Source organism: Aquirufa nivalisilvae, from assembly GCF_004307455.1.
Classification (GTDB): Bacteria; Bacteroidota; Bacteroidia; order Cytophagales; family Spirosomataceae; genus Aquirufa; species Aquirufa nivalisilvae.
On record NZ_SEWX01000001.1, the window covers coordinates 1 to 57,671 of the forward strand.

Genomic DNA, 57,671 nt, shown 5'->3' on the forward strand with positions numbered 1-57,671 from the left:
CTTCGAACGACTGCCGTTGTAGTCGCTAAATCGGAGTGCAAAGATGTAGGTTTATTTTCCTTATTCCAAATCATTACACAAAAAAAATTGAGATTTATTACTAATTCGCTGAATATCAAAGAGAAAAAATGTTGATTTTTTTTTGACCATTCAAAAATTAAAAAGGATTTAACAAAATAGTCCTACCTTTGTCATCTCAAGACTGAACCCCTTCAGACCTTGTAGAAGGATTAAAATGAAAGACTACCACATCATATACGAGGACAATCACCTGCTAATTGTTAATAAAAGGGCAGGAATACTTGTCCAAGGAGATAGTACTGGCGACCGTACATTGACGGATGTATTGAAAGATTACATCAAGGAAAAATACCAAAAACCAGGTGCTGTATTCTTGCATCCTGTACACCGTTTAGACCGCCCTGTAAGTGGTTTGGTGGTATTTGCTCGAACTTCCAAGGCTTTGGAACGCATGATGGAGCTATTCCGCAAAAGGGAAATCCAAAAAACCTATTGGGCTGTTACCCGTAGAAAACCCGATCCTACTAAAGGTAAGCTAACACATTGGCTAGTAAAAAATGAAGCCAAAAATACCACTACGGCCTATGATTACCCAGAAGATAAAGCACTAAAAGCCGAATTAAACTATAAATTACTAGGAAAGATTAATTTGCATTATTTGATTGAAGTAGAACCAATTACCGGTAGACCTCATCAAATTCGAGTACAACTCGCCACATTGGGCTGCCCTATTCGTGGAGATCTTAAATATGGATACGACCGTCCAAACCCAGATGGAAGCATTAACCTGCATGCCCGTCGATTATATTTCATTCACCCCATCAAGAAGACTCCGATCATCTGCAAAGCAGCTGTTCCCAACAATCCATTCTGGGAGGAATTCCTTGAACTAGATACCGAAGAGGTGAAAGAGAAAAACTTAGATCACTTATACGAGTAGACTAGATTAGCTCCTCTAAAGTAGTTTTTTCCAATACAGATAAATTGGCATCACGCCATTTAGCCAATACCGAACGTAACTTACACGTTTCCTCATTGGCACAATCGTCGCATTTGCCATAAAAATGCAAGGAAACACAAAGAGCCGGAGCAATTGGCCCATCCACAATACGAATGATTTTAGCAAAGGTCACCTGACTAGGCGGAATACGTAGGTAATAACCTCCCCCTTTGCCTTTTTGACTTTGAAGAATACCATGATTCCTTAACTCCAATAGAATGGCTTCTAAAAACTTTTTAGGAATGTTCTCTGATTCTGCAATGTGAGAGATCAACAAAGGGCCTTTTTCATAAGCCTGAGCTAACACTTTCAACGCCTTCAAAGCATACTTTGCCTTCTTAGAAATCATTTGTCAATGGGTATTAAATTGGAACTGACCAAAGCTAAACATTTTATCAAGATTTGCCAAATTCTCCAATTGTGATAAAAATCAGCTCAAATAAAAAAGGCCAACCTTTCGGTTGGCCCTTCCAAAAATTCATTTATTAAAAACGGAAGTGTGAGAACGCTTTGTTCGCTTCCGCCATACGGTGTGTATCATCCTTCTTCTTCACAGCAGCTCCCTCACCTTTTGATGCAGCAATGATTTCATTCGCTAAGCGATCCATCATTGTTTTGTCACCTCTTTTCCTTGCATAACCAATCAACCACTTCATTCCTAACGCAACTTTACGTTCAGCTCGCACTTCCGTTGGAACCTGGAAGTTAGCTCCACCTACACGGCGGCTCTTTACTTCTACAGATGGCATTACATTGTTTAATGCTTTTTTCCAAGTTTCTAATCCATTCTCCTTAGTACGCTCTTCTACTTTATCTAAAGCATCGTAAAAAATAGTGAATGCCACTGATTTTTTACCGTCATACATCAAGTTGTTTACAAACTTAGTTACTAATACATCCCTAAATTTAGGGTCTGGCAATAAATAGCGCTTTTTTGGTTTCGCCTTTCTCATGGTGTTAATGTTTAATGTCGACCCAACCTTCTGCCTTCACCGAGGCATACTGGATCTTTGTGTTAAAAAATGTTACTTCTTCTTAGCTGGAGCTGCTGCTTGCCCTGGTTTAGGACGCTTGGCACCATACTTAGAACGAGATTGTAAACGACCAGATACACCGGCTGTGTCCAATGCTCCACGAATGATGTGATAACGTACACCTGGTAAGTCTTTCACACGACCACCACGGATCAATACGATCGAGTGCTCTTGCAAATTGTGACCCTCACCTGGAATGTAGGCATTCACCTCTTTCTGGTTGGTTAAACGAACACGAGCTACCTTACGCATAGCTGAGTTTGGTTTCTTTGGAGTAGTTGTGTACACACGTGTACAAACTCCTCTTCTTTGTGGACAAGAATCCAAAGCAGGTGACTTAGATTTCCAAGTCATTTGCTCACGGCCCTTGCGCACTAATTGCTGAATAGTTGGCATTTTAAATAATTACCGTTTAAATTTTAAATCTTTTTTATCCCCTTAAATAGCTTAAACTCATTTGGATAGAGTAATGCCATAGTAACGGGGGTGCAAAGTTAGCAATTAGAAATAGAATTCAAAACATCATTTTGGAATTTTATTTCAAAAATCCTTCGATTCCCAATTCTAGTCCTCTCAGTTCTGCTAATCCTCTTAATCGACCAATAGCAGTATAGCCTGGATTGGTCTTTTTTCCTATTTGCAAATCATCCAACATTTTATGTCCGTGATCTGGTCTAAATGGCATTCTAACATCTTTTCGCCCTTGTTCAATTCGACTTTTTTGCTCCAGCACCAAGGCTTTCATTACACCAAACATATCCACATCTCCATCTAAATGGTCCGCTTCATAGAAGTTGCCATATTCATCACGACGAGTTGCTCGCAAATGGATAAAATTAATACGATCTCCCAATCGCTCCACCATACCTACCAAATCATTATCTCCTCGTACTCCATAGCTGCCTGTACAGAAGCATAAGCCGTTATTAGGACTTTCATAAGCCGCCAATAATTGTTTAGCATCAGATTCTGTGCTAACAACACGTGGCAAACCCAAAATTGGATAAGGAGGATCATCAGGATGTATGGATAGATTTACTCCTGCTTCTTCAGCTACTGGTGTAATTTCTCGAATAAATTCATACAAATGCTCCCTTAACTCTGCCTCACCTACATGTGCATAAGTATCTAAGGCCTCCTGAAATGAAACTAAAGTGAAACTTTCTTCACTTCCTGGTAATCCAGCTATAACATTACGAATCAACTTCTCTCTTTGAGAAGTGCTGGACTGGTCAAACCAAGTTTTGGCTCTTTGGATTTGATCTGAACTATAATGGTTTTCAGCACCGTGTCTTTTCAATAAAAACAATTCGAAGGCTGCAAATTCAGCCGCATCAAATCGCAAAGCCCTTGAACCATCAGGCAATTCAAAATCTAAATCAGTTCTTGTCCAATCCAAAATAGGCATGAAATTATAACAAACCGTATCCAAACCCGCTTTGGATAAATTGCGAATCGACTGCTTATAATTTTCTATGTATTTTTTAAAGTCGCCCGAACGAGTTTTGATATCCTCATGTACCGGAATGCTTTCAATAACCGACCATGTTAGCCCTGCTGCTTCTATGATTTGCTTCCTTTCTAAAATATCTTCCAAATCCCAAACTACTCCATTGGGGATTTGATGCAATGCATTCACGATGCCTGTTGCACCTGCTTGTCGGACATCCGACAAGCTTACTGGATCATTCGGTCCGAACCAACGCCAAGTTTGTTCTAATGCCATAGTATATTAATTCTGTTTCTAAATCTTTGAACTTCTACTTAATTGGATTACACTTAGTAAGCATAAAACGATTGGTCCCAAATGCCTTACTGCCCAATGCGATTCTCTTAAATTGGCCTAATTCAATTGGTCTAATCTAACTCGCTTAGATTTGTCAACTTTTTGAAAGTTGACAAATCTGAGTTGACAAATCTGGTTGACTCTAATTAACTAAGTAACTTCCAACTAGAGCACAAAATTAGCCTTTCCTACTCAAAATCTGATGAAAAACTTGATTATTTTGACCAAGTTTTTGGACAAAAAAAACCTTGCCTGGACGCCAAGCAAGGTTTTTGTAATCAAGCATTTATATACTTTCTTTAATATCGATCGCTTTCAAAGGGCGCAAAATTAAAGCCTTTTTAATCAGGAACAAAACGTAGCCTAATTTTGATGTGCTGGCCTCAATAAATCATTCACCGTTTTTACTGGATTAAAAGTGTCCAATGGAACCTCCACAAATATGGTATTCCAATTGGCCATAGCCCCATTCCATAATCCAGGTAATTCTTGCGCTTTTAACTTCTTTCCATCCTTTGTTTTCTCCGTGATAAATCCTGTGCTCATGTCGCGGTATTGAAGCAAATCAAACGATTTGCCTTCAACATCTTTAGTGGCACAAACCAAATCCACTGGGTTAAAGTGAGTAGAGTCCGTAAAAATCGCTTTTTGCAATTCATTAGACATATCCACTTGTGCGGATTCAACCAATTGCAAAGTGCTATTCCCCTCTTGATCTTTGCACCAAAATGGTCCTCCTCCTGGTTCTCCTGTATTTTTTACCACTCCACAAATACGGGTAGGGCGATTAAGAATCTTCTTGAACAAGGCAACCTTCTCCTCTTGTGAATGCTCAACCCAAGCTTTTCCTGGCTGAATGCCTAAATATTTACTAGAAAATTCTTGCATTTCCTCCAGCGTCGCAGCACTAATTTCTCCTTTCAAAACACGAGCATACGCTTTGATCTTATCCAAGATCTCCACCAATAATCCTCCTAAAGCCTTCTTATATACTATGGTGCTATCTTTTAATTTATCTGGAACCACGTTATCTATGTTCTTAATAAAGATCAAATCTGCATCCAAATCATTTAAATTCTCTAATAAAGCCCCATGTCCAGCTGGTCGAAATAACATTGACCCATCCGCCTCACGAAATAAATTATTATCCATATCTACCGCAACCGTATCGGTGCTAGGTTTTTGTTCCGAAAAACTAATATGAAATTTCACTTGATACTTTTTCTCCAATTTGGGTAGAACTTGATTTACTAAGGCATCAAATCTTGAACGATGCTCTGGAGAAACCGTAAAATGCAAATACGCATCTTTCCCATCCGAAGCATACTCAACAGCTTCCACCAAGTGTTCTTCTAAGGGAGTTCTTACTCCATCTTCATAATAATGAAATGACAATAACCCTTTTGGTAAGGACCCATAGTCTAAACCCTTACTTAGCAACAAATTTTCCAATATTTCTTGCTCCGTTGACCACTCTGGCAACAATTTCTTTAATTCTGGAGCAAAAGCAAATTCACTTAGTCGATCAAAAAATGCCAAAGATTCTTTATTAGGTTTCGATTCAGACAAATGCTCGAAAAGTGATTTAAACATACGAGTTGCTGCACCTGAAGCTGGTACCATTTTCAAAATGGATAAAGTCTTTTTAGCTTCTTCAAACCTTTTAACGTAACGATCTACATCCTCCTCTGACAAATGAATAATTCCATTACCTATACTGGCAGCTCGATCTAAATGCATCCAAGGGAATCCTTGCTTAAAATAATCAACTTGTTGATTTACTTCATGCTCACTAATACCTCTTTTGCTTAATTGTATTTTGTCCTTTTCTGTCAACATACGTACATATTTATTTCTAAATTTAATTGGAATCGTATAAAATTTCACCATAAAGAGCTCATTAATTCTATTCGTTCCTTAAATTTTCTCCACTTTACGCATGAACTCCTTGCTTAATTTTTTGGTAGCTTTGAATTAGCTATGCAGGATATTCACGCCATTCTTAAAAAATATTGGAATTACGACTCTTTTCGTCCACTTCAAAAAGAGATCATCCATTCCATATTGGATAAAAAAGACACATTGGCTTTATTGCCTACCGGTGGAGGTAAATCCATTTGCTTTCAAGTTCCTGCTATGGCCATGGATGGCATATGCATCGTTATTTCTCCTTTGATCGCATTAATGCAAGATCAAGTAAGCCAATTGAAACAACGAAATATTGCAGCAGAAGCCCTCTATTCTGGCATGCATCCAAGACAAATCGATATACTACTTGATAATTGTATATATGGGAATATCAAGTTTTTATATGTTTCACCAGAAAGACTAAAAACCGAGTTATTTCTGGAAAGAGCTAAGCAAATGAATATTTCGCTCATCGCAGTAGATGAAGCACATTGTATATCTCAATGGGGATATGATTTTCGCCCATCCTATTTGGAAATTCTAACTTTCAAAAACTTATTCCCCAATACTCCTTGCATGGCTTTAACTGCTAGTGCAAATCCAGAAGTCAAAGCTGACATCCTCCAAAAGCTGGAGTTCAAAAAGCCACAGATCTTCCAGAAGAGCTTCAGTCGGGCTAACCTTTCTTATTCTGTTCTCTGGGAAGAAAATAAAGAAAAAAAACTAATCCAAATGCTTCAACGCGTTCCAGGATCATCCATTATTTATGTTCGAAATAGAAAAAAGACCCAGCAAATCTCTGACCTAATCCTCCAACACGGCATCTCCACTACCTTTTATCATGCTGGCCTTGACCCAAAGGAAAGAAATTCCAGACAAAAAGCATGGATTGAGGGTAAAATTCAGACCATTGTAGCCACCAATGCCTTTGGAATGGGGATTGATAAAGCTGATGTTCGCTTGGTTGTCCACTTAGATTTGCCAGATTCATTAGAAGCTTATTATCAGGAGGCTGGTCGGGCTGGTCGGGATGAAAAGAAAGCCTATGCTGCTATTTTGGTAGAAGAAAAAGATATCATTGAACTAAATCCCCAATGGGCTAAATCCTATCCTGAGGCAGAAGTGCTAAAGAAAGTCTACCAAGCTATCAGTAATTATTTACAAATCCCTGAAGGTAGTGGAGAACTCATGCACTATGATTTTGAATGGTCTGAAATGGCCAATCGATTCAAGCTCCCTACATCAGAAACATTTTTTGCCCTAAAAATACTGGAAAATGAAGGCTTAATTTTATTGAACGATGCCTACCAAAATCCCTCCAAAATTAAATTCAGTGTCTCAGCCACAGAATTATACGATTTCCAAATTCGCAATGAACGTTTTGAATCATTTATCAAATGTCTTTTACGCATGTTTGGAGGAAATCTCTACCAACAATTTGTCCCTGTTTCAGAAGGAGCTATTGCACAACAATTCAAAGCTCCAATTGCAGAAGTAGAACGTAGCTTAGCCTTACTTGAAAAATTTGAAATTTTGGATTACGACAAGCAAAATGGATTACCCAAACTAACGCTACTCAGCCCGAGAGCCTCCGCATCTCAATTACCTATTGACTGGACTTCATATCACCAAAAGAAAGACCGCAGCCAGACCAAAATTAAGGCAGTCGAACATTATGTTCGAGATAAAAAAATATGCCGAACCCGTTTGCTCGTTGCCTATTTTGGAGAAAGTTTGGATAAAAAATGTGGAATCTGTGATACTTGTATTGCACAAAAAAAGGCCTCCACGGGGAAGGCCTATCCTGAAAGTCATGAAAGTGAACGTAAACTAATCTTACATTACCTCCAACATGGTTCTTTAAGCTTACAAACGCTAGTCGATTGCCTCCGCCCTCTTTCCAAAGATGAAGCCATTCGCATCATTCAATATGCGTTGGATATCGGTGAAATCACCTATACCGCCACAGACGAATTAGGCTTAGCCTCATCCTGAAGTACAAAATTCACCGGGTTTTTTACTTTCTCATGTAATAAGGCCAAAGTCAATACCTCCATGGCATTCTCTACATAATAGAAATTTAGATCCGTAATATACCTCGGTTCAATCTCTTCAATATCTTTTTTATTCTTATGGCACAAGATAATTTCCTTAATGCCAGCACGCTTAGCAGCTAATATCTTTTCTTTAATTCCACCCACAGGAAGTACTTTCCCACGTAAAGTTATTTCACCTGTCATAGCCAAATTTGGCTTCACTCTCCTTTGTGTTAAAGCCGAAGCTATGGCAGTTAACATTGTTATTCCCGCCGAAGGTCCGTCTTTAGGAACTGCACCAGCTGGTACGTGTATATGCAAATTATACTGGTCAAAAATTCGATAATCGATTTCCAATAAATCGGCATGTGCTTTCAAAAAACTCAATGCAGCCATGGCTGATTCCTTCATCACATCTCCCAATTGACCCGATAAAGTCAATTGACCTTTACCGCGATTCAATAATGTTTCAATGAATAAAATATCTCCCCCAACCGGTGTCCAAGCTAAACCTGTCACGACACCTGCATACTCATTACTTTCATAAGAATCGTTTTCAAAATTTTCTTGGCCCAACAATCGAACGACATCTGTTGCTTGTAGTTTATGAGGATATTCTTCTCCTATGGCGATGGATTTAGTGATTTTACGCACTACTTTCCCCAGTTCTTGCTCTAATTTTCTAACTCCTGATTCACGGGTGTAGCCCTCTACTACTTTCTGGATTGCAGCATCAGTCATGCTAAAATCAGCCTTATCTAGACCATGCTCTTTCTTTTGCTTCGGCAACAAATGCTTTTTCGCAATTTGTACCTTTTCCTCCATGGTATAACCACTTACTTCAATGATCTCCATACGATCACGCAAGGCAGGGTGAATCGTATCAAGGTTATTGGCAGTAGCAATGAACATCACTCGAGATAAATCAAACTCTACCTCCAAGTAATTATCCATAAAACTATTATTTTGTTCTGGATCCAATACTTCCAATAATGCAGATGATGGGTCACCACGATGGTCAGACCCTACTTTATCTATTTCATCTAATATGAAAACTGGATTGGAAGAACCTGACTTCTTTATATTTTGAATGACCTTTCCTGGCATGGCGCCTATGTAGGTTTTTCTATGACCCCGAATTTCCGCCTCGTCACGTAAACCACCTAAGGCCATTCGAACATACTTTCTACCTAAAGCCTTGGCAACGCTTTTTCCCAACGAAGTCTTTCCTACTCCAGGAGGGCCGTATAAGCATAAAATAGGAGCTTTCATATCTCCCTTCATTTTCAATACTGCCAGGTATTCAATGATTCTCTCTTTGACTTTTTCCAATCCAAAGTGATCCGCATCCAGTATTTTTTTAGCCTTAATCAAATCAAAATGATCTTTGGTGTACTCAGACCAAGGTAAATCAACCAACAGTTCCACAAAATTCATCAACATCGGATATTCACCCGACATAGCATTGGTTCTTTGGAGCTTAGATAATTCTTTCAAGAAAAAATCATTGACTTCTTTCGACCATTTTTTCTTAGCCCCTTTAGCTCTAAGTCCATCTAATTCTTGCTCTGGACTCTCTACCCCTAACTCCTCTTGCAATACTTTGATTTGCTGGCGAATGTAATAGTCGCGCTGTTGCTGATCAATATCACTGCTTGCTTTACTTTGTATCTCACGCTTTAACTCCAAATGCTGAATTTCCTTCATCATGTATTCCAATAGATGAGTAGCTTGCTCTATCCCATCCAAGGTCTCTAATAATTCTTGTTTATCCTTTAATTCCGCATTAATGTTGGAGGAAAGAAAATGCACTAAAAAAGCAGACGAATCAATATTATCCAATGCAATCTGAGCCTCTCGTGGAATCTCAGGATTCAAATTCAATATTTTAAGCGCTGATTCTTTTAAAGTTGATACCAGCGCCTTGTTTTCTTTATTTAACTTCTTAGGGAAATTATCCTCCAAATAATTCACTTTCGCAATTAAGTTCGGATCCGTTTTAATGAACTCCCTTACCTCAAAACGCTTCCGTCCTTGAACAATAATGGTCGTGTTTCCTCCTGGCAAAACAAACATCTTAACGATGTGTGCCACGGTTCCCACTTTATATAAATCATCTGGTTGAGGCTCTTCTTTCGAATTATTAGCTTGTACTAATACCCCGATGGTACGATCTCCTTTGTAAGCTTTTTTGACTAATCGAACGGATTTCTGGCGACTTACTGTAATGGGAATCACCATACCTGGAAATAAAACGATATTACGAATTGGTAGAATGGGTAGTTCATCTGACAAAACGCTCATTTTGTCATTGTTTTCCAAGCCTTCTGCTCCAATAGGAATCAACTCAATATTTTCGAAATCGGAAATGTCCGATAGGCTCAAATGCTTAAAAAGGTCATTTGGATTATTCATACACACATTTATTTAATCTTACCCTCCAATCTTGAAAGACGTACGGAGCTTAAACAAATTTCATGCCACAAGACAAGATGGCAGAAAATTTACCAAACTATCTGATGGAGAACTTGATTTTTTTGAAATAAAAACGATTTCTTTTTTTCTCCTCTAGCGCAATGTAGCAAATTTGTTTGGTCAGGGAATTGTTCCACCAAAAGATCATTCATAACAAAAACTCCAGCTAAATCCTGTTCCGATGGTATTTCTACATATACCCAAATTACATCTGGATTTGGCTCCCAACCAATCCAACGATAAGGCGTAATTAATTGCTTATTTACCTGAAATCCAAAATGCTTTCGAATATAGGGTTCTAACAACTCATCAAGGTTTGAAGCTTTTTCAATACTCACCTTTTTGCCATGAAAGCTACTGAGTCCCTGCTCTAAATCATCTTGAAATAAGCGAATAGCTATTTCCCACGACTTTTCCTTTTCATTATACACACATTCAGTCACACTGGTATGAAATGGATGCCGCTCCTTTCTTCCTATACTTTCAACAGATAAGAATAAGAAAAGTAGAATGAAAAAAAGCTGTTTTCTCAATGTTTAAAAGAAAGACTTAAAAATATCGTTACCAAAAGTATAAGCCATTAATCCTAACAACAAAATCATACCGATTTGCTGAGCACGTTCCATCACCTTATCTGACGCTGGTTTTCCTGTAATTATTTCATAAATCAAGAAAATAGCATGTCCGCCATCTAAGGCAGGAATTGGCAACACATTAAAGAAGGCTAAGGCCATGGATAACAAACCAGTTAACATCCAGAATCTTGTCCAATCCCAAACACCACCAAACATTTGTGCAATCCCAATAGGGCCACTTAATGCTTTAGAGGCAGAGACATCTCCTGTTGCAATTTTCTTGAATCCACGAACATTATCTGTAATAACTGAAAATGCGCGCTTAGAACCAATTCCAACAGATTGCCCAAAACTGTAATCTTCATGCGACATTTTCATTAAAATATCTGCTTGAAAACCAATTTGTCCTGATTTAGCTACCACCATATCCAACGTATCAGCTTTTCCATTACGAAGAATGGCTAAACGAATAGGTTTACCTGCTTCTTTACTTAATACTTCGCGAATCTCGTGGTAAAAATTAATCGGAGTTTGATTGACCGCCGTAATGTAATCTCCTGCTTTTAAACCTGCAGATAAAGCAGGTAACATCTCTTCAGATTCTTTACCTAACCATTTATCCAATAAACTTGGAGGATTAGGTGCCGTCACATCCAAGACCTTAAACTTTGTCATGGGCTCAATAAAAGCCGACTTTTTATCACTCAATTGACCAATAAAATTGGCTGGAATTTGAATATTTACTTCTTTTCCATCACGTAAAACAGTGTAATACGAATTATCTCCTAATAACACATCCGACGAACGCAAATCTGATAATTGCTTGTAGTCGGCACCATTCACCTTGATAATTTTATCACCCGTTTTTAGTCCTATATGTTTTCCTAAATCCAGAGCAACAATTCCATTTTTATTTAATTCCTCTTTGGAAATATAATTATTGCCATTGGAATAAGTCAATGAAATGAAAATAACAACACCTGTGATGACATTCACAATTACACCCCCCAACATCACGATCAAACGTTGCCAAGCGGGTTTAGCTCTAAATTCCCAAGGCTCAGGATCTTTGGCTAAGGTGGCTGCATCCTGCGTTTCATCAATCATTCCCGCTATAGATACGTATCCACCTAATGGAAACCAACCTAACCCATATTCAGTATCTCCAATTTTCTTCTTGAATAAAGCAAAGTTTAATAAGGAGGGAATCGGGAAAAGAAAATCAAAAAATAGATAAAATTTTTCGACACGCATTTTAAACCATTTCGCTGTAATGAAATGACCAAACTCGTGCAATGTTACTAAAATGGACAATCCTAAAATCAATTGCCCCGCCATAATCAAACCTTCCATAATCTTGCTTTAATTGCTATTTACTATTGTTTACCACCCATTGGGTAGCTAATTCTCTACTTAATTGATCACTTTGAACGTAGTCTTCTAATGTCGGATTCTCCAAAAAAGTTCCACGTTCCATGGTTTCGGAAATTAAATCAGACATTTCCAAGAAGCCAATTTTATCTGCTAAAAATGCTGTCACGGCTATTTCATTGGCTGCATTCAATATACAAGGCATATTACCTCCTTTGTCTAAAGCCTCAAATGCTAATCCTAAATTCCTAAAAGTAGCCATATCTGGTTCTTCAAATGTCAAATTAGGATAAGCGGCAAAATTGAATCGAGGAAAATCTACTTCCAATCTATTGGGGTAAGCTAAGGCAAATTGAATCGGTAATTTCATATCGGGTAAACCCAGTTGCGCCTTAATCGATCCATCTTGAAACTGAACTAATGAATGTACGATGGATTGTGGGTGAACAACCACATCAATCTGGCTTGCTTTTACTTGAAACAACCAAGCAGCTTCTATGACCTCCAAACCTTTATTCATCAAACTGGCTGAATCTATGGTTATCTTAGCTCCCATCGTCCAATTAGGGTGCTTTAAAGCTTGTTCCCTTGTTACTTTAGCTAATTGCTCCCTTTTCCAAGACCGAAATGGTCCACCTGAAGCTGTTAAAATGACTTTTTCAATGGGATTGTGAGATTCTCCCATCAAGCATTGAAATATGGCCGAATGTTCTGAATCAACAGGTAAAATAGGTACGCCCATCTTGGCAGCTAGAGGCATAATCAATGCTCCTGCCACCACTAAAGTTTCCTTATTAGCTAATGCAATTGGCTTTTTTGCTTCAATAGCACGAACTGTAGGCAATAAACCTGCGTAACCTACCAGTGCTGTCAACACCACATCTACCTCGTCCAAACATACCACATATTCCAAACTTTTGGCTCCTGCATGTACTTCTATGGGTAAATGCGCCAATGCCTGCTTAACATGAGCATATTGACTTTCATCACCAATAACTACATGAAAGGGTAAAAACTCTAAGGCTTGTTGAATCAATAAAACGGCATTCGACTGAGCTGTCAACACAGCTACTTTAAACTGCTGAGGATGCAATGAAATTACTTCCAAGGTTTGAGTCCCGATGGAACCCGTGGAACCTAAAATGGCAATATGTTTTTGTGCTACTACCAAAGCATAGCTTTTACTTGTTCAACAAATGTCAACCAGACCTTTGGATACAACAAAGTCACAAAAACTAATCCATATAATCCTCCATATAAATGGGCTGAGTGATTCACATAATCTCTGCCTCTACGATCCATGGCAATGGAATACCAAGTAAACAATCCAGCATAGATAAAACCAGGAATTCCAAGAATACCAAATAAGTAGATTTTCTCCGTAGGGAAAAATAGTATCCCAGCAAAAATTACAGCTGAAACAGCCCCAGATGCCCCTAATGAATTAAAATAAGGATTTTTTCTTTGCTTAAAAAAAGTAGGTAAATCTGCTGCTACAATCGCTGTGACATAAAAAATGGCAAACAATAATTGCCCTATTTCAGGAAACAAAACCGTAAAGATGTTTTCTAGCTGTAAGCCAAAGAAAAAGAAGGAAAACAAATTGAAAAACAAATGTGTAAAATCAGCATGTATAAATCCCGAAGTAATAAACCGCCAATATTCTTTCCTACGGTTTATTTTATAAGGATTCATCGTCATCTTATCCATAAGTGTCGGCTTTTGCCAACACAATAAAGACACCAAGACGGTAATGATAATGATGATAAAACTAATTGAATCCCCCATAAAACAAAAAGCTTCGTGATGAAGCTATATAATTGCCACAAAACTACACTAAACTTCCCGATCAACCAACCCCGCCATAAATCTCAACAAGGTATTTTTCTTTTCTTGTGGCAAATTCAATGCTTCCATACCAGCAAAAGCTCGATCAAAATACGATTGAATTTGCATTTCTACTTCTTCTCTCAGACCTAACTGAGTATATATCTCGGTAACAGCTTTAACTTTTTCTGTAGCATTAAACTGTTTTTGATTAAGCCAATAACTTAATTTTTGCTGCGTTTCTCCTTTGGCTAATTCCAAAGAACGAATCAATAAGTAGGTTTTTTTATTGGCCAAAATATCCCCACCCACTTGCTTTCCAAATTTCTCTGGATCACCATATACATCCAATAAATCATCTTTCAATTGAAACCCAAGACCCACAAACTCTCCAATTTGATACAATTGATTCGCTATATCTAACTCTACTTGAGCCAATAAACCTCCCATTTCCATGGAAAATCCTACTAAAACGGAGGTCTTTAATCGGATCATTTCAATATACTCAGCAAGTTGAACATCGTTCCGTTCCTCAAAATTCATATCCCATTGCTGTCCTTCACATACTTCAGCTGCCGTCCTACTAAAACGTTCCAACAAATGTTGAAATTGAACCAGACTTAGTCCTTCAATTTGGTTCAAAAACTGATATGCTTCCACCAGCATCACATCACCTGAAAGGATTGCAATATTGTCATTCCATTTTTCATGAACCGTTTGCTTTCCTCTTCTCAAAGGTGCTTTGTCCATGATATCATCATGCATCAAAGTGAAATTATGAAATACTTCGATGGATAAGGCTGGTTTTACTTGCGATTTCCAATCATCCCGAAATAATGAATATGCCATCAAACACATCACAGGACGAATACGCTTTCCACCTAAAGCCATGAGATATTGAATAGGCTCATACAATTCCACAGGTTGCTTACCCTGCTCCATGCGTGCTATTTCAATTTCTAAGACTTGTAAAAATTCTTTTGTCATAATTTAACGATCAACTTCCCCCATGACTAAATCCAATGATCCAATAATTGCCACCAAATCAGCCAAATATGTACCCTTTGCTAAGGTGGGCAGTACCGATAAATGGTGAAATGAACAAGCTCTTACTTTCATTCGACTTGGAATATCAGACTTGCCATCTGCTCGAATAAAAAAGCCCAATTCACCTTTGGGATTTTCAGCTCGGACATACACATCCATAGCTGCTGGTCTAATTTTCTTTGGAACCATGGCCTGAGGCTGGAAGTCTTTGGTTCTTTTACAGTCCCCAACTAATTTCTCCAAACATTGTTCTACAATCCGAATAGATTCTTCACATTCTCTAATTCGAACATGATTTCGATCCCAACAATCTCCTACTTGACCCATAGCCCCTTCACCGACAGGAATATCAAATTCCAATTCTGGATACACCGAATAAGCATCAACCCGACGCAGGTCAAATGGTAATCCCGAACCGCGCAATACTGGCCCAGTACAACCATAATTGATCGCTGTTGATAAAGGTAATATACCAACATTGGCTGTTCGTTTGATAAAAATACTATTCTCCTCAACTAAATTTTTAACCTCTAGAATGGTAGCTTTTAAAACAGGTATTAACTCTTTCACACGCTCTTCGAAACCCACTGGTAAATCATAAAATAAACCACCGATCCACACATAATTATACAACATGCGTGCTCCAGATAACCATTCCAATAGACGTTGAATATGTTCTCTATCCCGCATCAACCACAAAAATGGAGTGTAGGCTCCTATATCCAACCCATAAGTACCTACCGCAACGAAATGAGAAGCTATACGATTCAATTCTGCCACCAAGACACGGATGTATTCAATTCTTGGAGGTAATTTACCTTCCAAATCCAACATTTTTTCTACCGCCATCACATAGGCATGTTCCGAATTCATGGAAGCCATATAGTCCAAACGATCAACATAAGGTATGATTTGATTGTAAGGCAATGCTTCTGCATGTTTTTCAAAACAACGGTGCAAATAACCCAAATGAGGAACCACATCTACGACTAATTCTCCATCAGAAATCAATTCCAAACGAAGAACCCCATGTGTAGATGGATGTTGAGGCCCCAAAGAAATGATCATTTCCTCCGATTTCAAATTTTCAAGCGAATACCGATTGGGGTCAGATAAGGCGAAATTCTCAGCTTGATATTGATATTGAAGGGGCTTCATAAAACAAAAATGAGAAAAAAGGACAGTAAATAAAAGCCTCACAGATGGATTTAAGGGTGAATGGCTATTATGTTAAAAATTTTACGACATATTTTATTTAAAGACTTTGCTAAAAAAAATATTTCTTCTACCTTTGCAGTCCGTTTCAAATGAGGCGAAAAAAGATTTTAATACTATGGCAAAGAAAGGAAATCGCATTCAAGTAATTCTAGAATGCACTGAGCACAAAGAATCTGGTTTACCAGGAATGTCGCGTTACATCACGACTAAGAATCGTAAAAACACGACTGCTCGTATCGAATTGAAAAAATACAATCCGGTATTGAAGAAAGTTACACTTCATAAGGAGATCAAATAGTTTTAATACTTAAGAAATATGGCTAAGAAAGTAGTTGCAACGTTAAAGAAAGAAGGAGGCGTAAAATACGCTAAAATCATTAAGGCGGTTAAAAATCCAACCACAGGAGCTTATACCTTCAAAGAAGAAATCATTCTTCAAGATGAGGTAAATGCTGCATTGAAAAACTAATTTTTCAAGCGGGGCACCTTTTTTTCGCTTAGATATTAAAGTCCCTTCGTGAGGGACTTTTTTTATTTTTGTTACATTCGTTTTTATTTTCATTCAAAGCCATGGGACTATTCGATTTTTTTAAAAAGAAACCAGCACCACAAGAACAGGAGGAGCTGGAGGCCTTGGAGAAAGGACTAGAAAAAACCAAAGAGGGATTTCTTTCCAAAATGGGAAGAGCCGTTCTAGGCAAATCTAAAGTGGATGAAGATGTGTTGGATGAATTAGAAGAAATTCTATTGAGTTCAGATGTCGGAGTCCCTACTACTTTAAAAATCATTGACCGAATTGAACGTCGCGTTGAACGTGACAAATTTGTGTCTACTGAAGAACTTGATCAAGTTTTACGAGAAGAAATTGCCGCTTTATTAGAAGAAAACCAGTCGGCAGACTTACAACATGCCTTTGCAGAACCTAAGCAAAAGCCCTATGTTATCATGGTAGTAGGTGTCAATGGTGTAGGTAAAACAACGACCATTGGAAAATTGGCTTCTCAATTTCACCAAAATGGGTTAAAGGTGATTCTTGGTGCGGCTGATACATTTCGCGCAGCAGCCGTGGATCAATTAAAATTATGGGGAGAACGAGTGGGGATTCCTGTGATTGATCATGGAATGAATACCGACCCAGCTTCGGTTGCCTATGATGCAGTCAAGCAAGGAGTGGAAATGAATGCCGATATCGTCATCATTGATACAGCTGGTAGATTACATACCAAAGTGAATCTGATGACTGAATTAACCAAAATCAAACGTGTTGTTCAAAAGTTCATCCCGGATGCTCCTCACGAGGTTCTTTTGGTATTAGATGGTTCTACAGGACAAAATGCATTCATTCAGGCTCAAGAATTCACAAAGGCGACTGAAGTTACTGCCTTAGCCATAACCAAATTAGATGGCACAGCTAAAGGTGGGGTCGTGATAGGTATTTCAGACCAGTTCAAAATTCCTGTAAAATATATTGGAGTCGGAGAGAAAATATCTGATTTACAAATATTCAACCGCAGCACATTTGTAGATTCTTTGTTTGCAAAAAAATAGATAAGAGTCGAAGCAATGCTTCGACTCTTATCTATTTTTGTTGTTTGGCCCAGGTATCCTTAAGGGTTACTGTACGGTTAAATACTAAATGACCATCTTGGGTATCTTTATCCAGACAAAAGTACCCTTTACGCATAAATTGAACAGCTTTTTCAACTTGTGCTTCCTTCAAAGCAGGCTCTACATAAACTTTATCAAGCACTTGCAAAGACTCTGGATTGATGAATTTCATAAAATCATCTCCTAATTCAGAAGCATCTTCTACTATCAATAATCGATCAAATAGACGTACCTCGGCCACCTCAGCATGAGGAATAGAAACCCAATGAATAGTTCCTTTCACGTGGATCCCAGAAGTATCTTGTCCCGATTTGCTTTCTGGAATGTAGCTAGCATGAATTTCTTTGACAGTTCCATCTTCATTCAATTCAAAACTCTCGCATTGGATGATATAAGCACCCTTTAAACGAACAGATAAACCAGGACCTAGTCTAAAGAATTTTTTAGGTGGATCCACCATAAAATCTTCCCTTTCAATATATAATTCACGTGTGAATGGTACAGCTCTTTTACCTGTACTTTCATCTTCAGGATTATTTTCAATTAACAAGTCTTCCGTTTGACCTTCTGGATAATTAGTAATGACTAATTTCACTGGATCTAATACCGCCATATAGCGATTGGCCGATTTGTTTAAGTCTTCTCGAATACAGAATTCCAACAAACTAATGTCAATGAGGTTATCACGTTTGGCAACACCGATTCTTTCACAGAAATTCTGAATGGATGCAGGTGTAAAACCCCTTCTTCGTAAAGCCGAGATGGTTGGCATTCGTGGATCATCCCAACCATGGACAATTTTCTCATTCACCAATTGCAGGAGTTTACGCTTACTCATTACAGTGTGCGACAAATTTAACCGAGCAAATTCATATTGATGGGTAGGGAAAATCTCTAATTTTTCTATGAACCAGTCATACAGGGGGCGGTGTACATCAAACTCCAAGGTACAAATGGAGTGAGTGATACCTTCCATGGAATCAGATTGCCCATGAGCGAAATCATACATGGGGTAAATGCACCAAGCATTTCCAGTTCTATGATGTTCCACATGACGAATGCGGTACATAAACGGGTCGCGCATGTGCATATTGGGATGCGACATATCTATTTTGGCCCTCAAAACTTTAGCCCCATCAGGAAACTCACCTGCGCGCATCCGTTGAAACAAATCTAAATTTTCTGCTACAGACCGGTTACGATAAGGACTTGGAACACCAGGAGTAGTAGGTGTACCTTTTTGAGAGGCTATTTCCTCTGCAGATGAATCATCCACATAGGCCAGAGATTTTTCAATTAACTGAACTGCATATTGAAATAAAGTCTCAAAATAATCGGAGGTGTATAATTCATTTGCCCAACTAAAACCTAACCATGCCACATCCTTCTTGATGGATTCAACATATTCAGTTTCCTCAGTAATGGGATTCGTATCATCAAAACGCAAATTCGTCTTTCCTCCAAATTCTTGAGCTAAACCAAAGTTTAGGCAAATAGACTTGGCATGGCCGATATGTAGGTATCCATTAGGTTCAGGAGGGAATCGAGTGAAAATTCCTTGAGGGTATTTTCCAGCTGCTAAATCGGCCTGAACGATTTCTTCTAAAAAATTAAGGGATTTTGGTTTTAATTCTTCCATTCAATATACGTTCTTGACAATTTTGTCGTTTTTAGGGTCGAAAATGATAAATTCAATTTCAAAAATACGCAATATTTAAGCTATGCGAACAGAAAGCGGATAGAATATTCTGCTTTTCAAATTTAATTGCTCTTTTATATGCCATTTAATAAATTTCTTGCCCTACATAAGATATTTTTAATTAATTTAGTGCCTAATTCAATAGGTAGCTTTATTGTTTAATTAATCTACTCAAACTCGTTCTTAACATGATGAACAAATTCTTCAAATTCAATTTATCCGCCATTCTAGTATTTTTGATGGCATATTCCGCCTCGGCTCAACTTATCAATGGAAAACTAGGTGATCAGACTACACTAGTTAAAAATGGTGAAGCAAAGGCTCTTGTTGCTTCGGGTTGCCCTGCTGGTGCTTATTTTGACTGGGGCTTTTATAAAAATGAGCCCAATGGAGGTGGTGTTACATATTATCCTATGACAGCAGATTGGGATATCGCATATGCTGGCAATGGTGTTGCTGATAATAATGTTACTGCGTTAGCATTAACCTTAGATAATAAACCTGGAGGAAACATTCCTCCATATGTTTATGAATTAAAATGTGTTACTACTCCTGGTGGAAGTACCATTGCCCCTGGAACTATGTCTTCCAAGGTTACTATTGTAGTAGCAGATGCTAATTATGCTCCAGCAGTTTCTATGTTGGATGGAAGTATTGTTTGTGGCGACATCAATGACCCTAATTCGGGATCTATTTCATTAAAGGCTACAGGTTGCCCAGATGGAACTCTATGGTATTTACCTGTAGGAAACAAAACGGTTGAAATTGCCAATTGGGATGCTATTAAAATTTCTGGTGCAGATTATATCACAGGTAGATATAGCGTAAGTTGTATTATCAATTATTCATTGAATTCAGCTGCATTACCTCCAGACCCGTCTACCCCTCCAACCAATGTTCCAATGAAAACATATTCCAAAGCTGCAGGGTATGATGTAAGAAAGGGCTATGCTGTTCCTACCGTATTTGTTAACAGCGTAAAAAGTGTTTTACCAGATAATGATACTAAAGAAGTTTGCCAAGGAACATTGGTAGATTTGGGTATTTATACGAATCCAGAAAGAAACAATACATTGAATTTCAGTCAGTATAGCCAATATTTCGAATTCCAATGGTTCGGAAAAGATGAATACAAGCCTTCTGACAATTTTGGTGCGGATCGTTTCAATGCAACAGGTCAATCAACGGGTGTATTAACAGCCATTGCTGAGAGAAAATCGGTTTTATATTATGTGAAAATAACAGACAAGGCTGGAGTATGTGGTTCTAAGGAATCCAACCAAGTTCGTATTACTTATGTAGAATTACCTAAGCCTGGTCCTATCACTGGAAATTTAGGTTATTGCATCGAAGGCTCTACGGCTTTAAAAGTGGATTCAGCTTCTTTGGTACTTAACAAAGGTTATTTGTGGGCTGCTAATGGAACTCCAACGAAACCATCTAAATTCCGTTGGTATGTAGACGGAGTTGAAACAGCTGCGTTGGGTAACTTATCTAGCATTATTTTCAAACAGAATGCAAAAGTAAAAGTGGACTATGTATCTAACTACAACTGCCCATCTCCTGCTTCTGATGAAGTTACTATCAAGAACTACGACAAGCCAGTTACTCCAACAATCACTGCCTTAAAACCAGCGAATGGTTCATTAGTAACAGCTTCTACTGTTGGTTTCTGCGAAGGAACTCCAATTGCAGGTCAACTTCAAGCTTCTTCTTTACCTAATGGTGAAGCTACTAAATGGGAATGGAGTAATGCATTAACAACAAGCTTAATTGATTACAATAAAGTTGGTTTCTACACAGTAAAAACCATCAATGCAAATGGATGTTATTCTGAATCTTCTGCTGCAGTTGAAGTAAAAGTGTTAGCTCTTCCTGCTGCACCAACTATTACAGCTGGTGGCGCAACTACATTCTGCGCTAGAAAAGATGATGACTACAGTGCATTCAATGCAGTAACTTTAACAGCATCTACTTCAAATAGTATTGTTAATTGGTATGGAAATGCGAATACATCTCTTTCTACTTTGAAAGTATTTGAAGGTGTTAAAACTTCTGATACATACTACACTAGAGCAACAGATATCTACGGATGTATCTCTCCTGCTTCTAATAAGATTAAAGTAAGTGTTCAACAAAATCCAGTTGCTTCTGATGCTAGAATTGTGAAAGAAGGAGTTTATACTTTAAAAGCATTAAACTTCCCAGCTACCGTTACAGGTGGTACTGCTAGTGATTATGAGTGGAAATTCGGAACGACAGCACTTCCTTCAAAAAGCTACATCACGAAAGTGAAAACAAACGGAGATTACAGTGTTAGAAGAAAGTATTTGTATGCTATCGATGGTTTCCCATTAACTTGCTACACTGACTTTACTAAATATACATACACTTTAGATCCAGAATTTAATGGAGTTGCTATCTTCCCTAACCCAGTGACTAAGCCAGATGTTGACGGAGTTAACATTCAAATCTTAGATGATTGGACTAATGCAGTAGTTACTTTATATGACATGGTAGGTCGTCCAGTATATTCAGGAAAAATTCCAGCTTTAAATGCTGCTAACCCTGAGCCTACTAACATCCTTAAGTTGCCAGGATTAGGAAACGGTATTTACATCGTAACAATCACTGCTGACAACAGCAAGTCTTATACTGGTAAAATTATCGTAAGTAAATAAGATTTTGAACTTTATTAGAAGCCTCTCGTTTACTCGGGAGGCTTTTTTTATGCCATGAAAATACGATCGCTCCTTCTTGTTTTATGCTTGTTTCTTAATCATGCATCCTATGCCCAATGGGTTAATATTCCATTACAGACAAAGGCTTCATTCCGGGCGATTAGAAGCCATAAAAATCAAATTTGGATTGGAGGCACACAAGGAACGGTTGTCTATTCTCTAGATAAAGGAATGACTTGGCATGAGCAACAAGTTCCAACTGCCGAAAAACTTGATTTTAGAGATTTAGCTGTAATCAATAAGCAGAGAATATTACTAATGAGTGCAGGACCTGCGGATAAAGGTGCTGCCAAATTATTTTTAAGTAAAGACCAAGGGCAAACTTGGAATCTACTATTTGAGAAAAAATCGGGACCCTACTTCTTTGATGCCATAGCTTGGAATTACAAAAAAAACGAAGGCGTCATGTTATCCGACCCCATGAATGGCCAGTTCCCTTTGTTTAAAATCAAAGCAAATGGAGAACAAGTAGAAGACATACTGATAACATCCTTTCCTACTTTATTTGCGAGAGAAGCTGCTTTTGCTGCTAGTGGATCATCATTACTTTGGATCAATCGAAAATTAAATATTGTGACAGGAGGATCAACCCAAGCTAGAATCTTACAAAGTCAAGACGAGACTCTTACTAAATTCCAGTCAATGTCCCAAAGTACACCTGCTGATAGCAGTAGTGGATTCTTTTCTATTGGTGCCAGGAATAAAAGCCATTATTGGGTAGTTGGAGGAAACTACCTTCATCTGAATGAAAACAAAATAGGGATATTAGAAAGCAGAGATGCTGGATTAACTTGGGAGAACCTCAAGGATTATCCAAAATTCTATATGGAAAAAGCAATATGGACAGGTAAGTATTGGGTTGTAGTAGGACCATCTCAAAGTGCTGCGTACGAACCTAAATCAAAAAAGTGGATTTCGCTTGGCGAAACCCACTTTCATAATATCATACTATACAATAAACAACTAATTGCAGTAGGCTCAAAAGGCACATTGTCTAAAATGTCCTTAGCCGAATTAGACCTATTATTTCTTCCTAAAAAATAATGAAATAGGTGTTCCTTCTAATTTGAATGCCTTACGCATTTGATTCTCCAAATACCGTTCATAGCTTTCCTTAATATATTGAGGTAAGTTACAGAAGAAAATAAAAGTAGGATAAGGTGTCGATACTTGCGTACAATACTTAATTTTGATGTATTTACCTTTCCAAGCTGGAGGTGGATAATTATTAATTACCTCCAACATCACATCATTTAATTTAGATGTAGCTATTTTCTGAGAACGGTTCTCAAATACTTCTAACATTTTTTCGACCACCTGGAAAATACGTTTCTTTTCCATGACCGAAGTAAATATCACTGGCATATAATTGATCGGCGCTAAACGCTCTTTAATCGCATTTTCCAGCTTAATAGCCGTATTAGTGTCCTTTGCCACCAAGTCCCATTTATTCACCATCAGAACGATCCCTTTCTTAGCTTTATCCGCCATACTGATGATGTTCATATCTTGGGCTTCTAGACCAGTATTGAAATCAATGGTAGTAGCATCTACTAAAATAATCGCCAAATCGCATTCTTCCATAGCCTTGATTGAACGCAATACAGAGTAATACTCTATATTATCATCAATCTTGGCTTTTCTACGAATACCGGCTGTATCAGTAATAATGAAATCCTTACCATACAATGTATAACGATTCTGAATGGCATCACGAGTGGTCCCTGCTAAATCAGTAACAATGGAGCGTTCACGACCAAGCAATGCATTTAAGAAAGATGATTTCCCAACATTAGGTCTACCTAAGATAGCAACACGAGGCACGCCAGCTTCTGGATTTTCGACACCTTCTTCTTTAAAATGAGAAACCATTAGATCCAACATATCCCCTGTTCCACTTCCACTTTCAGCAGCTATAGCATATGGATCCCCAAGTCCTAATTCATAGAATTCCGCAGCAACAAAAGCCTTATCATGCGTATCAGCTTTGTTAGCTACAATAATCACTGGCTTCTTTGATTTACGCAATACCTTGGCAAAGTCCTTATCTAAATCCGTTAACCCAACTTGGCAATCAACTACGAATAATAGTACATCTGCCTCTTCCATGGCCATCTCCACTTGTTCACGGATGGCTCCTTCAAACATATCTTCAGAACCATGTACATAACCACCTGTATCGATTACAGTAAAAAACTTACCCGTCCACTGACCATAGCCATAATGGCGATCCCGAGTAACCCCAGACACATTGTCCATGATTGCCTTTTTTTGCTCAATCAATCGATTAAACAAGGTCGACTTTCCTACATTGGGACGACCAACAATTGCTACTATATTTGACATGTTATTAAAATTAATCGAGCGAATACCCGAATGAACGCAATTTATCAGCCTTTGCACGCCAATCTGGCTCCACTTTGATAAATTGCTCTAAAAATACTTTTTTACCAAAAAATTTCTCCAAATCTTGGCGGGCTTCAATCCCTACTTTTTTGATACTTTCTCCCTTATGCCCAATTAAAATGGCACGCTGTGAGACGCGTTCTACATAAATCTCAGTGGCGATTCGTAAAATAGTAGGCTCATCTTTAAAAGATGTAACTACTACTTCACAAGAATAAGGAATCTCCTTCTTGTAATTCATGAATATCTTTTCTCGGATAATTTCCGATGCAAAAAACTTTTCGGGCTTATCTGTTAATTCTTCCGGATCGAAAAACGGAGGATGAACAGGCAATTTGGCTACAATATGTTCAAAGATTTGATCTAAATGCACTGATTCCAAAGCAGAAATAGGCAAAATAGGCTTATCAGGAAATATTTGTCGCCAGTAATCCAACCGTTCCTGAAGCTTTTCAGTTCCGACTAAATCAATTTTATTCAATAAAACTAAAATGGGAGTATCTGTATGATCCTTCCAATTCGTCAAAAATTCTAAATCTTCATATTCGTCAAATACATCAGTTACATATAATACGACGTCTGCATCCTCCAATGAACTTTTTACAAACTGCATCATTGATTTATGCAATTCATACTTGGGCATCAAAACCCCAGGTGTATCTGAATAGACAATTTGATAAGGTGTACCTTCATATTCCCCATTCAACATCCCTAAAATGCGATGTCTGGTGGTTTGGGCCTTAGAACTCACAATCGACAATCGCTCACCTACCAAGGCATTCATTAAGGTACTTTTACCGACATTCGGCTTACCTATAATACTAATAAATCCAGATTTGTGAGGAGATGCCATATGAAAAAAACACACCCTATTTATTGGGAATGAATATTAAAATACAAAGATACTTGTTTTTCTCGACAAAACCCTGCATCTTTGCACTCCGATATATCGCGGGGTGGAGCAGTTGGTAGCTCGTTGGGCTCATAACCCAAAGGTCGTCAGTTCGAGTCTGGCCCCCGCTACAAGTAAAAAGGCAAATCTTTATGGTTTGCCTTTTTTATTTAAGGTGCCTTCAAGAACCTAAAAGACCTTAAATAAATTTACTATTCAAAGTTCAAATATCTGATGTTGCCAAAGAGACTTTAAAGATTTTACAACAACAATACAGTTCAAGTACCCAAGGTTCTCGAATACACAAGATAAAATCATCCACAAAATTCATGTGCCGTAGGTTCTCGAAGGCACGGCCTCAAAAATTAAATAGCTCATAAAAAATATTTTTTAGCCCTATTTCTCCGTTATTATATTGCCAATTTAAGATTCATTTGATGTACTGCTTGTACTGATGGATGAATGTATTTTACGGCAGAATAAAAACAATCTACAGTTAAAACGACATTAAATATTGCCCTAAGAATTGATAGTGTTTAGTTTACGGAAGTATTGGCAATTTGCCTCTATGTGCCTCATTTTCAACACATAGTAATTATCAATAAAAAATAACCTAATTATATGTATGCTAAAAAAATAATGGTTTACCACTTAAAATGATTATTTACCACTTAGTAAGTGCAGGACAGATAATCACAGTTTGTTGAGTAAATTTACGTTACCTATTTAACAATAATCAACCTATGAAAAAAGACATTAAATTGCCGAGCATTGATCAATGCCCAGTGGACGACATCGTGTTCATCGAAGGAAAAGGAAATTACAGTATCGTATTCCTAAAAAACAAGAAACAAATCACCATAGCCAAAACACTAAAGAAATTTGAATCTCAATTACGTATGAACCCATTTTTGCGGGCACATAAATCATACTTAGTCAATCGAGAGAATATTTCAGGTCAGAATTTCCAAGGTACCAATACTTTAACAACTATTTTGGGCAACGAAATTCCCATTTCTCGTCGAAAACTCGACTTAGTAAAAAAACATTTCGCATAAAAAAAGGGCCTCAAATGAGGCCCTTTCCTTTATAATCTAATTTGATTACTTTCCTGATGGAGGAGCTAACAAATTGAAGAATTGATCTAACTTAGGAGTAACGATGATTTCAGTACGACGATTCATCTTACGTCCAGACTTGCTCTTGTTCTCAGCTTGTGGTTCAAACTCACCACGACCACCTGCAGTCATACGCTCAGGATCTACTGAGAATTTAGTTTGCAATAAACGAACAACTGAAGTAGCACGCTTAGCACTTAAATCCCAGTTATCTTTAATACAATCTGTAGAAATAGGTACACTATCGGTATGTCCTTCAACTAAGATATCTAAATCTTTATGATCATTAACCACTTTAGCCACTTTAGCTAATACAGCTTCCGCTTTTGTGTTAATTACTGAGCTTCCTGAAGCAAACATTAATTTATCAGAAATAGAGATATAAACTACACCTTTTTTCACTTCAACAGTTACATCTTCATCATTTACATCAGCCAAAGAACGCTTCAAGTTCATTACTAATGACAAATTGATGGAGTCCTTACGTTGAATAGTAGAGTTCAAATCCTTGATATACTTTCCTTGCTCATTCAAGGCATCCAATGACTTACGGATACTTTCAGCACCTGATTTATTAATCACTGACAAATCAGACAAACGATCTAACAAATTAGTATTTGTTCTTTTCATGTAATCCAATTGCTCTTGCAAGTTTTTCAATGAAGCAGTTCTTGCTTCTAACTCGGCATCTCTCTTTTTAATTTCAGCTTGTAAACTAGCTGTTAAAGATTGACAATCAGCAAGATCAGCTCTTGATTTGGCAAGCGATTGGTCACTACTAGCTTGTAGTTCTGTTAAACGTGATTGCAAATCAGCAATTTTCTTTTTGCTTGCACAAGAAAAGAAAAATGGCATCAGAGCGATTACTAAAAGTAATTTTTTCATAATGATGATTCGGTTTGGGGGTTAATGACTCAATGTTTAAAATATAATTGCCACAAAAGTATGAATGAAATCGCTAAATCTTGTCCTTATTAGTATTTTTTTTTAAAAAATATAGCCCATTTTAAGAATAGCAGCATCCGCAATTTTGCGTCTGGCCTCTTTCAAGTTTTTAGGATCTATTTTGGTAAAGCGCTTCAATCCCATTAACATAACGTTTAACTCATCTCCGGCAGCAAAACCAGTAATTACTTCTTTACCATGATGATGGACTTTGTCAACTGCTTCGTGCAAATATACCAATGCACATTCTTTAGCAATCTCATTGCTAGCCTCTCCAGATTGCTGAATTAATTTATCCACTCGAACTAAAACAGACTCCGCTACATAAATCTCAATCATCATATCAGCTAATGACATCAAAATTTCTTGTTCGTTCTCTATTTCAGTCGTGTACTTCTGTAAGGCTCCTCCAGCCGACATCAACAAGGCCTTTTTCAAGTTCGCAATCACTTTATACTCTTTCCCAAAAACTCCATCTGGTACCGAAGTCGAAAAATCGGGTACACCCAATATCTCCTTCCCTACTGCCATAGCTGCCGTCATGATATCTAACTCACCTTTCATAGCACGTTTAATTACGGTGCCAACTGCTAATAATCGGTTAATCTCATTGGTTCCTTCAAAAATACGGTTGATTCTAGAATCCCTATAAGCTCTATCCATGGGAGCCTCAGCTGAAAATCCCATTCCTCCGTAAATTTGAACTCCTTCATCTACTGAATAATCCAAGGTCTCCGAACCATGCACTTTCAACAATGCACATTCAATAGCAAATTGCTCTACTCCTTTTAATTTGGCTTCAGAATCATTCATTCCGGCCGCTTTTAACTCCAAAATGGTATCATCAATGTTTTGCCCTACTCGGTAACAAGCTGATTCACTAGCATAATTTTTTACAATCATTTCAGCAATCTTATATTTGATGGCACCAAACTGATGTAAGGATTGGCCAAATTGTTTACGATCATTCGCGTATTGAACTGCTTGATCAATAACTCGTTTTCCTGCCCCGATTACCGCTGCAGCTAATTTAATTCGACCAATATTTAGAATATTGACCGCTATTTTAAATCCGCCTTCACGTTTGAACAATAAATTATCAACTGGCACAGGACAATCGTTAAAGAAGATTTGACGCGTAGAGCTACCCTTAATCCCCATTTTGCGCTCTTCCTCATTCATAGTAATTCCACCAAAACTTTTCTCTACAATAAATGCAGTCAAGTTTTTATCATCAGCAATTTTGGCAAAAACAATAAAGACATCTGCAAATCCTCCATTGGTGATCCACATCTTTTGACCAGTAATCAAATAATGCTTTCCATCTTCTGACAAAACAGCTTTAGATTTGGCTGCATTTGCATCTGAACCTGAATCTGGCTCGGTCAAACAATAGGCAGCTTTCCACTCACCTGATGCCAACTTAGGTAAATAGTGTCTCTTTTGCTCCTCAGTACCATAATACAAAATGGGTAGTGTTCCAATACCTGTATGAGCAGATAAGGCTACGGCAAATGAATGACCTGATCCGCAAGCCTCAGCCACTAACATGGAGGTATTAAAATCCATACCAAATCCACCATATTCCTCTGGCACAGATGTTCCCAATAAACCAAGATTTCCTGCCTTATCCATCATGTCCACCATGACTGAGCTATCTTTGGCACCATCCATTTCTTCCAAACGAGGCTGAATCTCCGTTTTGATAAAGTCAATACATGTCTGACCTATCATCTTCTGCTCCTCTGAAAACTCTTCAGGAATAAATAACTCTTCAGGCAAGAGTGGACGAATTAAAAACTCTCCCCCTTTCATTGTTTTATTCGTAGGCATGGTCATTGAATTTAAATGTTGATGAAATGTAATGTTATTCAATAGTTGTTGATGAGTGTAATTATGATTTTTGATTCAATGTTTGAAGAATTTCAGTGGCATCTTCTTCTAAAAACTGATTAATGGATTGTATTACTTTAAAGAACTCCTGGGATTGCTCTGAACCAATTCGTTCAAATAACTTCTCATTAAATAATATAACACCTTGTTTAGCCACATCTCTTTTCTTCTTTCCCAAATCGGTTAAGAATATCTTTACAACGCGCTTGTCGGCATAATTAGTCTCTCGCCGTATCCATTTTTTATCTTCTAAGGTTTTCAGCATTCGCGTCAAACTTCTAGCTTCCAGTCCCAATGCAGGTGCAATTTTAGTAGCAGGAGTTCCATCTTTATCTATATGTAATAAAACATAACCTATTGCCATGGACATATCAAATTGTGCGGCATAGGTGTTATACATCCGGCTGATGGCATACCAGGCTGATTTAATTTGGAAATCAAAGGTACTTTCTGCTTTCATAATCAAGGAATTAATTTAGTATGCTTGCATACCATTATGTAAAAATGAGACAAAAAAAAATAGGATGCAAGCATCCTATTTTCAAAATTCCTAAATATTTCTGATTATCTCACACGATTACCTCGCATTCTTTTACTATTCACCTTCAAACCTGAGAATGAAGACTTCATAATCATCAGACGAACCTTCTTTTTATTGTAGAGTAAATATTTGTTTCCATCGTAATTCAATCGAGAGAAAGTGGGACTTCCTGCATCGTCTACCAATTGATAATAGTACTCTCCTCTTTCTCCAACAACTGGACCGAAGTGCAAACTTTTTTCTTCGCCAGCTCCTGCTTCAAAGGAAATTAATAATTGATCATTGGCTTGTTTCACTAAAACACCAGGTGTCTGTTGCTCCAATGTTACACGATTGATTGACTTACCATTGATTAAAATAATCTTACCTGATTTAACATTGGCATCAGATGCATTCAATTCTCTCTCTAGAAAAAGGGCATTGTCATTGTAAAACTGAATCTTCTCTAAGGGAAGTTGATTTTCTTTGATTAAAGTCATCAAAGAACCAGTCAAATAAGCTTGTTGCGAACAACTACTAAATAGGACTACAGCAAACAAAACAATGGCTAAGTTTTTCATGGAATTAATTAACGCCTTCTGCAAGGATAAGCACTTTATTATTTAATACTTCCACAACTCCTCCCTCAATTTCAAATGATTCTTTGTCGGCAGTTAATAACCCTTTTTTCAAAGTACTTACTAAAGCTGCGTGATCATTCAAAATTTGAAAGGAACCATTAACGCCAGGTAAAGTCACCACAGAAGCTTCTGCGGAAAACACTTTACGGTCGGGTGTAATAATTTCTACAAACATATCTATTTTTTATTTAGCAGCTTCTGCCAACAATCTTTCACCTTTTTCTATGGCATCTTCAATGCTACCTACTAAGTTAAACGCTGCCTCAGGTAAATGATCATAAGCACCGTCAATAATAGCATTAAATCCTTTGATGGTATCGTTGATGTCTACCAAAACGCCTTTTAAGCCTGTAAATTGTTCAGCTACGAAAAATGGTTGAGACAAGAAACGTTGAACACGACGAGCACGAGAAACAACTAATTTATCTTCTTCAGATAATTCATCCAATCCAAGGATCGCAATGATATCTTGTAACTCTTTGTAACGTTGTAAAATTTCTTTCACACGTTGCGCTGTGTTATAATGAGCAGCTCCTAAAACTTCAGCCGAAAGAATACGAGATGAAGAATCTAATGGATCTACCGCTGGATAAATACCTAACTCAGCAATTTTACGAGAAAGTACCGTAGTAGCATCTAAGTGAGCAAACGTTGTTGCTGGAGCTGGGTCTGTCAAGTCATCCGCAGGTACGTAAACCGCCTGTACTGAAGTAATAGATCCACGCTTAGTCGATGTAATACGCTCTTGCATAGCACCCATTTCTGTGGCTAATGTTGGCTGATAACCTACCGCTGATGGCATACGACCTAATAAAGCTGATACCTCAGATCCTGCTTGAGTAAAACGGAAGATGTTGTCAATGAAGAATAAAATATCACGACCTTGACCTTCTCCATCACCATCACGGAAGTGCTCCGCAACTGTCAAACCTGACAAAGCCACACGAGCACGTGCTCCTGGAGGTTCGTTCATTTGACCAAACACTAAGGTAGCTTGTGATTTCACTAATTCGTTTTCATCAACTTTCGTCAAATCCCACTCACCAGCTTCCATAGCATGCTTAAACTCTTCACCATATTTAATAACGCCAGATTCAATCATCTCACGTAATAAGTCATTTCCTTCACGAGTACGCTCTCCAACACCTGCAAATACCGACAAACCTTCGTATGCCTTCGCAATGTTGTTGATCAACTCCATGATCAATACCGTTTTACCTACACCGGCACCACCAAATAAACCAATTTTACCACCCTTTACGTAAGGAGCTAATAAGTCGATTACTTTAATACCTGTAAATAAAACCTCTGTCGTTGTTGCTAACTCATCAAATTTCGGAGCAGCACGGTGAATTGGTAATCCAGCAGCTGATTTTGGCTGTGTAATACCATCGATGGCCTCTCCTACAACATTAAACAAACGGCCTTTAATTCCATCGCCAGTTGGCATTGTCATCGGTGTTCCTTTGTCAATTACCTCTTGTCCACGTTGAAGTCCTTCAGTACCTTCCATCGCAATGGTTCTTACTCGATCTTCTCCTAAGTGTTGTTGAACTTCTAAGATAAGTTCCTGTCCATTGGTTTTGGTAACAGAAAGTGCATTTAGGATAGCTGGTAAGTGAGAGCCTTCACCTTCAAAGCTTACATCGACTACTGGGCCAATTACCTGGGCTACTTTTCCTTTATTAACTGCGTTTGCCATTTGAAAAATAAATTTGTTAGCTTAAAAACTAAGAATTGTTATTGAATCGAATGCTATTGACATTCGGATTGCAAAATTAGTCGGTAAATTCCAATTAGCAAAACCGAAGTTTGTATTTTTTTGCTATTTTTTGTCGATATCCGCCCTTTTCTTTGAATGAATTAAAGTTTATGCAGAAATTTACGTTATAGACACATTGCCTATTTTTTCCCCGAACATGAAACAACGAACTGATCAAATACCTACCATCTGGTTTATCATTTCTTCCTTGCTTGGCACCATTTGCCTTGGAATATACGTTTGGGGCGGAATAGAGGGCTTGACCTGGAAAGAAGTCAGTGAGTTAATCCCTCAGACTGTCGCCCTATTCCCAGAATCCCAAAATCAAATTCAATCCTCCATTTTCCTAATTCGTCAACATTACTATGTTCAATCAATAGCACCTGATTTATGGCCAATTATGGTTGGATCTATTTTCGGGCTTGCAGGATTGATCATGCTTGGACAATTCATCCAGGTTTGGGCTAAAATCTCCAAGCGACAAATCACATTGGGACTTTTACTTTGGTGTGGGATCCTAGTTTGGAGAAATATAGATTTGACCCTGAATGAATGGTTTAACTTTTTACATGGTCCTTGGGTATTACTAGCCTGCTTATCCACAGGAATACTAACTATTATATGTAGCTCTTCAATCCCTACCTTCCTTTTAGAAATTTCACATAGCCCCGACAAGGCGTCCAGCCAAAAAAAGTTCTTTGGATTCATCCTATTTTATGGGGTAAACCTTATTTTGAGTTCGGGAAACCTGTGGAACTTTTGGTCTTCTACTTTGTTTATCCCAGCATTTATTGTCTTTGAAATCAGTGTTGCTCTTGGAATGTTTCAAAGTCTTCGTTTTAAAGACAAATCCCAGCAAAAACTATTGAGAGCCTTATTCTTACTTAGCCATTCTGTACTAATCCCTTTTGTATGGAATAACAATGAAGTAGGCATACATGCCATAGAAAGTTGGACTATCATGACTCACCTTGCCATGGTATTACTTTTTCCATTATTTCTTTGGACTAACTTCAAAGAACCCATTCAGGAAAACTTGGCCATTTTTAAAGTTGTCCACAAGGCTCATTTTGTTCCAATTTACCTCATTCAAATTGGAATTTTTATACTTTGTGTTTCTTGGGTCTTTGCTCGACAAGCCACTGCATGGCACCAAATTGTGGCTGCTTATTATAATGAGCAAGGCGATATAGAACATTTTGCTGGAGATCGATTTATGGAGGAATTGGCTTATAAAAATGCCATGATTCACAGCAAATTAAATCAAAAAAGCAATTTGAGTTTGGCTAGAATGTCGCAGGAAGTTGGTGATGTTGAGAAACAAGCCTATTATTTACAAACCAGTCAAATTAAACATCCAGAGGAGAAAAACTTTGTGGCGCTTGCTAATATATATGGCAATGAAAACCAATGGTTTGAATCTTTATTTACTCTTAAGAAAGCACATCAGCTATTTCCAGAAAGTCCTCAAATCGCCACTCAATTAAGTAGGGTATATGAACAAATCAAACAAATTGATTCAGCTGCTTACTACTTAGTACTTGCCAAGGAATTAGCACCTCAAAGCACAATTGCTTGGGCAAATCTACTGTATTTCGATGTTCGTCATGGCAGTAAGCTAGTAAACATGGAAGAGGTCAAAAGCTGGAGTTCAAGTCCAGATCGAGCCGTGAAGAGCAATATATTAGCCAAAGTGTGGCAAAATAAACAAGCATTACCAGAGAACTTCACACATGAAGCATTTGATGTTCAACTCGATGTAAGAGATTTTGCTTTACTCTACAATAGTAGTCTTTATTTCAAGGGGCAGTCGATCATTTATCCCATTCAAACATGGCTAAAAGACCCGAATTGGTTACAGAAATTCCCTGAAATAACCTTCCTAGATGCTTGGCAAGATTTTTATCACCAGCAACCTTTGAGGGCGTTAAATAAATTGGATTTGCTTATTCAAAAGGAAAATGAATCAAAGGCACAAGTTTACCGCCTCCTATTACAACATTGGAAACAGCAATTACTGGCAGTGAAAGCAAAAGTTCAATTGGAAAACCTGGCACAAGCTAGAGCAGCTATTCAATCCTATCCATTTAGTGTAGGCATTCTACAACAAGCCCTTCCCATTTTACATCAAGCAAATAAGCACCAAGAAGCCTATCAAGCAAGTTTAGCAGCCGTACAATGGAATGAAGAATTAGCTGAGTTTTACCCTATATATATATTGGAGGCATTCCAACAAGGAGAAATAAGCTACGCAGAAGACGCAATTAATCGTCTAAAAAAATTAGATCCTACTCTATTCCAAACCCAAGCTTCCTCTTTTGCACAGGCTAAAGAAAAGGCAGTAAATAGGCAGAAGTTTTAGTCAATGTAGAATGTAAAATGTAGAATTTAAATAGTTCCAAAATTCATGCTTCATTCTACATTCTTCATTCTACATTTTACATTCTCTCACCTCTTTGCTAGTTTAAAAATTTGACTTACCTTTGCGTTGAATATTATGGGGAACGGAGTAAATGGTTCTTTCGCTTCCTATTCACTTAATGAACCAAACAATATGAATCAAAAAATTCGCATCAAGTTGAAATCTTTCGACCATTCATTGGTTGACAAGTCAGCTGAGAAAATCGTTAAGGCGGTTAAAGCTACAGGAGCAGTTGTTTCTGGCCCTATCCCACTTCCTACTAAAGTTGAGAAATTCACTGTTTTGCGTTCACCACACGTGAACAAAAAAGCACGTGAGCAATTCCAATTATGCACTTACAAGCGTTTAATTGACATTTTCTCTTCTTCAGCTAAGACTGTGGACGCGTTGATGAAATTGGAATTACCATCAGGAGTTGATGTTGAAATCAAAGTTTAATGATTTCGAGTTCCACCAAAAGAAGGTCTTTGTAGCAATGCAGAGACCTTTTTTAATTGTAAATGGTGAATGATAAATGATAAACGGAGGTAATATTTAGCTTCAAAATATTTACAATTTACCATTCACCATTTACAATTGATTTCCTGCTTTTTTCTCTGAATTGAACAATTGAAAAATTTTGCGAACGGGCTTTAGGAATAAAGTAAAAAAGTATGGTTGAAGTCCATTATCTTTCCAAGCTTGTCGATCTTCTCGATTAGCCACCAATCGATGTTTCCATGAGGCGGTACTGGTACCTCCATTGCGCATTGTCATTAGTGTTTTAGGCAAATATGCGGCCGATTTTTTGGCTTTATATAAAGCTCTCAACATCCAATCATAATCCCCGGCACAAGTAAAGTCGGTCCGAAAAGGCCCAATTTCATCATAGACCGATTTTTTGGCATAAAAGGACAAATGAGGAGGCATCCAACCCCACAACCAATTGTTGCGTTGGTATTCTCCGGCCGACCAAAACCGAACTAATGCTCCGCTGATTGGATCGATGAACTGTATATCACCATATACTGTATCCGTACCATTTTTTTGAAAACAAGTAACTACAGAGGAAATAACATCGTTTGCTGGATAAAAATCATCTGCACCAATCATCCCAATGATATCTCCTGTCACACGAGCCAATCCTTTATTCATGGCATCGTAAATTCCTTGATCTTTTTCCGATATGTAATGAATTCTACCTTCATATTCCTTTAAAATGGCAAGGCTGTCATCTTTAGAACCGCCATCAATGACCCAATATTCTAGATTAGGATAATCTTGAGCTAATACACTCTCGATGGTTTGTCGGAGCGTAGCCGCAGACTGATAACAAACGGTAATGATGGAAACCTTGGGTGAATTCATAGATTCCACAAAGATAGAGATTGTCGGAAGAAATTGGGAATTATTGAATTCTGATGAGAGAATAATGGGAATTCATCCAAGCCATTACCATGAATTAATTAAATAATTGGAACATTCGTCGGATTATTGATTTTAAGCTGATTTAGAGCAATTTGGCAATCCGCAGAAAATTAACAAAGGCATATTGCATATTCTTACCTTGTAATTTTAAAAATACTGGATAAAATGTGTGTACTTTCGATTGGTTCATTGTCTGTGTTGATTATATCTTTTTTCTTTATAGTTATAAATCCAAACCAAAGTAAAAAACGATTAAATGTTCTAATGGAATAACAATGATTAAACTGTCGATTTTCAGTGGAATAATCATCTTGAAAAAAAGTATAGAGGTTCGGAAAAGCTTTACCATAAAGATCTGCATAAAAATTACTTGTTTGAACTTTATTGCCAAGCCTATCAAGTAAAATAACTGAAAATCCCCAACCAAATTGTCCAACAGGCACTTCTGGGTAAGCATCATTAAAGCTCCATGGGAACTTATGGACAAAAGCATTAAAAAACTTTTGAAACAATTGTTGCCGATTATTGGTCTCTAATAATTTAATTGTCGCTTTTTTCAGAGACAATATTCCGTTCGTTTTCTTAACTAACCCCGCCAATTCTGCCGTTAGCCTTGCACTTCTTATGGAAATACAATCTTCCTCTCGCCACAACTTATATAAACCTATTTCAATAAAATCGTCAAGTAAAAATCGTAAATCATATAGCTCAGTAATCACCTTCCGTGGCAAGGCTCCCAATGGTGTTAATTTAATTTGTTTTTCCCGTTGAATGATTTTTAAATATGCTTCCACAATTCGGAAAAGTGGCATTTTATCTAGCGAGCTATCATCTATTATATCAAGAAATTGGACAGGCGAATCCTTCCCTAATGCATCATAAAGTAAATACTTCATATCATTGGGGGAATAACCTAAGAAATCGTCTTCTGGTAAGTTATTCAGAGATGAAATAATTTCTTCTATGTTATCAGGTGTATTCACCATTATATTGTATTTTTTCCTTTCAAATGAGAGAAGTAATTTGATATCATTTAATACACTGAAAAAGTCAACAATTTTTCAGCTCATCGAATCTAACTAAAAAGCAAAACTTATTCAATAGCAAATTAGCAGCTTACTTATCTTATTATATTAGTGGGAAAGTACATTTTCTGACACTAAAAATTACTTTTTAGATCCATCATTCCATGAAGAATTCTAATTACTTCAATTTCATTTTGAGATATTTTCGAGTACAAAATCAAATGTTCGCCAGATTTATATCCCCAAATACCCCTACCTAACATTTCATAATTTCTTCCCAGATTTGGATTAATTGCTAATTCATGACATGAAGATAATAGTGATTGATAATAAGAATCAGCTTGGTTTTCCGACCAGATTTTAACTGTATAAGTCCAAATGGAAGACAAGTCTTCTACTGCCTTATTCGTAAAGCAATACTTAGCCATTTGATTTCTTCCCAGCTTTGAGTGTTTGCAAATGTTTTTGAGGGTCAAAATTGACTGAACGACCACTTGCTATTCCATCATTAACAGCTTGCCTTAATGCAATAACCTTACTTTCCTCATCTTCTAGAAGTCGTAGACCTGCTCTAATTACCTCACTTGCATTAGAATAACGACCATCATTTACCGAACTTTGAATAAAATTTTCAAAATGAATTCCTAGTGATACGGATGTATTTCTTCCCATGATAAATTGATTTAACCGATTCGAAGTTACCAAATTTTGGTAATTTATTTAACTACTTACTCATTTTATGAGTTATCTGATACTCGAATATCTGGATAGAAAAAGAAGGGCCATATTTCAAATGAATATTATATTTCATCAGTAATTAAATACTCTAGGTTGCTATTCAACCCCTTCCCAAAAACTCTTTCTATTTTTTTAAACCGAATGCTTTGTTAAAAATATTTTTTTTGTACCTTTGCAAACCCAATTCGAATCAGTTTCGAATATTTAAATGTTAAAGAAATGAAAAGAACTTTTCAACCTTCGGTTAAAAAAAGAAAAAATAAGCACGGATTCCGTGAGCGTATGTCTACAGCTAATGGTCGTCGTGTGTTAACAGCACGTCGCGCTAAAGGTCGTCACAAACTTTCAGTTTCTGACGAAAAGAGAGGAAAATAAGCCTTAGATCTTAGGAAAGAAGATTTCAGGTTAGCTTAGTTGTACAACAAGTTTCATGCTGTGAAGTTTACTTTTCAAAAATCCGAGCGACTTACGCAAGTCAAAATCATAGATTCACTATTCCAAAAGGATAGTCAAATCGTAGCACAACGGTTTGTCTATCCTTTTCGAGTTTTATATCAATTTGGCCCTCAGCCATTAGAATTTCCACAAATTCTTATTTCCGTCCCAAAGCGCAAGTTCAAAAAAGCCGTAGATCGGAATCTCATCAAAAGAAGAATCCGAGAAGCTTACCGTTTGAACAAAACCTTTCACCTAGGAGAAGGCAAAGAGAAATTACCAGATTTTCTGGCTTTTGTTTATATTGCTTCTACGATTGAGCCATTTGATCGGATCAATAAAAAAATGCAGCAAGTCTTGCACGAATTTAGCAATACCAAAAAAGATGCCACAGAAATCTCCTAAGTCCATCAAAAATTGGCTCATCGCCTCCCTTTCAGGAATCAGTATCATATGCATCTTAGCATTTAGCTCCCCAGGAGATCGTTTCTTTGAGATTGCCAAGAACCTGGATATCTATGCCTCTGTTTTCAAGGAATTGAATAAATTTTATGTAGATGAAGTTAACCCCAATCAGGCGGTAAAGACTTCCATCGATGCTTTATTAAAAAGTTTTGATCCATATACCGTCTTTTATCCTGAAGATGAGTTGGAGGATTTCTTAACAATGACAACTGGGAAATATCAAGGAATTGGTATCATTCTTGCAGAAATCAATGATACCTACCGCATTTCATTCATTGAAGAAAATAGTCCTGCATTAAAAGTAGGATTGGGCATTGGTGATCAAATCTTATCTGTCAACGGTATCGCACTTTCTGATAAACCTGAAGCAGATCCTTCCAAACTTTTACGTGGTCAAGCCGGTACTAAAATTTTGGTTAAAGTGATTAAAAATGGACAAACAACTCCACAAGAAATTAGTATAAATCGAGAAACTGTTCAAATCAAAAATGTAGTTTATTCTGGGATCATTCAACCTGGTGTAGGTTATATTTTATTAGAGGATTTTAATGCATCCGCTGCCAAAGAATTAAAAAATGCCTTACAGAGTTTGAAGCAAGCGGGAATGAAAAAGTTGATTTTGGACTTGAGAGAGAACCCGGGTGGACTTTTAACTCAGGCCGTGGATATTTGTAATTTATTCCTCCCCAAAGACTCAGAAGTAGTTTCAACTCGCGGAAAAGTGGAAGAATGGAACAAGACCTATAATGCCCTAAACCCCAGCATGGAGCCTGAATTGCCTTTAATCATATTGATTAATAATCATTCTGCTTCTGCTTCCGAAATCGTGGCAGGTGTCATGCAGGATTATGACCGAGCCGTATTAATTGGTCAAAAAAGCTTTGGAAAAGGCCTCGTTCAAGTTACCAGAGATTTACCTTTTCGAACAAAAATGAAGATCACTACGGCAAAATATTATATTCCAAGTGGCCGTTGTATTCAAGCCATCGATTATCAACATAGAAATCCAGATGGTAGTGCTGTGGCCTTAAAAGATTCAAATAGTAAGACATTTTATACTAAAAATCACCGTAAAGTTGTAGATGGAGGTGGAATAACTCCTGATATTACGGTGGATAAACTTACTACTTCTTCATTTACGATTGCCCTACAAAAGCAACATATGATCTTCTTATATGCTTGTTATTTCCGCAGCAACCATCCCAATATTCCTCCTGCCAAGGATTTTAGTTTAAATACGACGGAATATCAAGCCTTTTGTACTTGGTTGAAAAAGCAAAATTTCAAGTTTGAAAGTCAAATTGAAAAACAATTCCATATCATCAGTGAATTGGCCAAAAAAGACAAATCCTATGCCAACATGGAGCCCTCCTTGCAAAATTTCAGAAAAGAATGGGCTTCAAATATTGACCGGGAATTATCGGCCTATCAGTCAGATATCAGTACGTTGTTAGAACAAGAGATTGTCCAACATTATTACCTCCAAAAAGGGATGAATGAGTGGTCATTTTCAAAAGACCCATCCATTAGGGAGGCTTTAAAATTATTTGAACAGAATAATCGTTTTCAATCGATATTGGCAGGAAAATAACATGAATTTGATTCTTAGTATAGAAACATCTACGCCAACTTGCTCCGTGGCAATACATCAAAACGGAGAGTTAATTGCTCAAAAATTAATTGTAGAAGAAGGTGGACATTCGAAACAAGTCACCGTTTTAATTGATACGCTATTACAAGAAAATGGAAAGAATTTATCCCAAGTTGAGGCAATTGCTGTATCCATGGGACCGGGATCTTACACAGGTTTAAGAATTGGCTTAGCCACGGCAAAAGGATTATGTTTTGGATTGGACATTCCTTTAATAGCATTACCTACTTTAAAAATACTAGCACAAGGTTTCCGTCAGAATCAACAAGTACAATCTCCCGTTCGTTTACTTCCCATGCTTGATGCAAGAAGAATGGAAGTTTATGCAGCCTGTTATGAATTAGAAGATTTGAAAGAGGTACAAGCCTCTAAAGCCGTCATTTTAGATGAAAATTCATTTGCTGAAATACAAGGCATAACTTTAATGGCCTTTGGCAATGGAGCTGAAAAATGGCAAAACACCTGCCAACATCCTAATATTCAATTTGTTAAAGAACCTTTATTTCCAGAAGCACAATATATGGGAGCTTTAGCTTATCTAGAATATTTGAACAAAAACTTCCAAGATTTGGTTAGCTTAGAACCCGATTATTTGAAAGAATTCATGGGGACCCAGCCAAAAAATAAAGCATTGTAATGGAAGAAGAAATCGTCAATCGAGTAAAACAAAGTGGTTTAATTCAATTGGACTTGGAAGAAATGCGTGTTCCTGGTGAAAGAATTTTTCTCGACATTAAGCCTCAGTTATTCATGGAATTGGTTTTGAAAGAAAAAGACTTTCGTATTTTCCTAGCTGAACATGACTGGGCTAGCTATCAAGATAAACATGTCGCCGTAGGGTGTAGTAATGATGCCATTATACCCACTTGGGCATTTATGCTTTTAAGTATACATCTTAGTCCATATGCTAAAACAATTGCATTTGGAACCTTAGAAGATTTAGAAAAAATTCTGTTCAAACAATGTATTGATGAGTTGAATACTCAAGATTTAGCAGGTGCAAGAGTCGTGATAAAAGGATGTTCTAAAGAGACTGTTCCTACTGATGCCTATGTCCAAATTGCTCATAAACTTCAACCATTAGTCAAGAGTTTGTTCTTTGGCGAACCCTGCAGCACAGTACCTCTTTTTAAGAAGAAATCATAAATTCTTCCTGTTATTTACACGCATTTTGAATATCAACTTATTGGACAATAAGTATAAAATCTCATTCGTTTTGACAACGCTGTCAAGGTTTGGAACCTTGACAGCGTTAGGAAAAAATCACTTCAATTTTTGCTTAATCTTCTCCATGTACTGCATCACTTTTTGCTGATAATATGGCAATAGCTCCACAGGTACATTTTGGAATAAATCACGATTCTCTTTTTGTCTTTTAAGGAAAGGAACCAAGTTGGGAGGAGGGTTTTCTTTCCATTTTTGCAAAGCTGTTTTAGATTCCCTTTTCGGGTCTTCACCTTGTTCTTTTAACGCCTTTTCTGCTTCCATCAATCGTGGAAGCATTTGATCTTGTCTTTGCTGCATGGAATTATTCAAGCGTTTATTCACCAAATCCGACTCGTTTTTATCCATATCTTTGATTAAGTCTGACAGCGATTTTTGTAAACCTTGATTTCCTGGCTGACCTTGCAATTCATTCAATTTTTGTTCCATTTCCTGACGAATCTGAGCCTGTTCCTCCGCCATTTTAATCAATTCCTCATTGGTAATCATCATGGGCTGAGAACCCATTTTCCTCGCTTTCTGATTTAATTGCTGTTGCCTTTGCCCCCAATTACCTTTTGAATTTCCTTTCGACTTACCTTTTTTACCTGATTTAGCTTGAGCTGCTTGGTCTTGAACTTGCCTTAATAAGTCCGATAGCAAAACAGCCAACTGATTAGTCGCTGCCATGGCTTCTTGCTGCCTTACAGGTACAATATCCCACTTACGCTCTTTCATCATGCGAGATGCTTCCTGCATCCTTTGTTTCATGTTGGCCGTTTCTTTCGTGATGGTTTGTGACAAAGGCATCAATTTTTTACCTAAAGAAATCAGACTATCTTCTAAAATAATGGCCATCTCTCCTAGCTTATTTTGCTCCTGAGCTATTTGTCTTACTGCCACGTCCCCAGCTGGAATCTTTTTATAAGCTTTCATGATCCGTTCTTGATCAAAGGATAGTTGCAACAAATCCTCCATCAACAAGCGAAGTTGAGCTAAATTCAAGGCCACTTCCATGGATTCTTGCTGCTCTTGTTGCTCCTCCAATTTTTTGGCCAACTTTTTCATTTTTTCGGCAGCTTTCTTCTGATTCGTTTCTGCTTGTTTAGATTGCTTATTGTCCAAATTTTCTTTTGCATTATCTAAATTTTCCTCCATCTCCTCCTGCAATTTCTCTTCCTTATCTAAATCCTGCTCACCTGGGATCTCCTTTTTTTCTTGAGCAATTTCATCCAACTTTTTCCTTTCTTCTTCCACCTCTTTATTTAAGGCTTCTTGTTGTTTCGCTAAATCTTGTTCATTTTTCCCGTTGTTCTTTTCACTTAATTCCTCCTGCTTTTTGGCTAATCCCTTCCAACGTGAAATGGATTCATCCAGCATTTTTTCTACTTTCAATTCCTGATAAAACTGCTGCAATCTTTCTAATTCCCGCTCCATATTCTTCCCTTGGTTTCGCATTTGATCCAAATGTTTTTGCCATAGGGTTGCCGACTCTTTTTCCCAATTCTTCAACAAGGCATCTCTGCGCTTTTCCATATCAGGATCCCACAGTTGAGAAATCATTTTCTGTAAGTTTTCCATCTTTTTCATCCAAGTAGGATCCACTTGCTGGAAACTCATTTGCTGACCCATCCACTGTTCTTGCATCTTTTTCAGCTCATCAATGGTCTTTTTCAAGGCTGTTTCTTTGTCTAAAACTTCTTGTAGTGCTTTCAAATCAACTTCCTTTCCCAATTGTACACGCTTGGTTAATTCATTGATTTCTTGCTTCATATTTTGTGCCTTTTGCAAGGAATTCAACACTTGCTTCTCTGCTTGATCAGCCTGTTGATCCATTTTTTGCTCTAAGCGTTTTAACTCAGGAAACTCCCATATCTGCATGCTTGTTTGAGTCCACTTGGGCCCATGTAACCCATCTTGATCTGATACTTCTACTCGATAATGTACTTGATCTCCTGGCTGCAAAGCCAAGGAGTCTAATCGCCATATATATTCCACCTCAAATCGCTTAGCTCCCGTTTGAATAGGGATCCATTGCGTTTTTTTCGTGGAGAAACCTGCTGCATTTTTTCGTTTAATTTGATATCCTAAACGCATTTGACCCAAAGCATAATCATCCTCAATCAAAGCATTCAGCACACGAAAACGATAATAAAGTGTATCCTCTAACCATTGAGTCTGCAAATTGGGCTTTTGATCTAAAATCACCTCAATAGGTTGCATAACACTTTTTTGTACAGGCATCTGCGCATTTTGAGCTACCACTTGATAGCTCGTGCTTTGACTAATCGTCCGAGTTAATTGATAATTCGTTTTTAATAAATTAGGGCTCGCCCAGTCAACCGTTGATTTATTCTGAAATTGAATCCCTAATTGCTGTGCGCTTTCAGAGGTCATATCCCAACGAACAATGGTCCCTTCTGGGATTTTTAAAGGTATTGCCTGATGGATGGTTTCATTCGTCTTTTTCAAATAGCTTGGATAGATCAAATGAATCGTCATTTCTTTTAAACCAGGCCGATGAACTAAAGGCAAAAGCTGAGGCTCTGAAAAATACCCTCCTGCTTCAAACTGCATCCATTTTTCAACTTGAACGGGTGGAATAACTCCTCGGAACTGATGTACTTTTTCAGTCGGGTTTAATGAAATTCGTTCTCCATCCCAATGCAAAAACATTTCACTGGGTAAATTTTTACCCCTTAATTCCACTAGAAATTCTGTGTTTTCTCCTGCTACAGCTTGAAAAGGTTGATTAACTACAACAAAATCAAAAGGCAATTCTTTAGGGTAATGAAATGAGTAATTCCAAATTCGTAAACTTGGTTTCCTAAACAAATTGGGGAAGGTGATTTGTCCTATTCCCAATACAGCAAAAAGGCCTAAAAACAAGAAAAATGATTTCTTCAATTCCGATAATTGAATAAATTCTTCCCAGTGATATTGTTTCAAAAAGGCTTGCTTCTCTTCAATGGCAGCCTGCCACAACTCCAAGGAATGTTCGGGTGCTTGGTTTTGCAGCTGCAGCACATTAATCAATGCATCAGCATGTTCCTTAGGTAAGTAGTGACCTAAACTGATGGCTAGTCGATAGTAATCCGCTTGATCCAAAGAACGGAATAAATCCCAGCAAGGTTTTCGAACAAAAAATAGAAGAATCCCCGTTGAGCCCACAAAGAAAGTGGCTAAAAACACTCCTCGAATAGTAGAAGAAAACCAGGCCAAGTATTCAAGTAAAATCAAGAAAAATGCCAAACTTAAAACCCAGATCGCAGCATGTAACAATGCTCTCCACAACTCCTTTCGAGAAAGTTGTCTATGATAGTTTCGTAATTGGTTTTGAAGCGGATTGTACACAGGTTTTTCTAATCAGAACTAGTCAGAACTTGAAAATACGAATTTTCATACGCATCCCATTCATGATGCGGCAAAATAAAATTGCCCATGAGTTTCAATTTTGGTATTTTTGAAGAATATTGAGTCCAGCATGTCGCAACAATCACAAGAACAGTATCAATTTATAGAAAGTATTCTCCGTCAAAATTTAGGAGAAATTGGGACGATTGAAGATTTTCAATTTTTCTATGGAGGTAATTTTAATCTGGCTGTTCGTGTCAAAGTTGCACAAGGTGAATATTTCATCAAATGGAATCAAGGTGATCACCAGGGATTATTCCAAGCAGAAGCCAAAAATTTAGGTTTAATTGCCTCGACAGGTACTATTCCTGTTCCACAAGTATTAGGTGTGGGACAAATGGATGAAAAAGAATACCTCGTCATGGAATGTATTCCAACGGCAGAAAAAAAAGAAAATTATTGGAGTGACTTTGGAATTAAATTGGCTCTATTGCATCAAAACAATGCGCATCAAGGACATGGGTTAGGCTATGACAATTTCATAGGTGCGGCCAAACAAGTGAACCATTGGGACAAAAATGGCGTATCATTTTTCATTCAAAACCGTTTGAAATTTCAAGTAGACACAGCCTCTTACCATAGAAAAATTGATGGGGCAACAAATGAGGCATTTGAAAAACTGTACGACAAAATTCCTTCCATCATTCCCAATGAACAATCTGCATTATTGCATGGAGACTTATGGTCAGGGAATGCCATGGTGAACCAACATGGTTTAGTGAGTTTGGTTGATCCTTCTTGCTATTATGGTTTAAGAGAGGCTGAAATTGCCTTCACTACGATGTTTGGTGGATTTGAAAAAGAATTTTATGAAGCATACCATGAATCATTCCCAATATTGAAAGGATTTCATGAGCGGATTCCACTTTACAATCTATACCCTTTGATGGTACACGTAAACCTATTTGGGGAGGGTTATCTTCCAGCAGTAAATAAAATCCTAGATTCTTATTTGAATTAAGCCTGTTCTAGCGACCAGTTTTCCACAACCTGGTCAACGTTCTTCGCATCAGGGAAAAAAGAAACCAGTTTTCGGAGAATTTCTTCAATTACGGCATCTGGACAAGACGCTCCACAGGTCAGTAAAACCCGTACTTTAGGCTTTTGGGGAATAAAGTTTTGAATGAAAACTTCCTCTTTCTTTTTATTATCAAAATGAAGAATTTCGTGTTCAGAAATCAATTTTTCGGCAGACTTAATAAAGTAGGAAGGTAATTTTTCATGACATAAATCTACCAAATGCGAAGTATTAGAGGAATTATATCCCCCAGCAATAATGGCAAAATCTGCCTCCTCAGCTATTAAACCATACGTAGCACTCTGGTTATCATTGGTGGCATAACACAGGGTATCCCGGGTATCTGCAAAATGAGACGTTATTTGATGGGACTCCAACTGATAAAATTGGACAATTTCAGCTTTCAAATACTCCACAATTTCTTGGGTATCTATCGCCAGCATGGTGGTTTGATTAACCACGCCTATTCTCTGCAAATCCTTTTCAGGATCAAAGCCTTTTGAATATTGACCTTCAAATTCTTCATAAAACTCTTGTGAAGACTTTTCCTTACGGATATAATAGGCTAATTGTTTAGCTTGATCCAAATCTTTCACAATGAGCGTAGGGGTAACTACCTGAGAATGAGAAAAAGTAGCTTTAGTTTCCTCATGACTTGGTTTTCCATGAACTACTACTGTGTATTTATTCTGCCCAATTTGATTCGCTCGATTCCAAACTTTTTCCACAAATGGACAAGTGGTATCATACGCATATAAATCTATGCCTATTTCATCCAAAATAGCATGAATTTCTAAGGTTGTGCCAAAGGCTGGGATGATGACAATATCATCTTTGGTTAAAGTCTCCCATGCCACCAACTGATTTCCATAGGTATCTTGAATAAACCTAACACCTAATTCCAACAAATCGGCATTAACAGCTGGATTATGAATCATTTCAGAAAGAAGAAATATCCGCTTTTGTGGATTATCTTCAATGATTTTATAGGCAGTTTCAACCGCATTTTCAACGCCATAGCAAAAGCCAAAATGACGAGATAGTAGTATTTCTACCGGGCCAAAATCAAAAACAGAAGGCTTAAAGTCCTTTTTGAGCTTATCTCCCAAGCGGCGAACTTCCTTGACTCGACTAATCAATTCACTTTTAAATAAAGAAGGAATAGAAAAAGACTTCATTTTTTTAAAATTTCTTTTTTCAGTTCTGCCATTGGCAAACCGATACTTTAAAACAGATTGATCAAGATCCTCTTTCATTTACACAACCTTAATAACTAATAAATTGATTAACAGTTTTCAAATTTACCAATTGATTTACAATTCTATTCAAGATTAAAAAAATAACCACTTAATAAATCTAGCATTAAATATTATAGTAAATCTTGGCAAATCAGTATAGTTATAATATTTTTGTAGCTGATTTTCTTCTCAACATTCCTGTTTCTACACGTTAAGCCAAAAAAAAGTATGAACAAATCTACTTCATCGAAAGTCCGATTTTGGCAGAAAATGGATAAAAAACCCATCGGTGTTTTCTTCATTTCCTTCGTGAAATACCCAATTAACATATTATATGCGGGGTTAGGAATCATCGTATTCATGTTTAGTTATCAATCATCTTTTTCTGAAAAACCTGTTGAACCAGGCTTTTTTGCTGGTAAAATCGTTTTTGATGAAGAAGATTATCACCGTATTGAGACTAAGAATATTGAAGCTCGAGTTAAAAATGAAATGGGAAATCCTGTTTTGACGCTCACTTGCACACAGGAAAAAAATCTAGAATCCGTTTATTTGAAAATCTTTAAGATTAAAGGTCCTGGTACCTATTTTATACCAGGAGATGGAGAAATTTCCAACATTGGTAATTTGATTAAGAACCTAGATAACTACCAGGATAAAAACAATTTCTTCGAATCTAGTTTACCTAATAAAGAAGGAGTTAAGAATGGCGTAGGCCGTGTCAATATCACAAAAATCACTTCGAATTTTGTAGAAGGTGAATTAATTCTGATCGCCAATAATCCAAAAGGGCAACAAGCTGTGCTTGAATCTGCCAAATTCAAAGTAGCTTTGCAGAACTAAATGTTCCTGCTTACACATGGATTTTGAACCAAGCATCGTTTCTTCTGAATGGAATCAAATACTTGATTTCTTAGAAAATCAATTTAATAAAAGACCTGCTGATGTAGATTCTGTTCTTTTTTTGATTGGTGTACAAGAATTGGGTAAAGGACATGTAACATTTACAAAAGAACAAAAACAGGATTTAATGCACATTGCCACTTGTAAAGTTTTAAGTTTTAGTGGATTTTACACGTTAGAAGGCTTGGATGCTGATGGTTGGCCACATTGGAATTTAGTGCAAGCTGTCCCACAAATGCCCTTAAAAGAACAAGAAATTCTCATTAAAGCTCATATCATTCAATATTTCAAATCTGAAGTATTTAGTTCAGAACAAGAATAAGCCTATGAAAATAATTTCCTATAACGTCAATGGAATTAGAGCCGCTATACAAAAAGGTTTTATTGATTGGCTGAAAGAAGAGAATCCAGATATCATTTGTTTGCAAGAGCTAAAAGCTGACATTGATCAAGTAGACACCTCGGAAATTGAGGCATTGGGATATCAAATTTATTGGCATTCTGCCCAAAAGAAAGGGTACTCTGGGGTAGCCATTTTTTCTAAAATTTCGCCCAAAGCCGTCACGATTGGCTGTGGCATTGAAAAATATGATGCAGAAGGCCGTGTTATCCGAGCTGATTTCGAGGATTTTTCTGTCATGAGTGTTTATATGCCCTCTGGATCCAGTGGTGATGAAAGACAAGGATTTAAAATGATTTGGTTATCCGATTTCCATCAATACATTGAAGAATTAAAAAAAGAAATTCCTCACCTGATCATTTCTGGTGATTACAATATTTGCCATAAACCCATCGACATTCATAATCCAAAATCTAATGCCAATAGCTCTGGATTTTTACCGGAAGAAAGAGAGTGGATGGAAAACTTCATTCAATCAGGATTTGTGGATTCATTCCGACATATCAATTCTGAACCTCATCATTACAGTTGGTGGAGTTATCGAGCTGGTGCCAGAGGAAAGAATTTAGGTTGGCGTATTGATTATCATTTGGTGAGTGAGCCATTGCGTGATCGTATTGCTCATGCCCAAATTTTACCCGAAGTAAAACATTCTGACCACTGCCCAGTGGTCATCCATCTAAACTAATTTCTAATGTATTACGAAAAACACGTATTTATTTGTACCAACGATAAGCAAGCTCCCAAAAAATGTTGCGGCTCTGAACATGGTATGGCCTTAGTAGAAGCATTCAAAGCTAAATGGGCGGAATCGGGGAATGATCAAAAAATCAGAATTCAAAAATCAGGATGTTTAGACTTCTGTGGAAAAGGCCCAAGTATGGTCGTATATCCAGAAGGGGTATTCTATGGTAATGTACAATTAGAAGATGTTGCCGAGATTACTGAAAAGCACTTAATTGGAAACGAGATTGTATCTCGACTTGAAATTGGATAAATTGCATCATGCTGTATCGTTTATACCCTACCCTACTCAATTCTTACGCTTTATATTTAAACCAATCTCGAGATGCAAACGGCAAAATTATTGTCGATGAAATTGAGATGATTGAGCGCATCAATCGAGTTAAAAAGCCAACTACAGCCGCGCAAAAAAAAGGGGTGGATTTTGAACGAGCGGTAACACTAGGAGAAGGAGAAGAATTGTTCCAGGAAGGAATCATTGATAAAGCGAGGGAATTATTGCCTACTAAATATAAAACCCAGTTTTATGTAGAATCTCGCTATAAAAACGCCATGATTTATGGTTATGTAGATGGTGTAGGAGAAAAAACTGCTTTTGATTTAAAAAGTACTTCTTTTTATGAACCCGGTCGTTTTGCTAAAAACCACCAAAATCTATATTTGTTAGGTCTTCAGAAATACGGCATCGAGCAATTGGATTATGTCGTTACTGACTTTAAAGACGTATATGTAGAATCTTACCCATTGCAATCGGTCGATTTCAATCCTTTATATCAACAAATAGAGCGTTTCATTTCCTTTTTAGAGGAAAATAAAAAATTCATTCGAGATAAAAAGATATTTGATCGCAAGGCGAATGACAATCAATTATCCTTATTTGAATAAATTTCTAAGTGATTTTTCACTTGTTTTAGATCAGAGATTTGCCAAATAGCTTCTGAAGCATCTGACAAATTATAATGAATCGCAGGAATTCCTGCTTGATTGGCACCATGTATGTCGGCATGCCAATTGTCCCCTACCATCAAAGCTTCCTGGGCAGAACAATTTGCTCGTCGGAGTGCATATTCGAAAAATGCTATTTCCGGCTTTTTTGCTCCCACACCTTGAGATGTGATTAGTTCCTTAAAATGATGTCCTAGACCCGAAGAGGCTACTTTAATATGTTGAATATCTTCAAATCCATTGGTTAAAATATATAAAGGGTAGTGCTCCGAAATAGCTTCTACTAATTCTTTGGCTCCCTCCATTAAATGGGTTTTACGTGGTGTTCTAAACAGAAATTGTTCTGAAAATTCCTCAGCAGGTCCTTGTACATCAATCGCTTCGAAAAAGCGTAAAAACCGAGATTCGCGTAAATCACTTTGGGAGATTAAGCCCATTTGATAATCATCCCATAAAGCTGTGTTGATTTGCTGGTATATATCCCAAATAGAAGAGATTGATAGAGGACTTTGTTTGTCTAAACCAAATTCTTCCACTAACTCGAATATAACCTCTTGGGAATTACGGTCATGATCCCACAAAGTATGGTCCCAATCAAAAAAAATGGCTTTAGGCTGAAATATCATCCAACAAAGGTAATAATCATTTACCTTTGCAAAGCCTTTATGAGCAATTTACTATGGAGCATCAACTGAAATTAACCAAACCGCTTGCCTTCTTTGATTTAGAAACAACCGGAATACAGGTACAAAAAGATAGAATCGTGGAGATTTCCATAGCTAAGGCAAATATTGATGGATCGGTTGACATTAAAACGAGACGTGTAAACCCAGGCATTCCAATTCCATTGGAAGCCTCTTTAGTTCATGGAATTTATGATGAGGACGTCAAGGATGAGCCCAATTTCAAGCAAATTGCAAAATCCATGGCTCAATTTTTAGAAGGTTGCGATTTAGCGGGTTTTAATTCCAACCGCTTTGACGTGCCTATGTTGGTAGAAGAATTTCTTCGTAGTGATGTTGATTTTGATACAAAAAACAGAAGATTGGTTGATGCTCAGCGAATTTTCCACATGATGGAGCCTCGTAATTTAACTGCGGCCTACAAGTTTTATTGTCAAAAAGATTTGATTGGCGCTCATGGTGCGGAAGCCGATGTCTTAGCTACTTTGGAAGTATTAAATGCCCAAGTAAAGCATTACGAAAACACTTCCATGAAAGATGCGGAAGGAAACGAATACTTCCCTATTCAGAATGATGTAGCTGTTTTACATCAATTAAGTGCTTCTAATTCCATTGATTTTGCCAATCGCATGGTCTATAATAAAGATCAAGTAGCGGTATTCAACTTTGGCAAATACATTGGAAGACCCATTGCCGATGTTTTAAAAACTGATCCTTCTTACTATGATTGGATGATGAAAGGCGATTTCCCTATGGATACCAAACGTAAATTAACCGAAATTAAATTAAAAGGTTTTCAGCGTTAGCCCCCTAGATAATTTCTATTTTGTCAGTTTATTTCCTATTTTTGCCCCGCATAAAAGCATTCGTTTGAATAGGCAATTTGTTTATTTGACCATTACATTTTTACCATGCAATCCATACCAGAAATAATACGTACCATTCCATTGACCAATTACATCATGCTGAGTTCAGCATTGTTTTGCATTGGAATATTGGGTGTACTTACTCGCCGAAATGCCATCATCGTATTTATGGCTATAGAATTAATGTTAAATGCGGTAAATTTATTACTGGCGGCATTTTCTTCCTATTACTCCGATCCTTCAGGGCAGATATTTGTCTTTTTTATTATGGCCGTAGCTGCTGCCGAAGTAGCTGTGGGATTGGCCATTATCGTTATGATTTATCGTAACATTCAAAGCATCGATATTGGTGTGCTTAATAAGTTAAAAAATTAATTTCAGCACAATTTCATCGCATATTCGACTATGTCATTACTCCTATTAATTCCTCTTTTACCACTGATTGGTTTTGCCATCAATGGTTTGGCTTATCCGAAATTATCGAAATCAATCGCTGGAATCGTTGGAACCATCCCTCCATTAGTTGCTTTCGTTATTTCTCTTCAGCTGTTTTTAAATTTTGATGGTCAAACTCAAATCATTCAATTAGCGGATTGGATTAAAGTTGCTGATTTAAGTATTCCTTTTGCATTCCAAATAGATGCCTTATCCATCATGATGCTGTTGGTTATCACCGGTGTAGGTACTTTAATCCATTTGTATTCCATGGGCTATATGGCACATGACGCTGGTTTTGGTAAGTTTTTCTCCTTTTTAAACCTGTTTATCTTCTTCATGTTGATTTTGGTTTTAGGGGCTAACTTCACCGTATTATTCATTGGATGGGAAGGAGTAGGTTTATGCTCTTATTTGTTAATTGGCTTCTGGAATCAAAAGAATAGTTATGGAGATGCTGCCAGAAAAGCCTTCATTATGAACCGTATTGGAGATTTAGGTTTCTTAGTAGGTATATTTTTATTGATTCAAGAATTTGGCACAACAGATTACCAAACGATTTTTTCTACCATCAAAGACGGAACCGAAGTAGGCAATATTGGCTTAATCGCTTTCTGCTTATTCATAGGGGCGATGGGTAAGTCAGCCCAAATACCGCTATTTACTTGGTTACCCGATGCCATGGCAGGTCCAACACCCGTTTCTGCATTAATACATGCTGCTACCATGGTGACAGCTGGGATTTACATGGTTATTCGTGCTAATGCCTTGTTTGAATTAAGTCCAGAGGTTTTACATTTTGTAGGCTGGATTGGACTAGCCACGGCTTTATTAGGTGCGGCTATTGGTTTATTCCAAAATGACATCAAAAAAGTGTTGGCCTATTCAACAGTCTCTCAATTGGGATACATGTTTATGGGTCTAGGAGCATCTGCTTATACTGCTTCTTTTTTCCATGTTATGACTCACGCTTTTTTCAAAGCTTTATTATTCTTAGGAGCTGGTTCGGTGATACATGCCATGTCGGATGAACAAGACATTCGCAAAATGGGTGGCTTGAAAAGCAAAATGCCGATTACCTATATTACCTTCCTTTTAGGAACCATCGCTATCTCTGGTATTCCTCCATTTGCTGGATTCTTTTCTAAGGATGAAATACTAGCAGCTTTATATCACCACGATTTTGCTATGTGGTGTTTAGCCATTTTAGGTTCTGCATTGACTTCCTTTTACATGTTCCGTGTGTTTATCTTAACATTCTGGGGCGACTTTAGAGGAACTGAAAAACAGGCACATCATTTGCATGAATCTCCTTGGAGCATGACAATCCCTTTGATTATCTTGGCGGTATTCTCCGTAGGTGGAGGTTTCATCAACCTGCCTCATTTTGCTGGAGGAAATGAATTTTTAGCTCATTGGTTAGCTCCGATTTTACCTGAGCCTCATACTGCTGGTGAAGTTTCTTTATTTAGTTTGGAAATGGGTGCTCCATTATTAGCTGCATTCCTGCCTGCCATTTTCGCCATCTATTATTTCGGAATTCAGAAAGCCGTTCCAGGAAATGATGAGTCTATTCAAGGTATCCAAAAAGTCATTTATCGTAAATTCTACATTGATGAATTATACGATTTCGTATTTGTTCGTCCCATCCAAGTATTATCAACCTTCTTTGCGCAGGTAATTGATTTCTTGGTGATCGATTTAATCGTGGAAGGTGTTGGTAAAACGGTTAAAACTGCCTCAGATGAAATTAGAAAAGCTCAAACAGGAAATGTAGGTTACTATATTTTTATGATGGTCGTTTCTATTGCGCTTATCTTAGTTTTAACGCTTCGCTCACGAATATTATAATTCATATTTGAAAAAATAAGGTATGTCTTTACTATTTATACTTTTTTTCCCACTTGTTATAGGCGCCATTCTTTTGGTCGCTAAGCCTAAACAAGCTTTTGCTATCTCGCTGATAGCTTCCATCATTGAATTGGTAGCTACTGCTTTCGTCTTGAAAGATGCCGCTGCTGCTGAAAATGGACTTGTTTTTACTAAACCTTGGATTGAAGAAGCAGGAATTTCATTTTCACTTTGGGTAGATGGAGTCAATGGTATTTTAATTGGATTATGTGCCCTGATGGTTCCATTCATTGTAGCCACTACAGCTAATTCCGATAAAGCCAATAACGCTCAATACCAAGGTTTAATGCTAGCCATGCAAACTGCCTTAATGGGAGCTTTTTTAGCGAAAGATGCCTTCTTATTTTACTTTTTCTTTGAAGCCTCTTTATTACCCATTTATTTCTTAGCTGCCATTTATGGAGGAGAAAACAAAAATGCGATTACTTTCAAATTCTTTGTTTATACTTTATTTGGTTCATTATTCTTATTGATTGGTTTAATCTACGTGTATTTAGTAACACCAGGTAGTCATTCTTCCGATATTGAAACGCTATACCAAACGGCTATCATGTTGCCAGAGCGAATTCAGGGAAATTTATTCTTAGCCTTTTTTATTGCCTTTGCAATCAAGATGCCTATTTTCCCTTTTCATACTTGGCAACCAGATACCTACACGGTCGCTCCTACTCAAGCTACCATGCTTCTTTCTGGAATCATGTTAAAAATGGGTACTTATGGGCTAATTCGTTTAGTTTTACCTATGTTTCCTTTAGGTATGATTACTTGGGGCAACACAGCTATTATCCTTTCTGTCATTGGAATAATCTACGGATCCATTATTGCCATTCAGCAAAAGGATGCCAAGCGTTTATTAGCTTATTCTTCCTTTGCTCACGTAGGCTTGATGTCGGCAGGTATTTTAAGTCAAAGTACTGAAGGTATTCAAGGGGCCTTATATCAGATGTTATCTCACGGTATCAATATAGTTGGTTTATTTTTCATCATTGAAATCATAGAAAGAAGAACCAAATCCAGAGAAATTGCTCAATTGGGAGGTATTACACAATACTCGTATGTATTAACCGTAGCGTTTGTCATATTAAGCTTAGGTTCAGTAGCCTTACCTTTGACCAATGGTTTTATCGGTGAGTTTTTACTTTTGAAAAGCGTATTTGATCATGACATGATCCTAGGTATAGTAGCAGGAATCACCATTATTTTAGGTGCTGTTTATACCCTACGTCTGATTCAAAAGACCATGTTTGGCAACTTTTCTCGCATTACCAAAGATTTTGAAGATGTAAGTTCTGCAGAGAAATGGGTATTAATTCCACTTTGTGTTTTAGTTATTGTGGGTGGAGTTTACCCTACTTGGATTTTAAATTTTACTGAACCAGGTGTTCAGGCTTTGGTTTCTTTATTAAAATAGAAGCCCGAAAATATATAAACAGCATCGCATACAATTATGACGGCTATCATTGCTTTATCTCTTTTTGGTATTAGTAACTTATTCTTAGGGTTTTGGTTCCCAAGAAAAACGATACAAATGGTTACCCTATTATTTTTAGTGGTATCCATGGCTTTGACGGTTTCCGACTGGAATCATGAATTATTGTGGTTTGGGAATATGTTCCGTACAACCAACACTTCCATTAATTTTAGTCTAATCATACAATTGGCCGCCTTTTTTGTTGTGGCCTTTTCGAAGGCATTTGGTCAAGATGATGAGCACACTCACCCGGCAGAATACTATGCCATTATGCTGTTTTCAGTTGTTGGGGCAATTTTAATGGTGTCCTTCGACCACATGATTGTTCTGTTTGTAGGTTTAGAAATATTATCAGTTGCCATGTATGTTTTAACGGGTAGCGACAAGAGAAATCTTCGTTCCAATGAAGCAGCCATTAAATATTTCTTAATGGGTTCATTCACAACTGGTATCTTGTTATTTGGTATAACCCTGGTTTACGGAGCTACACACTCATTTTACATTTCGAACATAGGGACTATTCTGACCAATACAGCTCCAGAATCCATGCCTAGTTTCTTGTTCATCGGTGTATTGTTAATCATCGTAGGACTATTATTTAAAGTATCTGCTGCCCCATTCCACTTTTGGACACCCGATGTATACGAAGGGGCTCCTACCATTTTCACGATGTTTATGTCAACCATTGTGAAAACGGCCAGTTTTGCAGCCTTGTTCCATTTGGTTTCTGGCATCTTCGGTAGCTTATATACTGTTTGGGTACTACCAGTTTATTTCATCAGTATGCTAACACTAGTAGTAGGAAATATTTCAGCTGTATATCAACAAAGCGTTAAAAGAATGCTTGCTTTTTCTAGTATTTCTCATGCAGGTTACCTTTTATTAACCGTTAGTTCCAAGCAAATTAGTACGACTTCGAGTATACTATACTATTCTTTATCATACACGTTGGCCACAGTGGTAGCGTTTGCTGTATTGATTTTAGTTTCAGAATACCAAAGTGCCCGCGTGGAGAAACCAGAAAACTTCAGTTCATTTGAAGGCTTAGCTAAAAACAACCCAGGTTTAGCTTTATGCTTCACTATTTCCATGCTTTCTTTAGCTGGTATTCCCTTAACAGCTGGTTTCTGGGGTAAGTTTTTTATCTTTTCAGATACCTTTAGTAGAAATATTATTTACCCAGTTATCTTAGCCATCTTAATGTCTGCAGTCGGTATTTACTATTATTTCAAAGGTATTATAGCTGTTTACTTAAAAGCTGGTGAGATTGAAAAAATAGAAGTCCCTGTACTATTCAAAATGGCTCTTTGGGCTTGCACATTGGGTACCATTATTTTAGGCGTTTACCCTAGCTTAGTCAAAAGCGTTTTCTAATTATTAGCCATTTTGAGCAAATCGAACTCTAAACTATTTAATAAAAAAGACCTACTCGCCTATTTCCTCATTGCGGGAACGGGTGCCATAGTTCAATTGGTGGCTGGTGGCCTAATTAAAGATTGGTTTAAAGTAAGCTACGAAGAATCCATTCTACCTGCTTATTACATTTCTCTGGTTGTTGGCTTTATTTTAACCAAATTATTCGCTTTCAATGCTCGTCAGTCGCAGCAGACCCGAAGAGAAATGATCAAGTTCTTAATGGTCGCCTCCTTTTCTGGCTTTGTCACCTGGTTTTTTAGTGTTCTTCCTTACCGAGGTTTAAACACGATCATGAGGGATTTTTATTGGCAAATCCCTTATTCTGTTAAAAAAATCAATCTCACTCAAGTGCTTACAA

At 37.4% G+C, this 57,671-nt stretch carries 55 protein-coding genes and 1 tRNA gene (1 of these 56 running past the window's edge); 28 read left to right on the top strand and 28 right to left on the bottom strand.

Features of this window, described 5'->3' with window-relative positions; genetic code table 11:
• Positions 1 to 229: 229 nt before the first annotated feature.
• Positions 230 to 961, top strand: coding sequence for an RluA family pseudouridine synthase (locus EWU22_RS00005; RefSeq protein WP_130923912.1), 732 nt, complete (start codon positions 230 to 232; stop codon positions 959 to 961).
• 1 nt (position 962) lies between these two features.
• On the opposite strand, the gene EWU22_RS00010 is transcribed toward EWU22_RS00005, so the two are convergent.
• The 5 genes from EWU22_RS00010 to EWU22_RS00030 all read right to left on the bottom strand — a co-directional run bounded on the left by EWU22_RS00010 (position 963) and on the right by EWU22_RS00030 (position 5,731).
• Complete coding sequence (locus EWU22_RS00010) at positions 963 to 1,370, bottom strand: RrF2 family transcriptional regulator (protein ID WP_109324128.1); 408 nt, start codon at positions 1,368 to 1,370, stop codon at positions 963 to 965.
• A 136-nt stretch (positions 1,371 to 1,506) separates the two neighbouring features.
• Positions 1,507 to 1,974, bottom strand: coding sequence for a 30S ribosomal protein S7 (gene rpsG, locus EWU22_RS00015; protein ID WP_109324129.1), 468 nt, complete (start codon positions 1,972 to 1,974; stop codon positions 1,507 to 1,509).
• Positions 1,975 to 2,046: 72 nt separating this feature from the next.
• Entirely contained in the window at positions 2,047 to 2,451 is a 405-nt protein-coding gene (rpsL, locus tag EWU22_RS00020) for a 30S ribosomal protein S12 (protein ID WP_109324130.1), read from the bottom strand.
• Between the two features lie 139 nt (positions 2,452 to 2,590).
• Positions 2,591 to 3,781, bottom strand: coding sequence for a mannonate dehydratase (gene uxuA / locus EWU22_RS00025; RefSeq protein ID WP_130923913.1), 1,191 nt, complete (start codon positions 3,779 to 3,781; stop codon positions 2,591 to 2,593).
• Positions 3,782 to 4,204: 423 nt separating this feature from the next.
• Positions 4,205 to 5,731 (bottom strand): DUF4301 family protein, encoded by a 1,527-nt coding sequence (locus tag EWU22_RS00030; RefSeq protein ID WP_231962544.1) that lies wholly within the window; start codon positions 5,729 to 5,731, stop codon positions 4,205 to 4,207.
• A gap of 90 nt (positions 5,732 to 5,821) precedes the next feature.
• Between EWU22_RS00030 and EWU22_RS00035 the strand changes: the two genes are divergently transcribed.
• On the top strand, positions 5,822 to 7,744 hold the full coding sequence (locus tag EWU22_RS00035) for a RecQ family ATP-dependent DNA helicase (RefSeq protein WP_130923914.1): 1,923 nt from the start codon (positions 5,822 to 5,824) through the stop codon (positions 7,742 to 7,744).
• On the opposite strand, the gene lon is transcribed toward EWU22_RS00035, so the two are convergent.
• The 7 genes from lon to EWU22_RS00070 form a co-directional block, all read right to left on the bottom strand.
• A complete protein-coding gene (gene lon / locus EWU22_RS00040; RefSeq protein ID WP_130923915.1) occupies positions 7,705 to 10,200 on the bottom strand; it encodes an endopeptidase La in 2,496 nt (831 codons plus the stop codon). The two genes, EWU22_RS00035 and lon, sit on opposite strands and share 40 nt — an antisense overlap.
• Before the next feature lie 89 nt (positions 10,201 to 10,289).
• The gene (locus tag EWU22_RS00045) at positions 10,290 to 10,793 is read right to left on the bottom strand and encodes a DUF6702 family protein (RefSeq protein ID WP_130923916.1); all 504 of its coding nucleotides are present in this window, start codon (positions 10,791 to 10,793) and stop codon (positions 10,290 to 10,292) included.
• Positions 10,794 to 10,796: 3 nt separating this feature from the next.
• Positions 10,797 to 12,188 (bottom strand): RIP metalloprotease RseP, encoded by a 1,392-nt coding sequence (gene rseP / locus EWU22_RS00050; protein ID WP_130923917.1) that lies wholly within the window; start codon positions 12,186 to 12,188, stop codon positions 10,797 to 10,799.
• 16 nt (positions 12,189 to 12,204) lie between these two features.
• Entirely contained in the window at positions 12,205 to 13,377 is a 1,173-nt protein-coding gene (locus EWU22_RS00055; RefSeq protein ID WP_130923918.1) for a 1-deoxy-D-xylulose-5-phosphate reductoisomerase, read from the bottom strand.
• Positions 13,371 to 13,994: a rhomboid family intramembrane serine protease gene (locus EWU22_RS00060; RefSeq protein ID WP_130923919.1), complete on the bottom strand. Its 624-nt coding sequence runs from the start codon at positions 13,992 to 13,994 to the stop codon at positions 13,371 to 13,373. The genes EWU22_RS00055 and EWU22_RS00060 overlap by 7 nt, the downstream gene beginning before the upstream one ends.
• 48 nt (positions 13,995 to 14,042) lie before the next feature.
• A complete protein-coding gene (locus EWU22_RS00065) occupies positions 14,043 to 15,020 on the bottom strand; it encodes a polyprenyl synthetase family protein (protein ID WP_130923920.1) in 978 nt (325 codons plus the stop codon).
• A gap of 3 nt (positions 15,021 to 15,023) precedes the next feature.
• Positions 15,024 to 16,238, bottom strand: coding sequence for an NADH-quinone oxidoreductase subunit D (locus EWU22_RS00070; RefSeq protein WP_109324167.1), 1,215 nt, complete (start codon positions 16,236 to 16,238; stop codon positions 15,024 to 15,026).
• Between the two features lie 175 nt (positions 16,239 to 16,413).
• On the opposite strand from EWU22_RS00070, the gene rpmG reads away from it, so the two are divergent.
• From rpmG to ftsY, 3 genes are all read left to right on the top strand, one after another.
• Positions 16,414 to 16,596: a 50S ribosomal protein L33 gene (gene rpmG / locus EWU22_RS00075; protein WP_109325429.1), complete on the top strand. Its 183-nt coding sequence runs from the start codon at positions 16,414 to 16,416 to the stop codon at positions 16,594 to 16,596.
• An 18-nt stretch (positions 16,597 to 16,614) separates the two neighbouring features.
• Positions 16,615 to 16,767, top strand: a complete 153-nt coding sequence (locus tag EWU22_RS00080) for a DUF4295 domain-containing protein (protein ID WP_109324168.1) — start codon at positions 16,615 to 16,617, stop codon at positions 16,765 to 16,767.
• 101 nt (positions 16,768 to 16,868) lie between these two features.
• Complete coding sequence (gene ftsY / locus EWU22_RS00085) at positions 16,869 to 17,846, top strand: signal recognition particle-docking protein FtsY (RefSeq protein WP_130923921.1); 978 nt, start codon at positions 16,869 to 16,871, stop codon at positions 17,844 to 17,846.
• A gap of 31 nt (positions 17,847 to 17,877) precedes the next feature.
• On the opposite strand, the gene EWU22_RS00090 is transcribed toward ftsY, so the two are convergent.
• Positions 17,878 to 19,545 carry a glutamine--tRNA ligase/YqeY domain fusion protein gene (locus tag EWU22_RS00090; RefSeq protein ID WP_130923922.1) on the bottom strand — a complete coding sequence of 556 codons (1,668 nt, stop codon included), beginning with the start codon at positions 19,543 to 19,545 and terminating at the stop codon, positions 17,878 to 17,880.
• A gap of 248 nt (positions 19,546 to 19,793) precedes the next feature.
• Between EWU22_RS00090 and EWU22_RS00095 the strand changes: the two genes are divergently transcribed.
• Together EWU22_RS00095 and EWU22_RS00100 are read left to right on the top strand one after the other, a co-directional pair.
• Positions 19,794 to 22,286, top strand: a complete 2,493-nt coding sequence (locus tag EWU22_RS00095; RefSeq protein WP_130923923.1) for a T9SS type A sorting domain-containing protein — start codon at positions 19,794 to 19,796, stop codon at positions 22,284 to 22,286.
• A gap of 54 nt (positions 22,287 to 22,340) precedes the next feature.
• Positions 22,341 to 23,390: a beta propeller repeat protein gene (locus EWU22_RS00100; RefSeq protein WP_130923924.1), complete on the top strand. Its 1,050-nt coding sequence runs from the start codon at positions 22,341 to 22,343 to the stop codon at positions 23,388 to 23,390.
• Here EWU22_RS00100 and der read toward each other — a convergent pair.
• The gene (gene der, locus EWU22_RS00105; RefSeq protein WP_109324176.1) at positions 23,370 to 24,692 is read right to left on the bottom strand and encodes a ribosome biogenesis GTPase Der; all 1,323 of its coding nucleotides are present in this window, start codon (positions 24,690 to 24,692) and stop codon (positions 23,370 to 23,372) included. The two genes, EWU22_RS00100 and der, sit on opposite strands and share 21 nt — an antisense overlap.
• Positions 24,693 to 24,702: 10 nt before the next feature.
• A complete protein-coding gene (gene era / locus EWU22_RS00110) occupies positions 24,703 to 25,605 on the bottom strand; it encodes a GTPase Era (protein WP_109324177.1) in 903 nt (300 codons plus the stop codon).
• 97 nt (positions 25,606 to 25,702) lie between these two features.
• On the opposite strand from era, the gene EWU22_RS00115 reads away from it, so the two are divergent.
• Both EWU22_RS00115 and EWU22_RS00120 read left to right on the top strand, forming a co-directional pair.
• A tRNA-Met gene (locus tag EWU22_RS00115) sits at positions 25,703 to 25,775 on the top strand.
• 612 nt (positions 25,776 to 26,387) lie between these two features.
• Positions 26,388 to 26,702 (top strand): LytR/AlgR family response regulator transcription factor, encoded by a 315-nt coding sequence (locus EWU22_RS00120; protein ID WP_109324178.1) that lies wholly within the window; start codon positions 26,388 to 26,390, stop codon positions 26,700 to 26,702.
• 45 nt (positions 26,703 to 26,747) lie between these two features.
• On the opposite strand, the gene EWU22_RS00125 is transcribed toward EWU22_RS00120, so the two are convergent.
• The 6 genes from EWU22_RS00125 to atpD all read right to left on the bottom strand — a co-directional run bounded on the left by EWU22_RS00125 (position 26,748) and on the right by atpD (position 32,463).
• Entirely contained in the window at positions 26,748 to 27,647 is a 900-nt protein-coding gene (locus EWU22_RS00125) for an OmpA/MotB family protein (protein ID WP_109324181.1), read from the bottom strand.
• A 102-nt stretch (positions 27,648 to 27,749) separates the two neighbouring features.
• On the bottom strand, positions 27,750 to 29,546 hold the full coding sequence (locus EWU22_RS00130; RefSeq protein ID WP_130923925.1) for an acyl-CoA dehydrogenase family protein: 1,797 nt from the start codon (positions 29,544 to 29,546) through the stop codon (positions 27,750 to 27,752).
• A gap of 55 nt (positions 29,547 to 29,601) precedes the next feature.
• Positions 29,602 to 30,060, bottom strand: a complete 459-nt coding sequence (locus EWU22_RS00135; protein ID WP_109325431.1) for a MarR family winged helix-turn-helix transcriptional regulator — start codon at positions 30,058 to 30,060, stop codon at positions 29,602 to 29,604.
• Positions 30,061 to 30,164: 104 nt separating this feature from the next.
• Positions 30,165 to 30,701 (bottom strand): hypothetical protein, encoded by a 537-nt coding sequence (locus EWU22_RS00140; RefSeq protein WP_130923926.1) that lies wholly within the window; start codon positions 30,699 to 30,701, stop codon positions 30,165 to 30,167.
• Between the two features lie 4 nt (positions 30,702 to 30,705).
• Positions 30,706 to 30,936: a F0F1 ATP synthase subunit epsilon gene (locus tag EWU22_RS00145; protein ID WP_109324192.1), complete on the bottom strand. Its 231-nt coding sequence runs from the start codon at positions 30,934 to 30,936 to the stop codon at positions 30,706 to 30,708.
• Between the two features lie 9 nt (positions 30,937 to 30,945).
• Positions 30,946 to 32,463: a F0F1 ATP synthase subunit beta gene (gene atpD / locus EWU22_RS00150; RefSeq protein ID WP_109324193.1), complete on the bottom strand. Its 1,518-nt coding sequence runs from the start codon at positions 32,461 to 32,463 to the stop codon at positions 30,946 to 30,948.
• Positions 32,464 to 32,680: 217 nt separating this feature from the next.
• On the opposite strand from atpD, the gene EWU22_RS00155 reads away from it, so the two are divergent.
• Positions 32,681 to 34,885 (top strand): tetratricopeptide repeat protein, encoded by a 2,205-nt coding sequence (locus EWU22_RS00155; RefSeq protein ID WP_130923927.1) that lies wholly within the window; start codon positions 32,681 to 32,683, stop codon positions 34,883 to 34,885.
• A 192-nt stretch (positions 34,886 to 35,077) separates the two neighbouring features.
• Positions 35,078 to 35,383 carry a 30S ribosomal protein S10 gene (rpsJ, locus tag EWU22_RS00160; protein ID WP_109325433.1) on the top strand — a complete coding sequence of 102 codons (306 nt, stop codon included), beginning with the start codon at positions 35,078 to 35,080 and terminating at the stop codon, positions 35,381 to 35,383.
• A gap of 132 nt (positions 35,384 to 35,515) precedes the next feature.
• Here rpsJ and EWU22_RS00165 read toward each other — a convergent pair whose 3' ends face one another.
• The 4 genes from EWU22_RS00165 to EWU22_RS00180 all read right to left on the bottom strand — a co-directional run bounded on the left by EWU22_RS00165 (position 35,516) and on the right by EWU22_RS00180 (position 38,049).
• On the bottom strand, positions 35,516 to 36,292 hold the full coding sequence (locus EWU22_RS00165) for a glycosyltransferase family 2 protein (protein WP_130923928.1): 777 nt from the start codon (positions 36,290 to 36,292) through the stop codon (positions 35,516 to 35,518).
• 194 nt (positions 36,293 to 36,486) lie between these two features.
• Entirely contained in the window at positions 36,487 to 37,338 is an 852-nt protein-coding gene (locus tag EWU22_RS00170; protein ID WP_130923929.1) for a hypothetical protein, read from the bottom strand.
• Positions 37,339 to 37,511: 173 nt separating this feature from the next.
• On the bottom strand, positions 37,512 to 37,805 hold the full coding sequence (locus tag EWU22_RS00175) for a type II toxin-antitoxin system RelE/ParE family toxin (protein WP_130923930.1): 294 nt from the start codon (positions 37,803 to 37,805) through the stop codon (positions 37,512 to 37,514).
• Positions 37,798 to 38,049, bottom strand: a complete 252-nt coding sequence (locus EWU22_RS00180) for a type II toxin-antitoxin system ParD family antitoxin (protein ID WP_130923931.1) — start codon at positions 38,047 to 38,049, stop codon at positions 37,798 to 37,800. Before EWU22_RS00180 ends, EWU22_RS00175 begins: the two co-directional genes overlap by 8 nt.
• Positions 38,050 to 38,334: 285 nt before the next feature.
• Here EWU22_RS00180 and rpmH point away from each other — a divergent pair, with 285 nt between their 5' ends.
• From rpmH to EWU22_RS00205, 5 genes are read left to right on the top strand one after another with little or no spacing between them, the layout of a single operon-like run.
• Entirely contained in the window at positions 38,335 to 38,490 is a 156-nt protein-coding gene (rpmH, locus tag EWU22_RS00185; RefSeq protein WP_109324196.1) for a 50S ribosomal protein L34, read from the top strand.
• A 60-nt stretch (positions 38,491 to 38,550) separates the two neighbouring features.
• The gene (rnpA, locus tag EWU22_RS00190) at positions 38,551 to 38,955 is read left to right on the top strand and encodes a ribonuclease P protein component (RefSeq protein ID WP_130923932.1); all 405 of its coding nucleotides are present in this window, start codon (positions 38,551 to 38,553) and stop codon (positions 38,953 to 38,955) included.
• Entirely contained in the window at positions 38,936 to 40,606 is a 1,671-nt protein-coding gene (locus EWU22_RS00195) for a S41 family peptidase (RefSeq protein ID WP_130923933.1), read from the top strand. The genes rnpA and EWU22_RS00195 overlap by 20 nt, the downstream gene beginning before the upstream one ends.
• A 1-nt stretch (position 40,607) precedes the next feature.
• Positions 40,608 to 41,303, top strand: coding sequence for a tRNA (adenosine(37)-N6)-threonylcarbamoyltransferase complex dimerization subunit type 1 TsaB (gene tsaB, locus EWU22_RS00200; RefSeq protein WP_130923934.1), 696 nt, complete (start codon positions 40,608 to 40,610; stop codon positions 41,301 to 41,303).
• Positions 41,303 to 41,812, top strand: coding sequence for a DUF2480 family protein (locus EWU22_RS00205; protein ID WP_130923935.1), 510 nt, complete (start codon positions 41,303 to 41,305; stop codon positions 41,810 to 41,812). Before tsaB ends, EWU22_RS00205 begins: the two co-directional genes overlap by 1 nt.
• Before the next feature lie 117 nt (positions 41,813 to 41,929).
• Here EWU22_RS00205 and EWU22_RS00210 read toward each other — a convergent pair whose 3' ends face one another.
• Positions 41,930 to 45,223 carry a DUF4175 family protein gene (locus tag EWU22_RS00210; RefSeq protein ID WP_130923936.1) on the bottom strand — a complete coding sequence of 1,098 codons (3,294 nt, stop codon included), beginning with the start codon at positions 45,221 to 45,223 and terminating at the stop codon, positions 41,930 to 41,932.
• A gap of 130 nt (positions 45,224 to 45,353) precedes the next feature.
• Between EWU22_RS00210 and EWU22_RS00215 the strand changes: the two genes are divergently transcribed.
• A complete protein-coding gene (locus EWU22_RS00215; RefSeq protein WP_130923937.1) occupies positions 45,354 to 46,244 on the top strand; it encodes a fructosamine kinase family protein in 891 nt (296 codons plus the stop codon).
• Here the strand turns inward: EWU22_RS00215 and EWU22_RS00220 are convergent.
• A complete protein-coding gene (locus EWU22_RS00220) occupies positions 46,241 to 47,557 on the bottom strand; it encodes a 4-hydroxy-3-methylbut-2-enyl diphosphate reductase (protein ID WP_130923938.1) in 1,317 nt (438 codons plus the stop codon). The genes EWU22_RS00215 and EWU22_RS00220 overlap by 4 nt on opposite strands.
• A 210-nt stretch (positions 47,558 to 47,767) precedes the next feature.
• Here EWU22_RS00220 and EWU22_RS00225 point away from each other — a divergent pair, with 210 nt between their 5' ends.
• Genes EWU22_RS00225 through EWU22_RS00245 form a run of 5 tightly spaced genes read left to right on the top strand, consistent with a single transcriptional unit; the run spans position 47,768 to position 50,471 of the window.
• Positions 47,768 to 48,382 carry a hypothetical protein gene (locus EWU22_RS00225; protein ID WP_130923939.1) on the top strand — a complete coding sequence of 205 codons (615 nt, stop codon included), beginning with the start codon at positions 47,768 to 47,770 and terminating at the stop codon, positions 48,380 to 48,382.
• A 16-nt stretch (positions 48,383 to 48,398) separates the two neighbouring features.
• Entirely contained in the window at positions 48,399 to 48,764 is a 366-nt protein-coding gene (locus EWU22_RS00230) for a hypothetical protein (protein WP_130923940.1), read from the top strand.
• A gap of 4 nt (positions 48,765 to 48,768) precedes the next feature.
• Positions 48,769 to 49,530, top strand: a complete 762-nt coding sequence (locus EWU22_RS00235; protein WP_130923941.1) for an exodeoxyribonuclease III — start codon at positions 48,769 to 48,771, stop codon at positions 49,528 to 49,530.
• A 6-nt stretch (positions 49,531 to 49,536) separates the two neighbouring features.
• Entirely contained in the window at positions 49,537 to 49,839 is a 303-nt protein-coding gene (locus EWU22_RS00240) for a (2Fe-2S) ferredoxin domain-containing protein (RefSeq protein ID WP_130923942.1), read from the top strand.
• Between the two features lie 8 nt (positions 49,840 to 49,847).
• On the top strand, positions 49,848 to 50,471 hold the full coding sequence (locus tag EWU22_RS00245) for a hypothetical protein (protein WP_109324227.1): 624 nt from the start codon (positions 49,848 to 49,850) through the stop codon (positions 50,469 to 50,471).
• Here EWU22_RS00245 and EWU22_RS00250 read toward each other — a convergent pair.
• Entirely contained in the window at positions 50,450 to 51,157 is a 708-nt protein-coding gene (locus tag EWU22_RS00250) for a YjjG family noncanonical pyrimidine nucleotidase (protein WP_130923943.1), read from the bottom strand. The two genes, EWU22_RS00245 and EWU22_RS00250, sit on opposite strands and share 22 nt — an antisense overlap.
• Before the next feature lie 53 nt (positions 51,158 to 51,210).
• Here EWU22_RS00250 and EWU22_RS00255 point away from each other — a divergent pair, with 53 nt between their 5' ends.
• The 6 genes from EWU22_RS00255 to EWU22_RS00280 all read left to right on the top strand — a co-directional run.
• Positions 51,211 to 52,020, top strand: coding sequence for a 3'-5' exonuclease (locus tag EWU22_RS00255; RefSeq protein WP_109324229.1), 810 nt, complete (start codon positions 51,211 to 51,213; stop codon positions 52,018 to 52,020).
• Positions 52,021 to 52,125: 105 nt separating this feature from the next.
• Positions 52,126 to 52,455, top strand: a complete 330-nt coding sequence (gene nuoK / locus EWU22_RS00260) for an NADH-quinone oxidoreductase subunit NuoK (RefSeq protein WP_109324234.1) — start codon at positions 52,126 to 52,128, stop codon at positions 52,453 to 52,455.
• 30 nt (positions 52,456 to 52,485) lie between these two features.
• Positions 52,486 to 54,366: an NADH-quinone oxidoreductase subunit L gene (gene nuoL, locus EWU22_RS00265; protein ID WP_109324235.1), complete on the top strand. Its 1,881-nt coding sequence runs from the start codon at positions 52,486 to 52,488 to the stop codon at positions 54,364 to 54,366.
• A gap of 22 nt (positions 54,367 to 54,388) precedes the next feature.
• On the top strand, positions 54,389 to 55,837 hold the full coding sequence (locus EWU22_RS00270; RefSeq protein ID WP_130923944.1) for a complex I subunit 4 family protein: 1,449 nt from the start codon (positions 54,389 to 54,391) through the stop codon (positions 55,835 to 55,837).
• A 36-nt stretch (positions 55,838 to 55,873) separates the two neighbouring features.
• Entirely contained in the window at positions 55,874 to 57,271 is a 1,398-nt protein-coding gene (locus tag EWU22_RS00275; RefSeq protein WP_130923945.1) for an NADH-quinone oxidoreductase subunit N, read from the top strand.
• A 12-nt stretch (positions 57,272 to 57,283) separates the two neighbouring features.
• A protein-coding gene (locus EWU22_RS00280; protein ID WP_130923946.1) for a GtrA family protein crosses the window boundary here: on the top strand, positions 57,284 to 57,671 show its 5' portion. The gene runs 107 nt beyond the window's last position; 388 of the gene's 495 nt are visible here — the first part of the coding sequence; its start codon is at positions 57,284 to 57,286; its stop codon lies off the right edge, out of view.

Excerpts from the sequence above, each read along its gene's own strand:
- EWU22_RS00010 (WP_109324128.1), bottom strand. The coding sequence starts at position 1,370 with ATGATTTCTAAGAAGGCAAAGTATGCTTTGAAGGCGTTGAAAGTGTTA.
- rpsG (WP_109324129.1), bottom strand. The coding sequence starts at position 1,974 with ATGAGAAAGGCGAAACCAAAAAAGCGCTATTTATTGCCAGACCCTAAA.
- rpsL (WP_109324130.1), bottom strand. The coding sequence starts at position 2,451 with ATGCCAACTATTCAGCAATTAGTGCGCAAGGGCCGTGAGCAAATGACT.
- uxuA (WP_130923913.1), bottom strand. The coding sequence starts at position 3,781 with ATGGCATTAGAACAAACTTGGCGTTGGTTCGGACCGAATGATCCAGTA.
- EWU22_RS00030 (WP_231962544.1), bottom strand. The coding sequence starts at position 5,731 with ATGGTGAAATTTTATACGATTCCAATTAAATTTAGAAATAAATATGTA.
- EWU22_RS00035 (WP_130923914.1), top strand. The coding sequence starts at position 5,822 with ATGCAGGATATTCACGCCATTCTTAAAAAATATTGGAATTACGACTCT.
- lon (WP_130923915.1), bottom strand. The coding sequence starts at position 10,200 with ATGAATAATCCAAATGACCTTTTTAAGCATTTGAGCCTATCGGACATT.
- rseP (WP_130923917.1), bottom strand. The coding sequence starts at position 12,188 with ATGGAAGGTTTGATTATGGCGGGGCAATTGATTTTAGGATTGTCCATT.
- EWU22_RS00060 (WP_130923919.1), bottom strand. The coding sequence starts at position 13,994 with ATGGGGGATTCAATTAGTTTTATCATCATTATCATTACCGTCTTGGTG.
- EWU22_RS00065 (WP_130923920.1), bottom strand. The coding sequence starts at position 15,020 with ATGACAAAAGAATTTTTACAAGTCTTAGAAATTGAAATAGCACGCATG.
- EWU22_RS00070 (WP_109324167.1), bottom strand. The coding sequence starts at position 16,238 with ATGAAGCCCCTTCAATATCAATATCAAGCTGAGAATTTCGCCTTATCT.
- rpmG (WP_109325429.1), top strand. The coding sequence starts at position 16,414 with ATGGCAAAGAAAGGAAATCGCATTCAAGTAATTCTAGAATGCACTGAG.
- EWU22_RS00080 (WP_109324168.1), top strand. The coding sequence starts at position 16,615 with ATGGCTAAGAAAGTAGTTGCAACGTTAAAGAAAGAAGGAGGCGTAAAA.
- ftsY (WP_130923921.1), top strand. The coding sequence starts at position 16,869 with ATGGGACTATTCGATTTTTTTAAAAAGAAACCAGCACCACAAGAACAG.
- EWU22_RS00090 (WP_130923922.1), bottom strand. The coding sequence starts at position 19,545 with ATGGAAGAATTAAAACCAAAATCCCTTAATTTTTTAGAAGAAATCGTT.
- EWU22_RS00095 (WP_130923923.1), top strand. The coding sequence starts at position 19,794 with ATGATGAACAAATTCTTCAAATTCAATTTATCCGCCATTCTAGTATTT.
- EWU22_RS00100 (WP_130923924.1), top strand. The coding sequence starts at position 22,341 with ATGAAAATACGATCGCTCCTTCTTGTTTTATGCTTGTTTCTTAATCAT.
- der (WP_109324176.1), bottom strand. The coding sequence starts at position 24,692 with ATGTCAAATATAGTAGCAATTGTTGGTCGTCCCAATGTAGGAAAGTCG.
- era (WP_109324177.1), bottom strand. The coding sequence starts at position 25,605 with ATGGCATCTCCTCACAAATCTGGATTTATTAGTATTATAGGTAAGCCG.
- EWU22_RS00120 (WP_109324178.1), top strand. The coding sequence starts at position 26,388 with ATGAAAAAAGACATTAAATTGCCGAGCATTGATCAATGCCCAGTGGAC.
- EWU22_RS00125 (WP_109324181.1), bottom strand. The coding sequence starts at position 27,647 with ATGAAAAAATTACTTTTAGTAATCGCTCTGATGCCATTTTTCTTTTCT.
- EWU22_RS00130 (WP_130923925.1), bottom strand. The coding sequence starts at position 29,546 with ATGACCATGCCTACGAATAAAACAATGAAAGGGGGAGAGTTTTTAATT.
- EWU22_RS00135 (WP_109325431.1), bottom strand. The coding sequence starts at position 30,060 with ATGAAAGCAGAAAGTACCTTTGATTTCCAAATTAAATCAGCCTGGTAT.
- EWU22_RS00140 (WP_130923926.1), bottom strand. The coding sequence starts at position 30,701 with ATGAAAAACTTAGCCATTGTTTTGTTTGCTGTAGTCCTATTTAGTAGT.
- EWU22_RS00145 (WP_109324192.1), bottom strand. The coding sequence starts at position 30,936 with ATGTTTGTAGAAATTATTACACCCGACCGTAAAGTGTTTTCCGCAGAA.
- atpD (WP_109324193.1), bottom strand. The coding sequence starts at position 32,463 with ATGGCAAACGCAGTTAATAAAGGAAAAGTAGCCCAGGTAATTGGCCCA.
- EWU22_RS00155 (WP_130923927.1), top strand. The coding sequence starts at position 32,681 with ATGAAACAACGAACTGATCAAATACCTACCATCTGGTTTATCATTTCT.
- rpsJ (WP_109325433.1), top strand. The coding sequence starts at position 35,078 with ATGAATCAAAAAATTCGCATCAAGTTGAAATCTTTCGACCATTCATTG.
- EWU22_RS00165 (WP_130923928.1), bottom strand. The coding sequence starts at position 36,292 with ATGAATTCACCCAAGGTTTCCATCATTACCGTTTGTTATCAGTCTGCG.
- EWU22_RS00170 (WP_130923929.1), bottom strand. The coding sequence starts at position 37,338 with ATGGTGAATACACCTGATAACATAGAAGAAATTATTTCATCTCTGAAT.
- EWU22_RS00175 (WP_130923930.1), bottom strand. The coding sequence starts at position 37,805 with ATGGCTAAGTATTGCTTTACGAATAAGGCAGTAGAAGACTTGTCTTCC.
- EWU22_RS00180 (WP_130923931.1), bottom strand. The coding sequence starts at position 38,049 with ATGGGAAGAAATACATCCGTATCACTAGGAATTCATTTTGAAAATTTT.
- rpmH (WP_109324196.1), top strand. The coding sequence starts at position 38,335 with ATGAAAAGAACTTTTCAACCTTCGGTTAAAAAAAGAAAAAATAAGCAC.
- EWU22_RS00195 (WP_130923933.1), top strand. The coding sequence starts at position 38,936 with ATGCCACAGAAATCTCCTAAGTCCATCAAAAATTGGCTCATCGCCTCC.
- tsaB (WP_130923934.1), top strand. The coding sequence starts at position 40,608 with ATGAATTTGATTCTTAGTATAGAAACATCTACGCCAACTTGCTCCGTG.
- EWU22_RS00205 (WP_130923935.1), top strand. The coding sequence starts at position 41,303 with ATGGAAGAAGAAATCGTCAATCGAGTAAAACAAAGTGGTTTAATTCAA.
- EWU22_RS00215 (WP_130923937.1), top strand. The coding sequence starts at position 45,354 with ATGTCGCAACAATCACAAGAACAGTATCAATTTATAGAAAGTATTCTC.
- EWU22_RS00220 (WP_130923938.1), bottom strand. The coding sequence starts at position 47,557 with ATGAAAGAGGATCTTGATCAATCTGTTTTAAAGTATCGGTTTGCCAAT.
- EWU22_RS00225 (WP_130923939.1), top strand. The coding sequence starts at position 47,768 with ATGAACAAATCTACTTCATCGAAAGTCCGATTTTGGCAGAAAATGGAT.
- EWU22_RS00230 (WP_130923940.1), top strand. The coding sequence starts at position 48,399 with ATGGATTTTGAACCAAGCATCGTTTCTTCTGAATGGAATCAAATACTT.
- EWU22_RS00235 (WP_130923941.1), top strand. The coding sequence starts at position 48,769 with ATGAAAATAATTTCCTATAACGTCAATGGAATTAGAGCCGCTATACAA.
- EWU22_RS00240 (WP_130923942.1), top strand. The coding sequence starts at position 49,537 with ATGTATTACGAAAAACACGTATTTATTTGTACCAACGATAAGCAAGCT.
- EWU22_RS00245 (WP_109324227.1), top strand. The coding sequence starts at position 49,848 with ATGCTGTATCGTTTATACCCTACCCTACTCAATTCTTACGCTTTATAT.
- EWU22_RS00250 (WP_130923943.1), bottom strand. The coding sequence starts at position 51,157 with ATGATATTTCAGCCTAAAGCCATTTTTTTTGATTGGGACCATACTTTG.
- EWU22_RS00255 (WP_109324229.1), top strand. The coding sequence starts at position 51,211 with ATGGAGCATCAACTGAAATTAACCAAACCGCTTGCCTTCTTTGATTTA.
- nuoK (WP_109324234.1), top strand. The coding sequence starts at position 52,126 with ATGCAATCCATACCAGAAATAATACGTACCATTCCATTGACCAATTAC.
- nuoL (WP_109324235.1), top strand. The coding sequence starts at position 52,486 with ATGTCATTACTCCTATTAATTCCTCTTTTACCACTGATTGGTTTTGCC.
- EWU22_RS00270 (WP_130923944.1), top strand. The coding sequence starts at position 54,389 with ATGTCTTTACTATTTATACTTTTTTTCCCACTTGTTATAGGCGCCATT.
- EWU22_RS00275 (WP_130923945.1), top strand. The coding sequence starts at position 55,874 with ATGACGGCTATCATTGCTTTATCTCTTTTTGGTATTAGTAACTTATTC.